The sequence below is a fragment of the Kitasatospora sp. NPDC089913 genome (assembly GCF_044748625.1).
Taxonomy (GTDB): Bacteria; Actinomycetota; Actinomycetes; order Streptomycetales; family Streptomycetaceae; genus Kitasatospora.
This window is the reverse complement of record NZ_JBIVGI010000024.1, coordinates 61,024-116,946: the sequence shown is the minus strand read 5'-3', so window position 1 is coordinate 116,946 and position 55,923 is coordinate 61,024. Positions and strand designations below refer to the sequence as shown.

General features: G+C 75.1%; 49 protein-coding genes (2 of these 49 cut by a window edge). 29 read left to right on the top strand and 20 right to left on the bottom strand.

All coding sequences use genetic code 11. The features are described 5' to 3' along the window. The 6 genes from ACIPYS_RS29980 to ACIPYS_RS29955 form a co-directional block, all read right to left on the bottom strand. Nucleotides 1-305 carry the 5' portion of a winged helix-turn-helix domain-containing protein gene (locus ACIPYS_RS29980; RefSeq protein WP_107452501.1) on the bottom strand. The gene continues 532 nt to the left of window position 1, outside the view, so only the first 305 of its 837 coding nucleotides appear in the window; its start codon is at nucleotides 303-305; its stop codon lies beyond the left edge, outside the window. 376 nt (nucleotides 306-681) lie between these two features. After that, nucleotides 682-810, bottom strand: coding sequence for a hypothetical protein (locus tag ACIPYS_RS29975; protein WP_286158621.1), 129 nt, complete (start codon nucleotides 808-810; stop codon nucleotides 682-684). A 290-nt stretch (nucleotides 811-1,100) separates the two neighbouring features. Continuing rightward, nucleotides 1,101-1,646 carry a GTP-binding protein gene (locus ACIPYS_RS29970; protein WP_400751960.1) on the bottom strand — a complete coding sequence of 182 codons (546 nt, stop codon included), beginning with the start codon at nucleotides 1,644-1,646 and terminating at the stop codon, nucleotides 1,101-1,103. Nucleotides 1,647-1,743: 97 nt separating this feature from the next. Further along, nucleotides 1,744-2,328, bottom strand: coding sequence for a DUF742 domain-containing protein (locus ACIPYS_RS29965; protein ID WP_400751888.1), 585 nt, complete (start codon nucleotides 2,326-2,328; stop codon nucleotides 1,744-1,746). An 8-nt stretch (nucleotides 2,329-2,336) separates the two neighbouring features. Beyond that, on the bottom strand, nucleotides 2,337-2,756 hold the full coding sequence (locus tag ACIPYS_RS29960) for a roadblock/LC7 domain-containing protein (RefSeq protein ID WP_030392000.1): 420 nt from the start codon (nucleotides 2,754-2,756) through the stop codon (nucleotides 2,337-2,339). Beyond that, nucleotides 2,753-5,911 (bottom strand): nitrate- and nitrite sensing domain-containing protein, encoded by a 3,159-nt coding sequence (locus tag ACIPYS_RS29955; RefSeq protein ID WP_400751885.1) that lies wholly within the window; start codon nucleotides 5,909-5,911, stop codon nucleotides 2,753-2,755. The genes ACIPYS_RS29960 and ACIPYS_RS29955 overlap by 4 nt, the downstream gene beginning before the upstream one ends. A 539-nt stretch (nucleotides 5,912-6,450) precedes the next feature. On the opposite strand from ACIPYS_RS29955, the gene ACIPYS_RS29950 reads away from it, so the two are divergent. The 3 genes from ACIPYS_RS29950 (at nucleotide 6,451) to ACIPYS_RS29940 (ending at nucleotide 10,990) form a co-directional block, all read left to right on the top strand. Beyond that, entirely contained in the window at nucleotides 6,451-8,298 is a 1,848-nt protein-coding gene (locus ACIPYS_RS29950; RefSeq protein WP_400751882.1) for an AMP-dependent synthetase/ligase, read from the top strand. A 259-nt stretch (nucleotides 8,299-8,557) separates the two neighbouring features. Continuing rightward, a complete protein-coding gene (locus tag ACIPYS_RS29945; protein WP_400751879.1) occupies nucleotides 8,558-9,736 on the top strand; it encodes a polysaccharide deacetylase family protein in 1,179 nt (392 codons plus the stop codon). Between the two features lie 336 nt (nucleotides 9,737-10,072). Next, nucleotides 10,073-10,990 carry a nitroreductase/quinone reductase family protein gene (locus ACIPYS_RS29940; RefSeq protein ID WP_400751876.1) on the top strand — a complete coding sequence of 306 codons (918 nt, stop codon included), beginning with the start codon at nucleotides 10,073-10,075 and terminating at the stop codon, nucleotides 10,988-10,990. A gap of 149 nt (nucleotides 10,991-11,139) precedes the next feature. Here ACIPYS_RS29940 and ACIPYS_RS29935 read toward each other — a convergent pair whose 3' ends face one another. From ACIPYS_RS29935 to ACIPYS_RS29925, 3 genes are all read right to left on the bottom strand, one after another. Beyond that, nucleotides 11,140-11,940: an SGNH/GDSL hydrolase family protein gene (locus ACIPYS_RS29935; RefSeq protein ID WP_231978492.1), complete on the bottom strand. Its 801-nt coding sequence runs from the start codon at nucleotides 11,938-11,940 to the stop codon at nucleotides 11,140-11,142. A gap of 346 nt (nucleotides 11,941-12,286) precedes the next feature. Then, on the bottom strand, nucleotides 12,287-12,928 hold the full coding sequence (locus ACIPYS_RS29930) for a hypothetical protein (RefSeq protein ID WP_197698737.1): 642 nt from the start codon (nucleotides 12,926-12,928) through the stop codon (nucleotides 12,287-12,289). A gap of 216 nt (nucleotides 12,929-13,144) precedes the next feature. Next, complete coding sequence (locus ACIPYS_RS29925) at nucleotides 13,145-14,128, bottom strand: hypothetical protein (protein WP_400751871.1); 984 nt, start codon at nucleotides 14,126-14,128, stop codon at nucleotides 13,145-13,147. A gap of 545 nt (nucleotides 14,129-14,673) precedes the next feature. On the opposite strand from ACIPYS_RS29925, the gene ACIPYS_RS29920 reads away from it, so the two are divergent. Further along, complete coding sequence (locus tag ACIPYS_RS29920; RefSeq protein ID WP_400751868.1) at nucleotides 14,674-15,843, top strand: exonuclease SbcCD subunit D; 1,170 nt, start codon at nucleotides 14,674-14,676, stop codon at nucleotides 15,841-15,843. Further along, nucleotides 15,840-18,965, top strand: a complete 3,126-nt coding sequence (locus ACIPYS_RS29915) for an AAA family ATPase (RefSeq protein ID WP_400751865.1) — start codon at nucleotides 15,840-15,842, stop codon at nucleotides 18,963-18,965. The genes ACIPYS_RS29920 and ACIPYS_RS29915 overlap by 4 nt, the downstream gene beginning before the upstream one ends. Nucleotides 18,966-18,996: 31 nt before the next feature. Here the strand turns inward: ACIPYS_RS29915 and ACIPYS_RS29910 are convergent, their stop codons facing one another. Next, a complete protein-coding gene (locus ACIPYS_RS29910; protein ID WP_093859616.1) occupies nucleotides 18,997-19,245 on the bottom strand; it encodes a hypothetical protein in 249 nt (82 codons plus the stop codon). 85 nt (nucleotides 19,246-19,330) lie between these two features. Between ACIPYS_RS29910 and ACIPYS_RS29905 the strand changes: the two genes are divergently transcribed. Next, a complete protein-coding gene (locus ACIPYS_RS29905) occupies nucleotides 19,331-20,122 on the top strand; it encodes a DUF1990 family protein (protein WP_400751862.1) in 792 nt (263 codons plus the stop codon). A gap of 116 nt (nucleotides 20,123-20,238) precedes the next feature. Here the strand turns inward: ACIPYS_RS29905 and ACIPYS_RS29900 are convergent, their stop codons facing one another. Then, nucleotides 20,239-20,706 carry a YjbQ family protein gene (locus ACIPYS_RS29900; RefSeq protein WP_093859618.1) on the bottom strand — a complete coding sequence of 156 codons (468 nt, stop codon included), beginning with the start codon at nucleotides 20,704-20,706 and terminating at the stop codon, nucleotides 20,239-20,241. Between the two features lie 312 nt (nucleotides 20,707-21,018). Further along, on the bottom strand, nucleotides 21,019-21,288 hold the full coding sequence (locus ACIPYS_RS29895; protein ID WP_093859619.1) for a hypothetical protein: 270 nt from the start codon (nucleotides 21,286-21,288) through the stop codon (nucleotides 21,019-21,021). A 731-nt stretch (nucleotides 21,289-22,019) separates the two neighbouring features. On the opposite strand from ACIPYS_RS29895, the gene ACIPYS_RS29890 reads away from it, so the two are divergent. After that, nucleotides 22,020-24,311 (top strand): CDP-glycerol glycerophosphotransferase family protein, encoded by a 2,292-nt coding sequence (locus ACIPYS_RS29890; RefSeq protein ID WP_400751858.1) that lies wholly within the window; start codon nucleotides 22,020-22,022, stop codon nucleotides 24,309-24,311. Nucleotides 24,312-24,420: 109 nt separating this feature from the next. Here the strand turns inward: ACIPYS_RS29890 and ACIPYS_RS29885 are convergent, their stop codons facing one another. After that, nucleotides 24,421-24,633, bottom strand: coding sequence for an EF-hand domain-containing protein (locus tag ACIPYS_RS29885; protein WP_030391986.1), 213 nt, complete (start codon nucleotides 24,631-24,633; stop codon nucleotides 24,421-24,423). Between the two features lie 215 nt (nucleotides 24,634-24,848). Between ACIPYS_RS29885 and ACIPYS_RS29880 the strand changes: the two genes are divergently transcribed. Continuing rightward, nucleotides 24,849-25,517 (top strand): 1-acyl-sn-glycerol-3-phosphate acyltransferase, encoded by a 669-nt coding sequence (locus ACIPYS_RS29880; RefSeq protein ID WP_093859621.1) that lies wholly within the window; start codon nucleotides 24,849-24,851, stop codon nucleotides 25,515-25,517. Nucleotides 25,518-25,660: 143 nt separating this feature from the next. Here the strand turns inward: ACIPYS_RS29880 and ACIPYS_RS29875 are convergent, their stop codons facing one another. Then, complete coding sequence (locus tag ACIPYS_RS29875; RefSeq protein WP_400751853.1) at nucleotides 25,661-27,475, bottom strand: ABC transporter ATP-binding protein; 1,815 nt, start codon at nucleotides 27,473-27,475, stop codon at nucleotides 25,661-25,663. Between the two features lie 327 nt (nucleotides 27,476-27,802). Then, entirely contained in the window at nucleotides 27,803-28,576 is a 774-nt protein-coding gene (locus tag ACIPYS_RS29870) for an SDR family oxidoreductase (RefSeq protein WP_093859623.1), read from the bottom strand. 175 nt (nucleotides 28,577-28,751) lie between these two features. Between ACIPYS_RS29870 and ACIPYS_RS29865 the strand changes: the two genes are divergently transcribed. The 4 genes from ACIPYS_RS29865 to ACIPYS_RS29850 all read left to right on the top strand — a co-directional run bounded on the left by ACIPYS_RS29865 (nucleotide 28,752) and on the right by ACIPYS_RS29850 (nucleotide 32,087). Continuing rightward, complete coding sequence (locus ACIPYS_RS29865; RefSeq protein ID WP_093859624.1) at nucleotides 28,752-28,940, top strand: hypothetical protein; 189 nt, start codon at nucleotides 28,752-28,754, stop codon at nucleotides 28,938-28,940. Nucleotides 28,941-29,123: 183 nt separating this feature from the next. Next, nucleotides 29,124-29,963 (top strand): hypothetical protein, encoded by an 840-nt coding sequence (locus ACIPYS_RS29860; RefSeq protein ID WP_400751848.1) that lies wholly within the window; start codon nucleotides 29,124-29,126, stop codon nucleotides 29,961-29,963. After that, a complete protein-coding gene (locus tag ACIPYS_RS29855; protein ID WP_400751845.1) occupies nucleotides 29,960-30,898 on the top strand; it encodes a DUF6895 family protein in 939 nt (312 codons plus the stop codon). Before ACIPYS_RS29860 ends, ACIPYS_RS29855 begins: the two co-directional genes overlap by 4 nt. 7 nt (nucleotides 30,899-30,905) lie before the next feature. Further along, nucleotides 30,906-32,087, top strand: a complete 1,182-nt coding sequence (locus ACIPYS_RS29850) for a serine hydrolase domain-containing protein (protein WP_400751842.1) — start codon at nucleotides 30,906-30,908, stop codon at nucleotides 32,085-32,087. A 62-nt stretch (nucleotides 32,088-32,149) separates the two neighbouring features. On the opposite strand, the gene ACIPYS_RS29845 is transcribed toward ACIPYS_RS29850, so the two are convergent. The 3 genes from ACIPYS_RS29845 to ACIPYS_RS29835 are packed head-to-tail and all read right to left on the bottom strand — an operon-like array spanning nucleotide 32,150 to nucleotide 35,873. Next, the gene (locus ACIPYS_RS29845) at nucleotides 32,150-33,070 is read right to left on the bottom strand and encodes an SDR family oxidoreductase (protein ID WP_400751839.1); all 921 of its coding nucleotides are present in this window, start codon (nucleotides 33,068-33,070) and stop codon (nucleotides 32,150-32,152) included. Further along, a complete protein-coding gene (locus ACIPYS_RS29840) occupies nucleotides 33,067-34,050 on the bottom strand; it encodes an alpha/beta fold hydrolase (RefSeq protein WP_093859628.1) in 984 nt (327 codons plus the stop codon). Before ACIPYS_RS29840 ends, ACIPYS_RS29845 begins: the two co-directional genes overlap by 4 nt. Beyond that, nucleotides 34,047-35,873, bottom strand: coding sequence for a flavin-containing monooxygenase (locus ACIPYS_RS29835; protein ID WP_400751836.1), 1,827 nt, complete (start codon nucleotides 35,871-35,873; stop codon nucleotides 34,047-34,049). The genes ACIPYS_RS29840 and ACIPYS_RS29835 overlap by 4 nt, the downstream gene beginning before the upstream one ends. A gap of 168 nt (nucleotides 35,874-36,041) precedes the next feature. Here ACIPYS_RS29835 and ACIPYS_RS29830 point away from each other — a divergent pair, with 168 nt between their 5' ends. The 8 genes from ACIPYS_RS29830 (at nucleotide 36,042) to ACIPYS_RS29795 (ending at nucleotide 42,907) form a co-directional block, all read left to right on the top strand. Next, nucleotides 36,042-36,830, top strand: coding sequence for a MerR family transcriptional regulator (locus ACIPYS_RS29830; protein ID WP_093859629.1), 789 nt, complete (start codon nucleotides 36,042-36,044; stop codon nucleotides 36,828-36,830). 80 nt (nucleotides 36,831-36,910) lie between these two features. Further along, on the top strand, nucleotides 36,911-37,996 hold the full coding sequence (locus ACIPYS_RS29825) for an ABC transporter substrate-binding protein (protein WP_400751832.1): 1,086 nt from the start codon (nucleotides 36,911-36,913) through the stop codon (nucleotides 37,994-37,996). Between the two features lie 286 nt (nucleotides 37,997-38,282). Beyond that, a complete protein-coding gene (locus ACIPYS_RS29820; protein ID WP_400751829.1) occupies nucleotides 38,283-38,663 on the top strand; it encodes a type VII secretion target in 381 nt (126 codons plus the stop codon). Further along, a complete protein-coding gene (locus ACIPYS_RS29815; RefSeq protein WP_400751826.1) occupies nucleotides 38,660-40,219 on the top strand; it encodes a hypothetical protein in 1,560 nt (519 codons plus the stop codon). The genes ACIPYS_RS29820 and ACIPYS_RS29815 overlap by 4 nt, the downstream gene beginning before the upstream one ends. Then, nucleotides 40,216-40,605, top strand: a complete 390-nt coding sequence (locus tag ACIPYS_RS29810) for a hypothetical protein (RefSeq protein WP_093859633.1) — start codon at nucleotides 40,216-40,218, stop codon at nucleotides 40,603-40,605. The genes ACIPYS_RS29815 and ACIPYS_RS29810 overlap by 4 nt, the downstream gene beginning before the upstream one ends. Next, the gene (locus ACIPYS_RS29805; RefSeq protein ID WP_400751823.1) at nucleotides 40,602-41,105 is read left to right on the top strand and encodes a hypothetical protein; all 504 of its coding nucleotides are present in this window, start codon (nucleotides 40,602-40,604) and stop codon (nucleotides 41,103-41,105) included. Before ACIPYS_RS29810 ends, ACIPYS_RS29805 begins: the two co-directional genes overlap by 4 nt. A gap of 160 nt (nucleotides 41,106-41,265) precedes the next feature. Further along, nucleotides 41,266-41,865, top strand: coding sequence for a GNAT family N-acetyltransferase (locus ACIPYS_RS29800; RefSeq protein ID WP_400751821.1), 600 nt, complete (start codon nucleotides 41,266-41,268; stop codon nucleotides 41,863-41,865). 334 nt (nucleotides 41,866-42,199) lie between these two features. After that, complete coding sequence (locus ACIPYS_RS29795) at nucleotides 42,200-42,907, top strand: VOC family protein (protein WP_093859636.1); 708 nt, start codon at nucleotides 42,200-42,202, stop codon at nucleotides 42,905-42,907. Between the two features lie 172 nt (nucleotides 42,908-43,079). Here ACIPYS_RS29795 and ACIPYS_RS29790 read toward each other — a convergent pair whose 3' ends face one another. Both ACIPYS_RS29790 and ACIPYS_RS29785 read right to left on the bottom strand, forming a co-directional pair. After that, a complete protein-coding gene (locus ACIPYS_RS29790; RefSeq protein WP_400751818.1) occupies nucleotides 43,080-43,481 on the bottom strand; it encodes a VOC family protein in 402 nt (133 codons plus the stop codon). Between the two features lie 45 nt (nucleotides 43,482-43,526). After that, nucleotides 43,527-44,348 (bottom strand): (2Fe-2S)-binding protein, encoded by an 822-nt coding sequence (locus ACIPYS_RS29785; protein ID WP_400751815.1) that lies wholly within the window; start codon nucleotides 44,346-44,348, stop codon nucleotides 43,527-43,529. A gap of 234 nt (nucleotides 44,349-44,582) precedes the next feature. Between ACIPYS_RS29785 and ACIPYS_RS29780 the strand changes: the two genes are divergently transcribed. The 9 genes from ACIPYS_RS29780 to ACIPYS_RS29740 form a co-directional block, all read left to right on the top strand. Next, nucleotides 44,583-45,572, top strand: a complete 990-nt coding sequence (locus ACIPYS_RS29780) for a FecCD family ABC transporter permease (RefSeq protein WP_400751957.1) — start codon at nucleotides 44,583-44,585, stop codon at nucleotides 45,570-45,572. Then, nucleotides 45,569-46,726, top strand: coding sequence for a FecCD family ABC transporter permease (locus ACIPYS_RS29775; protein ID WP_400751812.1), 1,158 nt, complete (start codon nucleotides 45,569-45,571; stop codon nucleotides 46,724-46,726). Before ACIPYS_RS29780 ends, ACIPYS_RS29775 begins: the two co-directional genes overlap by 4 nt. After that, nucleotides 46,726-47,703, top strand: a complete 978-nt coding sequence (locus tag ACIPYS_RS29770) for an ABC transporter ATP-binding protein (RefSeq protein ID WP_400751809.1) — start codon at nucleotides 46,726-46,728, stop codon at nucleotides 47,701-47,703. The genes ACIPYS_RS29775 and ACIPYS_RS29770 overlap by 1 nt, the downstream gene beginning before the upstream one ends. 104 nt (nucleotides 47,704-47,807) lie before the next feature. Next, nucleotides 47,808-48,827 (top strand): ABC transporter substrate-binding protein, encoded by a 1,020-nt coding sequence (locus ACIPYS_RS29765; RefSeq protein ID WP_093859640.1) that lies wholly within the window; start codon nucleotides 47,808-47,810, stop codon nucleotides 48,825-48,827. A 158-nt stretch (nucleotides 48,828-48,985) separates the two neighbouring features. Beyond that, a complete protein-coding gene (locus tag ACIPYS_RS29760; protein WP_400751805.1) occupies nucleotides 48,986-50,218 on the top strand; it encodes an acetyl-CoA carboxylase biotin carboxylase subunit family protein in 1,233 nt (410 codons plus the stop codon). After that, nucleotides 50,215-52,092, top strand: a complete 1,878-nt coding sequence (locus tag ACIPYS_RS29755) for an IucA/IucC family protein (RefSeq protein ID WP_400751802.1) — start codon at nucleotides 50,215-50,217, stop codon at nucleotides 52,090-52,092. The genes ACIPYS_RS29760 and ACIPYS_RS29755 overlap by 4 nt, the downstream gene beginning before the upstream one ends. Then, on the top strand, nucleotides 52,089-53,435 hold the full coding sequence (locus tag ACIPYS_RS29750; protein ID WP_400751799.1) for an MFS transporter: 1,347 nt from the start codon (nucleotides 52,089-52,091) through the stop codon (nucleotides 53,433-53,435). The genes ACIPYS_RS29755 and ACIPYS_RS29750 overlap by 4 nt, the downstream gene beginning before the upstream one ends. Next, complete coding sequence (locus ACIPYS_RS29745) at nucleotides 53,432-55,213, top strand: IucA/IucC family protein (RefSeq protein ID WP_400751796.1); 1,782 nt, start codon at nucleotides 53,432-53,434, stop codon at nucleotides 55,211-55,213. Before ACIPYS_RS29750 ends, ACIPYS_RS29745 begins: the two co-directional genes overlap by 4 nt. After that, nucleotides 55,210-55,923, top strand: the 5' portion of a protein-coding gene (locus ACIPYS_RS29740) for a type III PLP-dependent enzyme (RefSeq protein ID WP_400751793.1). 522 nt of this gene lie beyond the right edge of the window; only the first 714 of its 1,236 coding nucleotides appear in the window; the start codon lies at nucleotides 55,210-55,212; its stop codon lies beyond the right edge, outside the window. The genes ACIPYS_RS29745 and ACIPYS_RS29740 overlap by 4 nt, the downstream gene beginning before the upstream one ends.

The window sequence follows — 55,923 nt, the reverse complement described above, 5'->3', positions numbered from 1 at the left end:
CCCGCCGGGGCGCCGAACTGCGCCCCGTACTGGGCCAGCAGGGCCTGCGGCAGCGATCCCTGCGGCAGCGCCGCGACGACCGCCGCACCCTCGGGCAGCGCCGCGAGCAGCGCCTGCGGCGGGAGCGCGGGAACGATCTGCGGGACGGCCGACGCGACCGGGGAGACCGGCGGGACCGCGGCGGTGACCCGCTGCGGCGCGGGGCCCCCGTGCCGGCGTTCGGCGGGGGACGGGACGGAACGGACCGCGCGCAGGTGCGGGGTCGCGGAGGGGAGGGGAAGAGTGGCCGTGGAGGTGGAGGACATGGTGTCGCTCATTTCGCGCGTGACGGACGGGGTGGAGTCGTCTGCGCGTCTACCGGGCGTGCTGCCGTGGACCGACCCGAGGTCAGCGGAGGGAGTGCCGGGACGCGCTGGGCGAACCCGGACACGTCTGGTCGAACAGGTGTGGCTGGCGGGACGGCCAGAACGGTTCGAGGAGGTTCACTGGTGCTCTCCGCAAAGCGGGCAGGGCCGACGACGGCCAACCGGACTGCTGTCCGGTGCTGCCGGGTCGACGATGCGATGGACCGTCAGTGTCCGCCGGGCCCGTCCGGCGACTCCGGAAGGGGCGCTGCGGCCGGGGACTCCCCCGGACGGCGAACGGCGGTGACGGTGAGGTGGCTGGCGACGGTTGGCGAGGTCAGCGACAACAGGCGCTGCAGATCAGCGCGTGGTCGATGTACCGCCGGACGGTCAGCGCCGGGGTGACCGGCATGGCGAGATCGGCTTGGGCGGACCGGCGCGCGGCACATCGCTGCTCGACGTTCATGGCTCGGTCCTCCCCCCTCGGTCTGCCGGTACGTGCCCGTACCGCGCTGCGACACGCGTGCCGGACGCACACCGGGTGCGTGGCACGGTCGAGGCATCCCGGCAGTGGGCCCGGGCGGCCTTCGTCACCAGAGCCTTCCACGCCGGGCCCGTCGAGGCAACCTGCTCGGCCGGGATCGTCCGGCATGTGAACACCCTGATGAGACGCCGGCTGTCGGGCGGGGCGGTGGACCGGGCCGGGGCGGGGCGGACCGGGGCCGGGGCGGGGCGGACCGGGGCCGGGGCGGCTCATCATGCCCCGGTGCTCGTCCCCCGCCGCGCCGCCGCGTGCTCGACCAGGGCCACCAGCAGTTCCTTGCCGTCCTCGCGACGGCGGGCGTCGCACAGCACCACCGGGATGTCCGGGTCCAGGTCGAGCGCGTCCCTGACTTCCTCCGGCGAGAACAGCTCACTGCCCTCGAAGCAGTTCACGGCGACCAGGAACGGGATGCGCCGCTGCTCGAAGAAGTCCACCGAGGGGAAGCAGTCCGCGAGCCGCCGGGTGTCGGCCAGCACCAGCGCGCCGAGCGCGCCCCGGGCCAGCTCGTCCCAGACGAACCAGAAGCGGTCCTGGCCGGGCGTGCCGAACAGGTAGAGCGCGAGCCCCGGCCGCAGGTCGATCCGGCCGAAGTCCATCGCCACCGTGGTGGTGCGCTTGGCCTCGACGCCCGCGGTGTCGTCCACCGGGCGGCCCAGCTCGCTGAGCTCCTCCTCCGTGCGCAGCGGCCGGATCTCGCTGACCGATCCGACCAGGGTGGTCTTGCCCGCGCCGAAGCCGCCGGCGACCAGGATCTTCACCGCGACCGCCGGACCGCCCCGCCAGCGCGGGTCGTTGGCCCGCTCGGCGCCCCCGTCGTACGCGGGGCCCGGGGCGGTGGCGGCGGGGGCGTGGAGGTCAGAGCGCACGGAGTCCATTGATCACGTCTCGCAGCAGGCGCTCGTCCGGCAGCTCGGCGAGCGGAACGGGTCGGGTGACGCTGATCAGTTCGGCGTCGTAGAGATCGCCGAGCAGGACGCGTACGACGCTGACCGGCAGGTCGGTGTAGGAGCCGAGCTCGGCCACCGAGATCGGCTCCCGGCGGCACCAGGCCAGGATGGTCTGGTGCTCGGGGTCCAGCACATGGGCGGGGACGGCCGCGGCGACCGGCGCCGGGTCCTTGGCGACGATCAGCGAGATCAGGTCGAACAGACCGTCCTCGACCGGCCTGGCCCGGCCCCGGGTCATCGAGTAGAGGCGCACCACCGGGCCGGCCTCGTCGTCGAACCAGCGGTTGTCGACCGGGGTCCGCGGCCGGAACAGGTCGAGGTCCGACCCGTCGCCGTCGCCGTCCCCGTCGCCGCCCTGACCCCGGCCGGAGGCTTCGCCCCCGGCCCCACCGGCCGGCTCCGTACCGGCCGGGTCGGCACCGGCCGTTCCCGCGCCGACCGGTCCGGCCGGCTCCGGGTCGGCCGCCACCGCCTTCGGCTCCTCGTCCGCCATCGGACCGCTCATCTCCCGGGCGGGGCCACGTCGGCGCGCGGTTCGGCGGCCAGGTGCTCGCCGACCCGCTTGACCAGCAGGGCCATCTCGTAGGCGATCTGGCCGATGTCGGCCTCGGCCTCGCTCAGCACCGCCAGGCAGCTGCCGTCGCCGGCCGCGGTGATGAACAGGAAGGCCTCGTCCAGCTCGACCATGGTCTGGCGCACTCCGCCGACCTTGAAGTGCCCGCCGGCCCCCTTGGCCAGGCTGTGGAAACCTGCCGCGACGGCCGCCAGGTGCTCGGCGTCCTCCCGGGCGAGGTCGCGGGAGGCACCGGTGGCCAGTCCGTCGCCGGAGAGGATCACCGCGTGGCGCAGCGCGGCCACTCGGCCCACCAGGTCGTCCAGGAGCCAGTTGAGGTCTCCGGACGACTGCGTCGAAGTGGTCATGAATCAGTTCCTTCTGCTGGAGCGGGTCGTGCGGATGGTGCGGGTCGTGCCGGCCCCACCGGTCGTACGTGCGGTGCGGGCCGTACGGGTCGTGCGGGTCGTACGGATGGTGCGGTGCCTTCGGGCGGCCCGTCGGACAACGGACCGGCGGGTGCATCGGGTTCCGTCGCCTGGCGCGGCGGCCGGACGAACCTGGTCGGCGGCGGCACCGGCGCCCGTCGGGCCAGCGGCGCCGGCTCACCCGCGGACGGGCCGGGCAACGCCGCCGGGGCGGGTGCCGGGGCCAGCGCGCGGCGCGTCGACGGCACCGGGAAGGGCGTTCCGGACGGCGCCGGTGTCGGGGCGGGCGTCGGGGCCGGGGCGGGCGACGGGGCGGCCGCCGGCCGGGCGGCGGGGGTGCCGCGGCCCCGGGTGAAGCCGCGCTGGAAGGAGGCGAAGGCGGCCCGCGCCTCCTCGGGCGAGCGCTCGCGCACCGGTTCGGCCTCGCTCCCCCGGGCACCGGAACCGCCCGGGCGGTCGGCCCGTCCGGCGGCGGCCTCCGCCGCGCGCTCGCGCAGCTGCGGGGCGAGGCTCGCCTGCCGCACCCGTCGCGGCAGCCCGCCCGGCGTGGCCGCGGTGGCGGTCCGCGTGGGCGCGGAGTCGGCGGTGGCCGCACCCGCCGTCGCGGGCGCCGCGACCGGCCGGTCGGTGACGGCCCCGGTGGGCACGGCCCCGGTGACCACGGCCTCGGTGAGCACGGCCCCGGCCGCGTCGGCGGGCCCGGTCACGGTGCCGGTCCGGACCTCGGCCGGCCCGGGTGCGAGGGACTCGACGTCGTCCGCCGTGGCCGCCGGGTCGTCCGCGCGCCGGTGGCGGCCGGTGCCCGGTCCGGTCGCGTCGCCGGCGGCGGCCGTGACCAGCACGGGCCCGCCGCCGCGCGAGCGGCGCGGCAGACCGCCGGGGGTGCGGGCCGGTTCGGGCGCCGAGGGGCGCGGCCCGCCGACGATCCGGTGCCGGCCGCCCGCTCCGTTCACGCCCTTCAGCGCACCGCCCGCACCGCTGTCGCCGGTCGCGCCGTTCGCGCCCCGGGCGGTGGGCGGGTCGTCGTCGGGGCCGTCCTCGGTCAGGGCGGGCACCGCGACCAGGTCGCGCTGTCCGCGCCGCCCCACCGCTGCCCGCCGGCCGCCGACCGGTCCGGGGGCGGTGCCCGGCCCCTGTCCGGCCCACGCCCCGGCCCCCGTAGCCGTGCCGGTGCCCGCGGGCGGCTCCGGCAGCCCGTCCGGCGCCTCCGCCAGCAGCTCGCGCGGGATCAGCACCACCGCCGTCGTCCCCCCGTACGGGGAGGGCCGCAGGTGCACCCGGATACCGTGCCGGCGCGCCAGCCGGCTGACCACGAACAGGCCCAGCCGGTCGGTGTCGGCGAGGTCGAACTCCTGCTCCACCGCGAGGCGTTCGTTGATCTCGGCGAGCGCCTGCTCGCTCAGACCGAGCCCGCGGTCGTCGATCTCCAGCGCGAAGCCGTGCGCCACCACCTCGCCCTGCACGGTGACCTGGGTGCTGGGCGGGGAGAACACCGCGGCGTTCTCCACCAGTTCGGCGATCAGGTGGGTGACGTCCGCGACCGCGCTGCCGAGCAGACCGGTGCCGGGGAACGGCCGGACGATCACCCGGGCGTAGTCCTCGACCTCGCCGACCGCCGCGCGGACCACGTCCACCATCCGCACCGGCTTGCGCCAGGCCCGGCCGGGCGAGCCGCCGGCCAGGATGATCAGGCCCTCCGCGTGCCGGCGCATACGGGTGGTGAGGTGGTCGACCTTGAAGAGGTCCTCCAGCTCCGCCGGGTCCTCGGCGCGCCGTTCCATGGTGTCGAGCAGCGTCAGCTGACGGTGCAGCAGGACCTGGCTGCGTCGGGCCAGGTTGACGAAGACCGCCGAGACGCCGCGCCGCAGTTCGGCCTGCTCGACGGCGGCCTCGACGGCGGCCCGCTGCACGGCGTTGATCGCACGGCCGACCTGGCCGATCTCGGCCTGGCCGAACTCCAGCTCGGGGGCCTCGGTGGCGACGTCCACCGACTCGCCCTTGCGCAGCCGCAGCATGACCGAGGGCAGCCGGGTGCCGGCCAGTTCGTTGGCGGCGTTGCGCAGGCCGATCAGCTCGCGGACCAGGCCCCGGCCGATCCGGAAGGAGATGAGGACCGAGAGCACCACCGCGACCAGGCCGATCAGGCCGGCGATGCCGCCGCGCCAGAGCAGTCCGATCGCGTAGGAGTGGTCGCGGTCGTCGATGGTGCCGCTCAGCCGGGCGTTGATCGCCGCCAGGTCGCCCAGGGCGCGGTCGGCGGTCTCCCGCCAGGCGTCGCCGTTGATCGCCTGCACCACCCGCTCGGGTCCGCCGGCGCCGACGAAGTCCGCCTCCGCGCGGGCGAGCGCGGCCCAGGCCTCGCCGCCGCGCAGGGCGATGTAGTCCGCCTGGTCGACCGGGTCCAGCTCGGCGATGTAGACGGTGAACAGCGCCTGCTGGTTGTGCAGGGCGTCGAGCGCGACCTGGTACTGCTCGGAGGTCGGCCGGCCGGGCGCGGTGCGCAGCCCCTCCATCGCCGCGTCCTCCTGGGCGAGGTACTCCCGGGCGCGCATCAGCTCGATCATGATCGTGCCCTGCCTCGGCAGTTGGCCGCTCTGGCGGGCCACGAAGGCGGAGCGGAAGCCGAAGACGGGCTTGATCAGGTCGGTGTACTGGCCGAGGGCGAACTCCCAGTTCAGCGCGGCACGGCCGATCTGGGCGCGCAGCGGGCTGAGCTGGTCGGCGGCGGCGAGGATCTGCAGGTAGCGGCCGCGCTGGGCCTCGTCGAGCCGGCCGCCCTCGGCGTCCTTCTTCTGCTGCAGTACGGCGAGGTCGTGGTCGGTGGCGGCGCGGGCCTGCTCGAAGGCGTCGCGGGCGGCGCGGGAGGCCGGGTCGGCGAGCCTGCGGACGGCGGCCCGGCGCTCGTTCTGCAGGTCGTGCGCGTACACGTCGACCGGGGCGCCGAACTCCTTGTAGGTCGCGCTGACGTCGAGCCGGCTCCAGACGTCGCCGGTGGTGGCGAGCGTCGCGTACGCCCAGAGGGCGGTGAGGGCGACGATGGGCACCAGGAGCAGCGCGATGATCTTCGCGCGGATCGAGCTGCTGCGCAGACGCATGGAGTCCTCGGTCGGGAAGTGCCAGGCGCGGACGGGGTGCGGGGAATGCGGGAGGCGTGAGGGGGCGGGGCGGCCTGGGAGCGGGAGCGGGAGCATGGGGGCGGGCGACGCGGAAGCGGCTCGCCCCGGAGGCGGGTCGGCACCGACGGTTTGACACGGACGGGTTGACACGGACAGGGTTGGTACGGACCAAGCGTCGGCCGGGGGCAGCGCTCGGCCGCGACCGAGGGCCCCGGCCGCAGGTCTGCGAGACTCTACTACGGCCTGACCACTCGTTCGAGGGTCGAACCCACCCTCTCGTCGAGCCGGGCCGGATCGGGTCCGGATCGGGTCCGAATCAGGCCCGGACCGCCGTCGCGATCACCGTCCCGATCACCGTGGTGATCACCGCTCCCGCACAGCCGTCCGAAGCCCTCGACGGCTCCACGACACTTTCCGCACACACCGGTGCCGATCTCGTCGCGCCGCAGTCACAACCCTGGGCAGTCGGCGAGGGATCCGATAGTTTCGCTGCACCTGCAGGACTGATCGGGGGGATCGTGCGCGAGTTCACCACCCCCGCCCCGGCCGGACCGCCGGTCGCCGGAGGGCTGGCCGACTCGCTCTACGACACCGCCGAGCGCTCCCCCGCCCTGGTCCAGCTGTCCCGGCGCGCCGACCGCTCCCGGCGCGGCGCCACCGGGGGCGCCTGGCAGGACATCACCGCCGCGGACTTCCGCGACGAGGTGCTCGCCCTCGCCAAGGGCCTGCTCACCCGGGGCGTGCGCTACGGCGACCGGGTCGCGCTGATGTCCCGCACCCGCTACGAGTGGACCCTGTTCGACTACGCGCTCTGGTCGATCGGCGCGATCTCCGTCCCCGTCTACCCCACGGCCGCGCCCGAGCAGGTCCGCTGGATCCTCGCCGAGACCCAGGCGGTGGCCTGCCTGGTCGAGGACGAGGACCACGCGATGACCGTCGGCGCGGTCTGCGACGCGTTACCCGACCTGACCGGCATCTGGCAGCTGGACCGGGACTGCGTCGAGGCGATCGTCGAGGACGGGCACGGGGTGCCCGACTCGCTGGTCCACCGGCAGCGCCTCGGCGTCACCACCGACACCGTCGCCACCGTCGTCTACACCTCCGGCACCACCGGGCGCCCCAAGGGCTGCCTGATCACCCACGGCGCACTGGCCGCCGCGGCCGACGCGCTGCTCGACGGCTGGGGCGAGGCACTGCGCGACACCGGCGGGCACCCGCCGTGCACCGTTCTGTTCCTGCCCCTGGCACACGTCTACGGACGGATGGTGCAGATCGCCTCGATCCGCGGCGGCTTCCGGATCGGACATGTCTCCGAGGTCTCCACGGACGCGCTGCTGCCCGCACTCGCCGCCCTCCGCCCGACTTTCCTGCTCGTCGTCCCCTACGTCCTGGACAAGGTCTTCCAGCAGACCCGGCGCGCCGCCGAGGAGGCCGGCCGCGGCGAACTCCTCGAACAGGCCCGGCAGGTGGCCGTCGACTGGGCGGCCGCCCGGGAACAGCGCGCCTTCGGACGCGGCCCCGGCCCCGGCACCGCGCTGCGGCTGCGCCACCTGGCCTACGAACGCACGGTCTACCAGCGGCTGCGTTCCGTGTTCGGCGGCCGGGTGCGGGCGCTGATGTGCGGCGGCTCCACCCTCGACCGCGAACTCGGGCTCTTCTTCGCCGGGATCGGCTTCCAGCTGTTCGAGGGCTACGGGCTCACCGAGACCTCGGCCGCGGTCACCGGCAACCCGCCCGGACGGTCGAAGATCGGCTCGGTCGGACGACCGGTTCCCGGCGCGACGGTGGCGATCGCCGACGACGGCGAAGTGTGGGTACGCGGCCCCGGCGTCTTCGGCGGCTACCTGAACCATCCGCGCTGCACCGCCGAATCGCTCTTCGAGGGCTGGTTCGGCACCGGCGATCTCGGCAGCCTGGACGAGGACGGCTACCTGACCATCACCGGCCGCAAGAAGGACATCATCGTCACCAGCAGCGGCAAGAACCTCGCACCCGCCGCGCTGGAGGTCCGGGTGGAGTCCCACCCACTGGTCTCGCAGTGCCTGGTGGTGGGCGACGACCGGCCGTACGTGGCCGCGCTGATCACCCTCGACCCGGCGGCGCTGGCGCACTGGCTGAAGCGGCGCGGGCGCGAACAGTCGGACCCGTGGACCGTGCTCGCCGACGAGGATCTGCACACGGAGGTCCAACGGGCGGTGGCGGCGGCCAACACCGCCGTGTCGCGGGCCGAGTCGATCCGAGCCTTCCGGCTGCTGCCCCGGGAGTTCGGGATCGAGCAGGGTCTCATGACGCCCTCGCTGAAGCTGCGGCGGGCGGCCATCGTCGAGTACTACGCGGCGGACATCGAGGAACTGTACGCCCCCTGACGTCTCGTCTTGTCCCGTTTTACGCAAGCGAATTGGGAGTCCGTCGAGTACGACCGGTCCCTTGACGATCGCGGTGGTCCAGTCCATTGTTTTGCTCCGGTCCGAGTGCGGCACGCCGACGCTCCCGCCCCCTCCGGGAGCACCCCCACATCCCGTTGTCCGCGCGTCCGCCCCACGGACGCGTCCCCCACGCTGGAGTCCCCACGTGTCCATCTCCTCGCGCATGTCCACGCGCCTTTCCGCGCTCATGTCCACGCGCATGTCCACGCGCATGTCCCCGCGTCCTTCCGCGCTCGGGTCCGGGCACCTGCCCGCCCGGCTGTCCACCCGCCTGCCCGCGCTGACCGCGTCGGCCGCGCTGCTGGTGGCCGGCCTGGCCGCCGTGCCCGCGCACGCCGCCGAGGCCACGGCGGCCGCGCCCACCGCCGCGCCCACCGTCAACCTGGCGACCAACCCCGGGTTCGAGATCCCCGCCTCCTCGCTCGCCGACTGGGGCAGCGTGCCCGGCTGGCGCTGTTCCGGCGGGCCTGCCGAGGCCGCCCTCACCACCGCCGCCCCGCACTCGGGCACCTCCGCCCTGGCCGTCGCCCCGGCCGGTGACGAGTCCACCGGCGAGTGCGTGCAGACCGTCTCGGTCCAGCCCGGCACCACCTACACCGCTTCCGCCTGGGTCCGCGGGAAGTTCGTCTTCCTGGGCGCCACCGGCGGAACCGACCGCCCGACCGCGCCCGCCTGGACCGAGTCCACCAACGGCGGCTGGCAGAAGCTGACCACCCGCTTCACCGCCGCCCCCGGCGCCACCACCGTCAAACTCTCCGTCCATGGCTGGTACCAGCAGGGCCCGTTCGCGGTCGACGACGTCCGGGTCGACGGCCCCGCACCCGCCCCGGCGACCGCCGCCGCCTCGGTGCCGACCAGCGACAAGGTGGTCTTCTTCACCGTCGACGACGGCTGGCAGACCACCCCGGAGGCGGAGCAGGTCATCGCCGCCAACAAGCTGCCGATGGCCGCCGCCAACAACCCCGACTACTTCCGGCGGGTGACCGCCGCGCCCGGCTCCTCGATCCAGGACCACAGCGTCTCCCACACCGACCTCACCACCCTCTCGCCCGCCGCGCAGCAGGTGGAGATCTGCGACGCCCGGGACTCGCTGACCCGCCTCTTCGGCACCGCGCCGACCGTGTTCCGGCCGCCGTACTTCGCCTGGAACGCCGACACCCTCCAGGCCGCCGCCAACTGCGGCATGCGCACCGTACTCACGGCCGACGCGGACTTCAGCTGGGGCGCTTCCAACATCTGGCACGAGGGCACCCTCTCCCCCGGCGACGTCGTCCTGATGCACTGGACCGACACCCTCGCCGACGACCTCCGGCGTGCCCTGGCCGCCGCCGAGGTGGCCGGCCTCAAGCCCGCCGGCCTGGCGTCCTACCTGCGCTGACACCGCCGACAGCCGCCCGCACCGCGCACCGCCGACCCCGCACCGGGGCCGGCGGTGCGCCGTTTCCCCGACCCGATGACGCGTTGACAGCGGAACCGCGCGGATGCTGGGATGAGCCGTGTGCAGCGTGGCGCCGGCCAGAGAGATGTGGGCCGGCCGGCAGCCGGGCCGGCACCCGACACCGAGGGACGACGCGTGATGAGAACGTTCTCCGCTCCCCTTTCCTGAGCCTCTCCGCGGCCGCGGCCGGGACCTTTCCCGCAGCGGTGGCCGCCGCTTCCCCGTTCCCCCGTTCCGGAGCGAGCTCCGGAGAGAGATCCCTTCAGACGCATGCCCATGTCTTCTTCTTCGTCCATCCCTTCGTCCTCTTCGTCGTTCAACCAGACCGTCATCGATGAGTTCCGCGCCCGGGGCGGAAGGGTCGGCGGACCCTTCGAGGGCGGGGACCTGTTGCTGCTGACCACCGTCGGCGCACACTCCGGGCGGGAGCACACCGTCCCGCTCGGATTCGTGCGGGCGGACGGCCTGCTGCTGGTCGTCGCCTCGGCGGCCGGGGCGCCCGAGCACCCGCAGTGGTACCGCAATCTGCTCACCCACCCGCTGGTCCGGGTGGAACTCGGCACGGAGGTCTTCGACGCGACCGCCGTCCCCGCCGAGGGGGAGCGGCGCGACCGGCTGTTCGAGGCCGTCGTCCGGTCGGCCCCCGGGTACGGGGACTACCAGCGGCACACCGCCCGGCTGCTGCCGGTGGTCGTCCTGGAACACCCCGGTGCCGGGGCTGAGCCCGGGGCCCGGACGCGCGAGGCGGCGAGCCTCGCGGACAAGCTGCTGGAGGTGCACGACTGGCTGCGCGCCCGACTCCGGCAACTGCGGACCGAGACCGAGGCACACCTCGCCGGAGGCGCCGGGCAGGCTCCGCCGCTCGGACTGCAGCTCCGACAGCACTGCCTGGCGTTCTGCCAGGGCCTGACCGTCCACCACACCGGCGAGGACCGGGGCGTCTTCCCCGCACTGGCCCGCAGCCACCCGGAGCTGCGGGGCGTGCTGGAACGGCTGGCCGAGCAGCACCGCGCGGTGGCGCGGCTGAAGGAGGAGCTGGTCGCACTGGTCTCCGACCTCGGCTCCGCCGATCCGGAGTCGTTCCGGGCCGCACTGGCGCGGACGACGGACGCACTGGAGGCCCATCTCGCCCACGAGGAACGGGAACTGCTGCCCGCCCTGGCCGGCATCCCGTTCCCCCCGCCGGACCGATGACGGGACGGGCTCGCCGGTCCGTCCCGCATGGGGGGACCGGCGGGCCCGCCGGGTCGTGCGGTCGGATCCGGCGCCGGTCCTGACCTCGGCGCCGAGGTCAGGACCGGGGGTCAGGGCCGGGGGTCGCTGGGTGCGGTCGCTGGGTGCGGTCAGGCCTGCGCGGTGAACACCGGCAGGAAGCCGCCGGAGTGGCCGGAGGCCTTCGGGTGGTAGCTCTCCTCCACCGGCAGGGTGGTGCTGTTCAGCCAGGTGGTGCTGGAGCCGCAGATCTCGTGCTCGCGGAAGATCGACCGGACGTCGCCGAAGGCGAAACCGGCGTTGGCGGCGCGCTTGGCGATGACGTCGTCCAGCACGTCGGCGGCACCGTTGATGGCGGCCCGCTTGGTGTCGCCGATACCGAAGATGCAGCTGCCGCCGACCTTGTAGAGGTGCGGGTAGCCGAGCACGACCACCCGGGCGTTCGGGGCCTTGGCGTGGATCGCCGAGTAGACCTGGTCGAGCTTGCCGGGCAGCGTGCCGGTGGCGTAGTTCTTCGCGGTGGCGACCGCGTTGAGACAGGCGCTCTCCGAGTCCAGGACGCAGGTCTGCATGGTGCTGGCGAAGCCCGCGTCGTTGCCGCCGACGCTGATGCTGACCAGCGTGGTGGCCGAGTTCAGGGTGGAGAGCTGGTTGTTGAGCACGTCTCCGGTTCTGGCACCGGAACAGGCGAGGAACGAGAAGGAGGACGGCGCGTGCGCGTTCTTCCACAGGTACGCGTACGCGTTGGTGCTGCGCTTGCAGCTGCCGCTCTCGCTCGTGTAGCTGCCGGCCCCGAGGCCGGAGGCGTAGGAGTCGCCGAGCGCGACGTAGTTGACCCCGGCGGCGTGGGCCGAACCGGCTGTGACGAGGGTGGTCAGGGAGAGGAGCGCCGCAGTGACGGCGACGGACATGGCACGGGCAGGGCGTAGCATGACACCTCCTGGGAGTGACGTGCGTCACACAATTTGATACCAGGCGGTAGCTAACTCTGGAAGTTGTCATGCCAAGGCAATTGACGGTCAGTCTGACAACGCTGCGGTGAACTGCCCCTTCTGACACGGTAAGTGCCCTCGTACACCGGTCTAGGACATCGCCCGATCGAGGGACGGAGTTCGGCCGGACGTGCGACCTCCGGCGGCGACGCGCTCGGGCGCGCGGCCCGGCGCCCGGGCCCCTCGCCCGGCCGGGCGGACGGCAGGCCGGCCGACCGACCGATCGAAGGACGACGCGGCAGGCAGGACGGCGAGGTGGCAGGACGGCGCTCGGACGGACGGGCACTCAGGCGGTCGGCGGTTCCCCCGGCGCGGCACCCGGCGCCGCGCCGGGGAACAGCTCGCAGCCCGCCGCCGGCAGTTCCTCGATCGTCTCGTTGGCGGCCGAGGGCACGCCCAGCCGCCGGACGGCGGTCGCCACCGCAGCCCGGGCCTGTCGCAGACCGGGCACACCCCAGCCGAGCAGCTCGACCGCGAGGCCCGGCGCGACCAGCAGCCGCCGGTAGTGCCGCCCCGAGGCCGGGTCCGGCGCGCTCGGACCGACGGCCCGCAGCGCGGCGGCCATCCGGACCCGGGCGCACTCGTGGCCGCCGTTGGCCGAGCCGACCCGGTCGTAGAGGTAACCGAGGTAGTACGGCGTGCCGATCAGTGCCTGCGCCTCCTCGGCCGCCTCCCGGGCCAGCGCCGAGCCGGGGTCGCCGCCGTCCTCCGGCTCCAGCGAGCCCCCGGGCAGCGAGACCACGCCGTCCTTGGGGTTGACCAGGGTCAGCACCCGACCGTCGGGGGCGAACAGCCACCCCCAGGACTGCTTCACCGGAAGCCCACCGGGCACCTGCTCCCCCGGCCGCCACGGCCAGCCCGCACTGGGACGCCGGCGCACCCGGCCGAGCAGCTCGGCGATCTCCGCGCTGTACTCGATCCGGCTCATGCGTCCCCCCTTTCGGTGTCGGGCTCGCCGGACCGACGGTGCGCGGGGACGGTTCGCGGTACGCGGTTCGGGGCGGAGCGGCGGGCGCGGCGGCGTGGGGTACCGGCCGTTCCCACTGTTGATCTTCCCCGAAATCTTCCCCGAACAGGCGGTCGATGAACAGTCCCCAGCGCCGCATGGTGGACAGCCGGGGCCGAACGCCCTGGTCAGCCGCGATCAGGCCAGGGGCTCACCCCCGCCCCCGGTCGGCCGCTCCCCGGGCGGTCCGCCCCCACCCGACGGCGGGCCCGGCGGCGGCGCCGGCAGCGGGAAGCCCGGCAACGGGACGACGGCCGGCGGGAAGGGCAGGCCCCGGCCGACGTCGTCGGCGAGCTCGTCCAGCACCTCGCGGACGGTCATCGGCCGCAGCCTCCCGCCGCACAGGGCCCACCCCCGCACCGTCTGCCCGCCGGGGGCCGCCGGATCCCCGTGCAGCACCATCGCGCCGGTGCCGCCCACGGCGAGGCCCGCCGCCAGGGTCACGCAGAACGCCTCGGCGTCCCGCCCGCCGGGCGTCGGCCGACCGCCGTCGACCCGGACCTCGGTCGCCGAGGTCAGCTCCTCGCCGTCCTCGGGACCGTGGCAGCGCAGGGTCAGCAGGTGGATCCCGTCACCGGCCCCCGCACCCACCGCCAGCTGGACCTCGACGGCGTGCCGCATCACCGCCACCAGCCGCCGCTCCCCCGGCGGCCCCTCGCCCGCCGCCGTCAGCAGGGCCGCCATCGCGACGGAGATCCGGACCCGCGCCCGGTGGTCGTCGGCCAGCTCCGGCAGCAGCACCGCCAGCCGCTGCCCCGTGTAGAGGAACGGCTCCCCGGCGAGCTCCGGATCGGCCGCGTACGCGACCCGGGCCGCCGCGTCCCCGGGCGCGAAGCCCAGCGCCTCGCAGTACTCCCCGTAGTCCACCGGGTCGAGCACCCGGAGGTGGACCTCCAGGCCCTGCCCGCGCAGAGCGCGCAGCTGGACCGCGACCCGGCGCAGGTAGGAGCGGAAGGTCAGCCCGCCGAACAGCCCGCACCGCGCCAGGTCCGCGAAGTCGTCGGCGGCGACGGCCAGCGCGAGCGCCACCGGCTGCGGCGGCGGCGCGCCGCGCGGGAGCACCCGGCGCCGGTCGCGCCCGCCGGGCCCGGCCGGCCCGCCCGCACCGCCCGTCCGGGACACGCCCGCCCCGCCGCCCGGCGGCCGCCCGTCGGGGACCCTCCCACCCGGCCCCGCCGGTCCGGGCCGGCGCCGCTCCGGGCCGGGACCCCACAGCCGCACCACGGGCGTGCGCCACCGCGCCCGGCAGCCACCCGCCCCCGCACGCCGCTCCCGGTCCCGGTGCCGGTGCCGGTGCCGCCTCCGGGGCCGCTCCCACTCCTCCTCCCGCACCCTCTCCGGCTTCTGCTCCCGCTCCCGCCACTGGTCCGGGCCCTGGAACCCGCTCCGCATCCGCTCGCGCACGGTCGTCTCCCTCCGTCGTCGGCACTCCCGCACCGGCCCCACGAGCCCCTCGGCTCCCGGTGACGCGACCGTACACAGCGTCACTGACAATCGACCCGCAGTGATGCCCCCGAGGCCCCGCGGACGGTCTCCGGGCGGTCTTCGGACCGACCTCGGACAGTCCCGCGGAGAGTCCTCGGACCGGCCCCGGAACCGGCCCGGGGACGGCGGGCGGGACCCGTTCCGCACCGGGTTGTCGGTGGCGCCCGTTATGGTCGGGAACCATGCGACTGCTGCATACCTCCGACTGGCATCTCGGGCGCTCGTTCCACCGGGAGAGCCTGCACGACGCCCAGCGCGCCTTCCTGGACCACCTCGTGGCGGTGGTCCGGGACGAGCGCGTCGACGCCGTGCTGGTCGCCGGCGACGTGTACGACCGCGCGCTGCCGGGCCTGGAGGCGGTGGCGCTGTTCGACGACGTGCTGCACCGGCTGGCCGACCTCGGCGTGCCGACGGTGTTCATCAGCGGCAACCACGACTCGGCCCGCCGCCTCGGCGTCGGCGCGGGCCTGATCGGCCGGGCCGGCGTCCATCTGCGGACGGACCCGGGCGAGTGCGCCGAGCCCGTGGTGCTGGCCGACGCGCACGGGCCGGTCGCCGTCTACGGGCTGCCCTATCTGGAGCCCACCCTGGTCCGGGAGCGCTTCGGACTGGCCCGCGGCGGGCACGCCGCCGTGCTCGGCGCCGCGATGGACCAGGTCAGGGCCGACCTCGCGGCCCGCCCGGCCGGCACCCGCGCGGTCGTCCTGGCGCACGCCTTCGTCACCGGCGGCGAGCCCAGCGACAGCGAGCGCGACATCGCGGTGGGCGGGGTCGCGGCCGTACCCGCCTCGGTCTTCGACGGCGTGCACTACGCCGCGCTCGGCCATCTGCACGGCTGCCAGACCCTCGCCCCGCACCTGCGCTACAGCGGCTCGCCCCTCGCCTACTCCTTCTCCGAGCACGAGCAGCGCAAGAGCATGTGGCTGGTCGACCTCGCGGCGGACGGCGCGGTCACCGCCGAACGGGTGCCCTGCCCCGTCCCCCGCCGGCTGGCCCGGCTGCGCGGCCGGCTCGACGAGCTGCTCACCGACGAGCGCCACACCGCCGACGAGCAGTCCTGGGTCCAGGTCACCCTCACCGACCCGAGCCGCCCCGCCGAGCCGATGGAGCGGCTGCGCCGTCGCTTCCCGCACACCCTCCAGCTGCTGTTCGACCCGGAGGAGAGCACCGCCAGCGCCTCCCCCTCCTACGCGGCCCGGGTCAGCGGACGGACGGACCTGGAGATCGCCGAGGGCTTCCTGCGGCACGTCCGCCCCGGCGCCGACCCCGACCCTGACGAGCTGGGCTGGCTGCGCGAGGGCTTCGAGCGCGTCCGGGAGACCGCCGACCGGAAGGCGGAGCTGCCCCGATGAGACTCCACCGGCTGACCGTGACCGCCTTCGGCCCCTTCGCCGGCGCCGAGACGGTCGACTTCGACGCGCTGGCCGCCGGCGGTCTGTTCCTGCTGCGCGGTGCCACCGGCGCGGGCAAGAGCAGCGTGCTGGACGCGGTCTGCTACGCCCTCTACGGCGAGGTGCCGGGCACCCGCCGGGCGAACCGGCTGCGCAGCGACCACGCCGAACCCGGCCGGCTGACCGAGGTCCGGCTGGAGCTGACGCTCGGCGGCCGCCGGCTGGAGATCGTCCGGATCCCCGAGCAGCCCCGGCCGAAGAAGGTCGGCACGGGCATGACCGTCGAGCGGGCCCAGACCCTGGTGCGCGAGTGGTCGGCGGACGGCGCGGGCGCCGGCGCGGACGGGCCCGGCTGGCGGGCGCTCAGCAAGTCGCACCAGGAGGCCGGCGAGGAGATCCACCGGCTGATCGGGATGAGCCGCGACCAGTTCTGCCAGGTGGTGCTGCTGCCGCAGGGCGACTTCGCACGCTTCCTGCGGGCCGACTCGGAGGAGCGCGGCAAGCTGCTGCGCCGGCTGTTCGACACCGAGCGGTTCCAGTCCGTCGAGGCCTGGCTCGCGGAGCAGCGCCGGGCCCACGAGGTCGCCGTCCAGACCGGGCGCCGCCGGCTGCGGGACTTGGCCAGCAAGGCCGAGCAGGCGGCCGGGCCGGGCGCCGAGCCCGCCGGGGGCCCGGTGGCGGCCGAGGACGGGGCGGCGCCGAGCGCGACGGCGGACGCCGAACTCACCACCGGGGTGCTGGGCTGGGCGGCGGTGCTGCGCGGCGGCGCGGCCGAGCAGCTGGCCGTCGCCGGGGCCGCACTGGCCGGCGCGGAGGAGGCGCACCGGGCGGCGCAGCGGGCCCGGGAGGCCGCCGAGCAGCGGGCCGACCGGCAGGAGCGGCACCGGCAGGCGGTGCGGGAGGCGGCCCGGCTCGCCGAGGACGGGCCCGCCCGTGCGGCGGACCGGCGGCGGCTGGCGGCGGCGCAGGCGGCGGTCGGCGTCGAGTCCGTGCTGCACCTGCGCGAGCGCGCGGCGGCCGCCTACCGGAAGGCCCGGGAGGAGGAGCACCGGCACCGGGCGGTCCTCGCCGAGGTCGCGACCGGCCGGGCCGGCGGGGCGGGCCCCGAACACCTGGGTGACGGCGGCGACGGACCGGCCGGCGGCGGCCGGGCGCTGGCGCACGCCGAGGCCGAGGAGCTGGCCGCGGCCGAGCGGCGGCTGCGCGAGGAGATCGTCCGGCTGGAGGCGGCCGGGGCGGACGAGCGGCAGTGCGCCGCGCTGGCCGGCGCCCGGACGGAGCTGACGGCGAAGCTGCGGCGCGCCGAGGACCTCGCCGAGGAGGCGGGCGAGTGGCTGGCCGGGTTCGACGGCCGGTCCGCCGCCCTGCAGCAGGAGCAGTCCGCCGCCCGGGAGGCCGCCGCGCTGGTCGAGCGGCTGGACGCCCGGCGCGCGGAGCTGGACACCCGGCTGTCCGCCGCCCGGGCCCGGGACGCGCTGGACGGCGAGATCGGCCGGATCGGCCCGCGCGCCCTCGCCCTGCGCGCCGAGGCGCTCGACGCCCGCCAGTACGGCCTGGACCTCCGTGAGCGCCGGCTCGCCGGGATGGCCGCCGAGCTGGCCTCGGGGCTGAACCCCGGCGACCCGTGCCGGGTCTGCGGCTCGGCGGAGCACCCGGCACCGGCCCGCCCGGTCGGCGAGCCGGTCCGGGCCGAGGACGAGGAGCGAGCCCGGCACGCCCAGACGGCCGCCGAGCGGGCCGCCGACGCGGCCGAGCAGGAGCTCGCCGGGCTCCGGGTGCGCCGGGCGGCGGCCGCCGGAGCGGCCGGTGAGGAGCCCGCCGACACCCTGGCCGGGATGCTCGGCGCGCTGGGCACGGAACACCGGGAGGCGGTCCGGGTCGCGGAGCGGCTCGGCGCGGTCGGACGGGCGATCGAGCGGCTCACCGAGGAGCAGACCGTCCGTCGCACGGCGCTCTCCGAGGCCCGGGAGCGGACCGCCGAACTCGCCGCCCAGGCCCGCGCCCTGCACGCCGAGCAGGAGAAGCTGACCGCCCGGGTGGCGGCGGCCCGCGGCGACGCCCCGTCGGTGGCCGCCAGGGCGGCCGCGCTCGACCGCCTCGCCTCGGCGGTGGCCGCGCTGGCCGGTGCCGCCCGGGCCGCCACCGAGGCCGCGCACCAGCTCAAGCAGGCGGACGACGAGCTGGCCGACGCCGCGGTGGCGGCCGGGTTCGCGAGCGCCCAGGACGCCGTCGCCGTCCTGCTGCCGCGGGCCGAACGGGACGGGCTGGAGTTGCGGATCGACCGGCACCGGGCCGAGCTCGCCGCGGTGGAGCGACGGCTCGCCGAACCGGAGCTGGTCGCGGCCGCCGCCCTGCCGCCGGCCGACCTGCCGGGCGCCCGGAGCGCCCTCGGCGCCGCCACCGACCGGTTGCGGGCCGCGCACGCGGCGCGGGACGCGGCCCGCCTGCGGTGCGAGGCCCTGGCGGCCATCGGGCGGCAGCTGTCCGAGCTGGCCCGCTCGCTGGCCCCCGAGCTGGCCAGGTACGCACGGATCAGCCGGCTGGCAGCGCTCGCGGCCGGCACCTCGACCGACAACCGGCTCCGGATGCGCCTGGAGTCGTACGTCCTGGCGGCACGGCTGGAGCAGGTGGCGGCCGCGGCGAGCGACCGGCTGGTCCGGATGTCCGGCGGCCGGTACACGCTCGTCCACAGCGACGACCGGGGCGGCGGCAACAAGCGCTCGGGGCTGGCGCTGCGGGTGGTGGACGCCTGGACGGGCACCGAGCGCGACACCTCGACGCTCTCCGGCGGCGAGAGCTTCTTCGCCTCGCTCTCCCTGGCACTCGGTCTGGCGGACGTGGTCACCGACGAGGCCGGGGGCATGCCGCTGGACACCCTGTTCATCGACGAAGGATTCGGCAGTCTCGACGAGCACACCCTCGAGGAGGTGATGGACGTCCTGGACGGGTTGCGCGAGCGGGACCGCGCGGTCGGCATCGTCAGCCACGTCGCCGATCTGCGCAGCCGGATCCCGGCGCAGCTCCTGGTGCGCAAGGGCCGGCACGGCTCCACCCTGGCCGCGGCGGGGCGCGAGGACGCCTGACCGGGGCGAGCCTCCGGGCCGGGCGGCCCGCTCAGCCGGAGCAGGCGATCCGCTGGGCCTGCTGCCAGGTGCAGACGGGGCACAGGGTGCTGCCCGGGTGGTCGGCGGGCAGCTCGGTCGGCTCGCCGCACAGGACGCAGTCCGCGCGCGGGCCGGTCGATCCGGGGTCGGGCAGCAGTGCCGCCTCCGCGCCGCTCGGGGCGAGCTCGCAGACCTGCCCCGCCGCCGGGGTGTCGTGACTGCCGGGGACGGCCGTGTCGCTGCTGGCTGTTTCGCTCATGTCGCCTCTCTACTCCCCGGACCGGGCAGGGCGCAAGGCGGTCCCGGGCGAGGCCGCTCCCGGAGCCGTCGCTACGGTGGGCCGTATGCCCGACTCTCCCGGTCACGAGGTGTCCAGCTCCGTTCCCTCCGTCCCGTCGCCGCTCCCGCCGGCCCCCTCCGCCCGGAGCGCGGCCGCCGGGTCCGTCGGGCCGGCCGGGTCCGCCCTGGCGCGCAGGCTGCGCGCTGCCCGGGCCACCGCGCCCAACTACCGCGAGGTGGGCGCCACCGCGGACGCCCGGCTGCCGGAGGGCTACACGCACCTTCGGCGGCGGGTCCATCTCGGGCACGGCCCCGAGGTCCTGGCCCGGGCCGGCCGCTTCGTCCTCGGCTGGGGCTGTCAGCTGGGCACCGGGTTCGCCGTGTTCCCGTACGCGCCCGCCGAGCCCGGGGCGACCGTCCTGCTGCGGCTCGGCCTGCCCGGCAGTCGCTGGCCCCGGCTGGTGATCCCCTGCCGGGTGGTGTGGACGGTGGACGAGCCGGACCGGATCGGCTTCGCCTACGGGACGCTGCCGGGGCACCCGGAGTGCGGCGAGGAAGCGTTCCTGGTGTCGATGGACGCGGCGGGCGAGGTGTGGTTCGAGGTCGTCGCCTTCGCCCGGCTCGCCGCCTGGTACGCGCGGCTCGGCCGCCCGGTCGCGGTGCTCTGCCAGTACCTGGCGATCGAGCGGTACCTCGCGTCCGTGCTCGCGGCTGCCGCGGACCCCGGCTCCGACCCCGACCCCGGCCCCGACCCCGGCCCCGACTCCGGCCCCGACTCCGGGTCCGGCTCCGGCTCCGGCTCCGGGGCGCCGCTGCGGGAGTCGCCGAGTGGTTCCGAAGTCGGTGAGCGGTCGTAGGCGATCAGCGAACGGGTGGCGGATCGGCCCCGGCGGGTCCGGGGTCGATCCGGGCCCGATCCGGGGGCCGGGCCCGATCCGGGGGCCGGGGTCGATCCGGGGGCCGGGCCTCGGGCTCAGCCCAGGAAGGAGAGCCGGAGCGTGCGGTGCGGATTGTCGCCGTTGGTGTCGACCAGCACCACCGACTGCCAGATGCCCAGCGCGAGCTGTCCGTCGACCACCGGCAGGGTGGCGTGCGGGGCCACCAGTGCGGGGACGACGTGGTCGCGGCCGTGGCCGGGGCTGCCGTGCCGGTGACGCCACCGGTCGTCGGCCGGCAGGAGGTCGCGCAGGGTGGCGAGGAAGTCCTCGTCGCTGCCGGAGCCGGTCTCCAGGACGGCGATCCCGGCCGTGGCGTGCGGGACGAAGACGTTGAGCAGGCCGTCCCGCCCGACGGCGTGTTCGTCGAGGAACCGGACACAGCGGTCGGTGATGTCGAGCGCGACCTCATGGATTCCGGTGGTGATGTCGAAGGTCTCGGTCCGGAAGGAACTGGAGGTGGGAGTGGAGTGGGACGAGGTTCGGGAGTGGGTGTGGTCCGCCATGGCGCCATCCTGACCCACGGCCGGGGGTGGACCCGCAAGCCTCGCCGACTCCCGGCGCCGGAGGGGCCGGCCGTCATAGGCTGAGAGGTTCAGACCAAAGATGACATCCGGTGACCGGTACGGACCGTTGACGATCGGGATCGCGGACGATCAGCCGGGCCGGTGCTGGATCCGCCCGTATCGGTACGGTCCCGGGAGCGGAAACGCCGAAGACCCGACGGTCGTCAGGATCCGTCGGGTCGTGCCGAAGGGCTGTGTGCGCAGGAGCCGGACCGGATACGACCGGACCAGGACGCGACCGGGCCGGTCGGCTCAGCCGCGGCTGCCGAAGAGCCCCCGCCGCAGCCGGCGCAGCGGCGCCAGCAGCTTGACCCGCGCGTGGCGGCGAGGCGGCGCGGTCGGGGCCCCGACGCCGCGCGGCGTCAGTTCCCTTATCAACCCGAGCGCCTCGGCGGTGTCCACCGCCGGGAGTGCGGGCGCGCCGAGCACAGCCAGGTGTCGCTCGATCCGGCGGCCGGTCGCGCCGACGCCGCACTGGATCGCGGGCACCCGAGGCCGGGTCCGCACTTGCATGTGTTCCATCAGTTTTCCCACCCCTACGAGGCGCCAGGGCCGTGAGGCGAAGACTATCCGTGACAGACGGCCTTCGCGCAACCGTCCTGGTGTTCTGCAACCGTACCGTGCTGCGTCAACTGACACTGCACCAGGGCCCACCCGGCCGATCACGACTGAGCATCAATGATGGTGCACGACCGGCGGGACGTCACCGGGTTCTCCGGGTCGCACACCCGGCGCCCGCCGTGACGATGTACGCCCGGCGCACGGGGTCACCGCCCTTCACTCGCCGTGGCCACCCGGCGGCCACCGCGCCGCCCTCCCGCGGTCACCCCCGGGACGGCCTGTGACCACCGGTGACGAGGTACGACTATCCGTTTAGGAAGTGAACACAGCCGGGGGATTGACGTCCGAGTCGGGTCCAAGCAATATCTCTATCGACCACGCGGGCGCGAACACCACTGCCCCCCGTGTTCGACTGATGAAGATTCCGGCTCCCCCCGTGCCTACTGCCAGGCCGCCTCGACGCTGCGGTGGCCAGGTTCGGGCGGTGCTCGGACCGGCGGCCGGCCGTAGAGGGTCGGCCGGGCCGCCACCAGGCTGCCGGTGCCACCCCGTCCGGGGTCCGGCACCGGCGGCTCCGGCCGCGCGGGTCACACCCGTCGGGGCCCCCGCACCGGCCCGCGCCCCGAGGCCCCGCAGCGGCCCCCGCACCCGTGCTCCGCCCGCCGCGGCCACGCTCGGTAGACTCGGCCAGCGTGCCAGTCCTCCTCAGCATCGTGCTCCCCGTCCACGGGGTGGAGCGCTTCCTGCCCCGCTGCCTCGACTCCCTCCTGGCGGACACCCCGTCCGCCGAGTCCCGCTTCGAGGTGATCGCGGTCGACGACCGCTCCCCCGACCGCAGCGGCGCGATCCTGGACGATCACGCGGCCCGTGATCCGCGCCTGCGCGTCCTGCACCTCGCCGAGAACCAGGGCCTCGGCGGCGCCCGCACCGCCGCCCTCCCCGAGGTGCGCGGCGCGTACGTCTGGTTCGTCGACAGCGACGACTGGGTGCCCGAGGGCACGGTGAGCGCCCTCCTCGACGAGCTCACCGGCGAGCTGGAACGGGAACGGCGCGGCGAGGCGCCCGCGGACGTCCTGCTGACCGACTTCGTCCACGTCTACCCCGACGGCGGGACCGAGCCCAACCCTTGGCGGCACGTGCTCACCGGGTCCCCGCTCGTCGAGGGGGCCACGCTGGCCGAGCACCCGGCCGTGTTCCGGACGGTGATGTCGGTCTGGAACAAGGTGTTCCGCCGGGACTTCCTGCTCGGGCTCGGCGTCTCCTTCGGCCGCGGCTTCTACGAGGACATCTCCGTCACCTATCCCGCGCTGCTCGCCGCCGAGCGGCTGCGCTACCTCGACCGCCCCTGCTACTTCTACCGGCGCGGCCGGGCCGGGGCGATCACCAGCACCGCCTCCGCCAAGCACGCCGACGCCTTCGCCCAGTACGACGCGATCTTCGCCTTCCTGGACCGGCCCCACGGTCACGACAGCGCCGACGCCCCCGACGACTCCGACCGCTCCGGCGCCTCTGACCGCTCCGGCGCCTCCGACGGCCACGACCGGCCCGGCCGGCCGGTCCCCGGGACGCTGCGGACCCTGGTCTTCGAGCGGACCGTGCAGCAGGCGCTCACCGTCTACGACACCCCGGGGCTGGTCCCGGTCGGGCTGCGGCCGGAGTTCTTCCGGCGGATCGCCGAGCACTTCACCCGGCACCGTCCGGCGGGCTACCGCTTCCCCGGGGGCGTGCGCGGCGTGCAGTACCGGCTCGCGGCCCGGGGCTCCCGGCGTGCGTACGCGGAACTGCGCCGTACCGGTCGACTGCCGCGCGAACTCAAGCGCGGGGCCCGGGCGGTGGCGCCGGCCCTGAAGAAGGGGGTGCGCAGCAGCGCCCGGTTCACCGCGTACAACACGTTCCGCCGGATGCCGTTGAACCCGAACCTGGCGGTCTACGCCGCGTACTGGCACCGGGGTTACGCGTGCAGCCCGGCCGCGATCTACGAGAAGGCGAAGGAGCTCGCACCGGGGATCCACGGGGTCTGGGTGGTGGAGAACCGCGCCCGGGCGGCGACGCTACCGGACGGTGTGCCGTACGTGATCGTCAACACCCCGGCGTACCTGAGGGCGATGGCCACCGCCAAGTACTTCGTGAACAATGTCAACTTCCCCCGGACCATGGCGAAGCGGCCCGGCACGGTGCACGTCCAGACCCAGCACGGCACGCCGCTGAAGGCGATGGGCATGGATCTCAGGGACCACCCGGTGGCCGCCGACGGGATGGACTTCGACCGGCTCCAGGAGGCGATCGACCGCTGGGACTTCCTGGTCTCCTCCAACCCGCACACCAGCGAGCACTTCGCCCGTGCCTTCCCGGGCCGCTACGAGATGCTGGACACCGGGTACCCGCGCAACGACCGGCTCGCCGACGCGACGCCGGCCGCGACGGCGGCGATGCGCGAACGGTTCGGGCTGGCGCCGGGGCGCACCGCGGTGCTGTACGCGCCCACCCACCGGGAGGCGCGCGGCGGCTACGTGCCGCTGCTGGACGTGCGGGAGCTGGCCCGGCGGCTGGGACCGGACTTCACGCTGCTGGTCCGCACCCACTACTTCCACACCGGCGGCCCGGGCGATCTGACGGCGGACGAGGAGGCGGCGGAGATCCTGGACGTGTCGGCGCACCCGACGGTGGAGGACCTCTACCTGGCGGCCGACGTCCTGGTCACGGACTACTCGTCGATGATGTTCGACTACGCCGTGCTGGACCGGCCGATCGTGGTCTTCGCGCCGGACTGGGAGGAGTACAAGCGCGACCGGGGCGTCTACTTCGACCTGTTCGAGCAGCCGCCGGGCGCGCTGACGACGGATCCCGAGGGGTTGGCGGCGGCGCTGCTGGCCGGTGACCCGGAGCCGGCGGCGCGGGCCGACTTCCGCAAGCGGTTCTGCCCCTGGGACGACGGCGGGGCGGCGGAGCGCGTGGTCCGCCGGGTGTTCCCGACCGCCAGCTGAGCGCACGGCGGCCCGACGGGCGGCGCCGACAGGACAGGCGCCGACAACGCGAGGACGGGGCCCCGGAGACGATCCGGGACCCCGTCCGGGCCGGTCGGCCCCGGCTTCGTCAGCCCTGGCGCGCGGCCAGGAACTCGTCGAAGGTCAGCTCGCCGTCGTGGTTGGTGTCCATCTGCTTGATGATGGCCTCGGCCACGGCGACCGAGGTGGTGAGGTCGCCGAGCTCGCGCGCGACGAGGGCGTACTCGGCGGCGGTGATCCGGCCGTTGCCGTTCCGGTCGAACTTGTCGAACGCGGCGCGAATGTCGTCGACGTCTGCCATGGGGGCCTCCTGGGACCGAATCAACTGCTGATGTGCATTTCCGACGGCGGTACCCTACCCGCCCGTGGTGAGCGCCACTGCGAGCGGGAGTGGACGGGCTCGGGGGTGGGTGTCGTAGTCTGCGGGTCTGATCCCGGCCCGGCCGGGGAAGCGAACGCCGCTCGTCGTACACCGGGCCCGGGCACCTCTCGGGCATGCGCGTCCAGGGAGGGACCATGCTCGATCTCGTCACCAGGCTGGTGCTGAAACCGCTCGCCCGGGGGATCTGGCGGCCCACCATCGAGGGGATCGAGAACGTGCCCCGCAAGGGCGGCGTCATCCTCGCCAGCAACCACCTCTCCTTCATCGACAGCGTGGTCATCCCGCTCACCGCGCCGCGCCGGGTCCACTTCCTGGCCAAGGCCGAGTACTTCACCGGCAGCGGCCTCAAGGGCGCGCTCTCCCGCGGCTTCTTCCAGGGCATCGGCGCGGTGCCGGTCGAGCGCGGCACCTACCGGTCGGCCCAGGCCTCGCTGGAGCGGGCGCTGGAGATCCTGGAGGACGGCAAGGCGTTCGGCATCTACCCCGAGGGCACCCGCTCGCTGGACGGCCGGCTCTACCGCGGCAAGACCGGCGTGGCCTGGCTGGCCCTGACCGCCGGCGTCCCGGTGGTGCCGGTGGCACTGGAGGGGCCGGAGGGAATCCTCCCGGTCGGCAAGCGGCTGCCGCGCCTGAAGAAGGTGACGGTCCGTTTCGGGGAGCCGCTGCACTTCGACGAGCTGCACGGCCAGGCGCGTTCGCTCAAGGCCCGCCGCCAGGTCACCGACGAGGTGATGGCGGCGATCCAGCAGCTCTCCGGCCAGGAGTTCGTGGGGGCGTACAACGAGGTCCCCAAGGCGGCCTGAGACCGGGGCCGCCGGGGCCCCGGCCCGCGCCGCTCGCCCGGCGCCGGACCCCCGCCCGGCCCGCGCCGCTCGCCCCGGCCCGCGCCCCGGCCCGCGCCGCTCGCACCGGCCCGCGCCCCGGCCCGCGCCCCGGGTGCGCCCCGTCAGCGAGCGACGGCCGCGACCGGAGCCTCCCGCCGGAGCAGCGCCGCGTACCGGCCGTCCGCCGCCAGCAGCTCCTCGTGGCTGCCCAGTTCGGCGACCTCGCCGCGTTCCAGGACCGCGATCTGGTCGGCCCCGCGCACGGTGGAGAGCCGGTGCGCGATGGTGATGGTGGTGCGGCCCTCCGCGAGGGTGTCGATGGCCTCCTGGACGGCGCGTTCGGTGCTGTTGTCCAGCGCGCTGGTGGCCTCGTCGAGGATCAGCACGGGCGGATTGCGCAGGATGGTGCGGGCGAGCGCGAGGCGCTGCTTCTCCCCGCCCGAGAAGCGGTAGCCGCGCTCGCCGACCAGGGTGTCGTAGCCGTCCGGCAGCGCGGCGACGGTGTCGTGGATCCGCGCCGCGGCGGCAGCGGCGACGAGTTCCTCGTCGGTGGCGTCCGGCTTGGCGAACCGCAGGTTGTCGGCGACCGAGGCGTGGAAGAGGTAGGTCTCCTGGGAGACCACGCCCACCGCGCGGGACAGGGTCTCGAAGGAGAGCTCGCGGACGTCGACGCCGTCGATGGTGACCCGGCCGCCGGTGACGTCGTACAGCCTGGGCACCAGGTAGCTGAGCGTGGTCTTGCCGGAGCCGGTCTCGCCGACCACCGCGAGCGAGCCGCCCGCCGGGATCCGCAGCGCGATCCCGCCGAGGGTGGGCCGCTCCTGCTCCGGGTCGTAGCGGAAGTCGACGCCCTCGAAGCGGACCTCGCCGCGGATCTCGCCGAGGGTGACGGGGTGCTCGGGCTCGTCGATCTCCACGGTCAGGTCGAGGTACTCGAAGATCCGCTGGAACAGCGCGAGCGAGGTCTGCACGGCGACACCGGTGGCCAGCAGGCTGATGGTCGGGCGGAACAGGCCCTGCTGGAGCGAGACGAAGGCGACCAGGGTGCCGACCGAGACGATCGGCGCACCGCCCGCGGCGGTCATGCCGGCGGCCCAGTAGATCACCGCCGGCATCGCCGCCATCACGATCTGGATGGTGTTCATCCGCCAGCGGCCGGCCATCGAGGCGCGGACCTCCAGGTCGGCCAGCCGGTCGGACTGGCCGGTGAACTCACGGGCGAGCGAGTCGGTGCGGCCCATGGTGCGGCCGAGCAGGATGCCGCTGACCGACAGCGACTCCTGGACCGCCGAGCTCATCGCGGCGAGCTGCTTCTGCCGCTCGCCGGTGATCTTCTTGCGCTCGTTGCCGACCCGGCGGCTGATCCAGACGAACACCGGCAGCAGCACCAGCGAGACGACGGTGAGCCGCCAGTCCAGCGCCACCATGGCGACCACCGAGGCGACCACGGCGGTGAAGTTGGAGACCAGCGAGGTGGCGGTGGAGGTCACCGTGGACTGCATGCCGCCGATGTCGTTGGCGATCCGGGACTGCACCTCGCCGGTGCGGGTGCGGGTGAAGAAGGCCAGCGACATCCGCTGGAGGTGGCCGTAGACGGCGGTGCGCAGGTCGTGCATGACCCGCTGGCCGACGGTGGTGGAGATCAGCGTCTGGAGCACGCCGAAGACGCTGTTGACGACGGCGGTGGCGACCATGCCGAGCACCAGCACGGTCAGCAGGCCGGTGCGGCCCTGCGGGATCGCGGTGTCCAGCACGGCGCGGAGCAGGAACGGCGTGGTCACCGAGACCACGGCGGAGGCGGCCACCAGCAGGCCGACGAGGGCGAGGCGGCCCCGGTAGGGGCGGAACAGCGCGAGTATGCGCCGCCACTGGGTCGGCGGGCGCGGGTCGTTCTCGGTGCGGGCGGGCGGGGTCCACTGGATGCCTTCTGGGCGCACGGTGGGGCAGCCTCCCTCTGACGGGCGCGGGGGCGCGGCGCCCGGGGGCGCACGCCGGCGGCGGGTGGGCGGTCGGGCGATCGCCAGCATAACGAGAGAGGCTCATAGTTAGCAAAGCTAATAGTGAGATGGCCTCCGCTATACCGGTCGGAACCCCGCCTGCCCGCCCGTCCGTCCGCCCGTCCGTCCGCCCGTCCGCCCGTCCGCCCGTCCGCCACCGAGCGGGAACCCGTCATATGGACGAACGACCGCCGGCCGGACACGCAACCGTCCGCCGGACACGAACCGGCCACACGGACCCGCGCCCGCAGGCCGGACACGGAACCGTCAGGTGGTCCGGTACGTCCGGGCCGCCTTGGAGGAGACCCCGCCGAGCTTGCCGGACGGCAGCACCCGCGCGATCGCCACCGCCGCCTTGTAGCGCTTGCTCGGCACCGACACCGAACGCCCCCGGGCCAGGTCGCGCATGGCCTCCTCGACCACGCGCTCGGCCGACAGCCAGCCCCAGGACGGGATGTTCCCGGTGCCCATGCCGGCCCGCTCGTGGAACTCGGTGTGCGTGAAGCCCGGGCACAGCGCCATCAGCCGCACCCCGGTCCCGCCGAGGTCCCGCATCACCCCCTGGGTGAAGCTCACCACCCAGGCCTTGCTCGCACCGTAGGTGCCGCGCGGCAGGAAGGCCGCCACCGAGGCGACGTTGACGACCGCGCCCCGCCCGCGCTCGCGCATCCCCGGCAGGGCGGCCGTGGTCAGCCGCAGCACCGCCTCTACGTGCACCTTCAGCATGTCCAGCTCGTCCTGCAGCGGCACGGTGGCGAAGGCGCCGCGGTTGCCGAAGCCGGCGTTGTTCACCAGCAGGTCCACCGGGCGGGCGTCGTCGGACAGCCGGGCCTCGACGTCGGCGATGCCCCGGTCCGTGGCGAGGTCGGCGGTGAGCACCTCCACCTCCACACCGAACTTCCCGCGCAGGTCCGCGGCGGAACCCTCCAGCCGCGCGGTGTCCCGGGCCACCAGGACGAGTCCGTAGCCGCTCCGGGCGAGGCGCCGGGCGAAGGCGGCTCCGATGCCGGCGGTCGCGCCGGTGATCAAGGCAGTGGTCATGCAGCGACCGTACCTACTCCCGAGTACCGGCGACAGCGCCGTGCGGCAGCGCGATGCCTCTTCGTGACCACCGTCACGGACAGTGCCGGGGTGGCGCCGGACGGTTCGTGCTCGTATCGTCGTTCGAGGGGGCGCCGCCGGGCCTGGCGGCGGAACTTCGATGAGGAGGCACCCGATGCTTGCTCAGACCACCCGAACCACGCTCGCCACCCAGGGCGAGATCGACGCGCTCGGCATGTTGATCACGGAGGACGAGGCGACCGTCAGCGACGCGCCCACGTACCGTCCGGAAGCCGCCTCGCTGCTGCTGCTGGCAGGCGCGCTGCTGCTGTCGCCGAAGCCCCCGAAGGAGAAGACGCGGTAGTCGGCCCCGACACGGCCCGGCGACGCGCGGAGTCCCGCCGCGCCACAGCCCTCCGGTCCCGCCTCGGCCACAGGCCGGGCGGCCGGGGCGGCAGGCCGCCGGCCGGGACCCCGGTACGGCCGCCGCGCGAACACGCCGCGGCCCCGTGACACCGCGAAGCCCCCCAAGGAGAAGCACGCAACCATGCCGACCGCCGATCTCGCGCTCCGCGACGAATACGCCGCAGCGGTGGAGCGGCTGGCGGGCCGCACCCTCGACGCCCTCCGGGGCGCCGGGGGTGCGGTCGCGCCCGCCTTCCCCGGTACCGGCCCCGTGCCGCGTCCGGTCCTCGCCGCCGCCCGGGTGCTCGGGCCGGACGTCCTCGCACCGCAGGTCCTGGGTGCGACCGGGCCCGACGAGCAGGCCGTACTGCTGCTCGCGGAGGCCCACCGGACCTTCCCCCCGTCCGCCTTCCCCGCACCCGCGCCCGCACCCTCCACCGACCGCCCCGCCGACGCGGACGAGGAGCGGGCCGCCGGCGCCGCCCTGGTCACCGCCTGGCGGGACTGGGGCACCGCCGTTCTGCTGGCCCGCGCGCTCGGGCCCGCCGCCGACGCCCTGCTCCCCGGGGCCCCGCTCCCCGGGGCCCCGCTCCCCGGGGCCGCGGGCGAGGACAGCGCCCGGGGCGCACCGCAGCCCGGCCACGCCCCGCACCCGGAGCCGTACGCCTGGCAGGCCTGGTCGGTGCGGATGGCCCAGCTCTCCGCGCTCGCCCTGCCCGGCCTCGACGGGCCCGTCCACGACGCCGCCCGCGAACACGCCCTCGCCCTGTCCCGCGGCGCCGTCCGCTCCCTCCTGCGCTGCGACCACCGCGTCGCCGCACGGCTGACCCGCTGGCTCGCCTGGCTCGCCGCCGACGGGCGGGAACTGCCGCTGGAGGTCGAACCCGTGCTGGAGCGGATCCGCGCCGTCGGCGACGGCAGCGCCCGCACCGCGCTCGAACTCGCCGTCGCGGAGCGCCTGCTGACCGGAGGAGCGTCATGACCGACCACCGGATCCTCGCCACCGCACAGCAGTTGGGCTCCCGGGCGATGTCCTGGCTGCACAACTGCCACGAACGCGGCTTCGGCAGACTGCCCGAGGACGTCACCATCGACCTGGCCGACCCGAACAACGCCTACAAGCCCCTCGCCGAGTCCGCGCTCGCCGCCTCGCTCGTCCTGCGCGACGGCGTCACCGGACCGGAGGACGCCCGGATCGCCCGGGAACTCCTGGACTTCGGCTGGTCCCAGCTGCGCGAGGGGAACCTCCTGTACGAGCGGCTGCTTCGCTACCCGGTGATGACCGACCCGCTGGAGACCTACGTCCACTTCGCCCGGTCCGGCTACCGGCACCCGGCGCTGGAGGAACTGCTGGAATCGCTCACCAAGGTGCGCGGGATCCAGGCCATCGAGATGATGCCCAACCGGAGGCTGGCCCTCGCCAACGCGCGCCGGGTGATCGGGCTGCGCAACCAGCCCGACGACTGGCCCGCCCTCACCGCCCGGACCTGGCTCGGCGCCACCCCCGAGCCCTGGGCGATCGACTGGCTGACCGGCTACCACATCACCCACGCCGTCTTCCATCTCACCGACTGGGGCGCGCGGCCGGAGAGCATGCCCGAACCGATGCGCGACTACGTCCGCAACTGGCTGCCGGTCTGGGTCGACACCTGGCTCGAGGTCGGCCAGTGGGACCTCGTCGGCGAGCTGCTCGTGGCGGACTCCTGCATCGGGGAGCCGGTCACCGGCGCCCAGGGCTGGGAGGCGCTCGCCGCGATCCAGCGCGAGGACGGGCTGATCCCCCGGGAGAGCGCGGAACCGGTCTCGGACGACCCCGAACAGGCGTTCCGGGACCACGAGCACACGGCCGTGGTCGCGGTGGTCGCGGGCACCGTGACGCTCTCCCGCGCGCTCGGCGGCGCGGCGGTCCCGGCTTGAGGGCGCGATGAGCGGGACGGTCACGGGGACGGACGCGGCGGACCCAGGCATCCCGGGAGCCGCAGAGGCCGAGGGCGTCGCGGAAGCCGAAGGAGTCGCGGAAGCCGAGGGAGCCGGGGAGGCCGGGGGTCCCGGACCCGGTTCGCCCGGGGCGGAGCAGTTCGCCGGACTCGTGCGCGCCGCCGGGCCGCACGCCACCGCCGTGACCCTGGCGGTGGCCCGCGGCGAGCGCTCCGCCGTCCACTGCCACGGTCGGACCGCCCGGGACGGCGGGCCGTGCACACCCGACACGGGCTACGAACTCGGCTCCGTCACCAAGACCTTCACCGCCCTGCTGCTGGCCGAGCTGGCGGCACGCGGCGAGGTGGCCCTCGACGACCCGGTGCGGCGGCACCTCCCGGCCGGACGCCGGCCGCCCGACGTCCGGCGCGGCGGACCGATCCGGCTGATCCACCTGGCCACCCACACCGCCGGTCTGCCGGTTCAGCCGCCGGGCCTGCTGGCCGCCGCCGTCCCGGCCTGGAACAGCAACCCCTACGCCGCCTACGACGAGCAGCGGCTGTGGGCGGCACTGGCCCGAACCACCGTGCGCCGCCCGCCCGGTGAGGTGTACTGGTACTCCAACTACGGCGTGGGACTGCTCGGGCGGCTGCTCGCCGAGGCGGGCGGCGGCCCCGACTACGCCGGGCTGCTCGACGAGCGGATCGGCCGCCCGCTCGGGCTGGGGACCCTCAGCTGCTCCCCCGACGCGCCGGGGTACGCGACCGGCCACCGCCTCGGGCGGCCGCTGCCGCCCTGGCGCATCCCCGCCCTCCCGGGCGCGGGCGCGGTCCGGGCCGGGGGCGCGGACCTGCTGCGCTTCCTCCGGGCCCATCTGGAGCCCGACGGCGGGCCGTTGGGCGACGCCCTGCGGGAGGTGCGGCGACCCCGGCTGCGGCTGCCGCGCACCGGCGACGAGGTCTGCCTGGTCTGGAACCACCGCCGCGCGCCGGACGACCGCGACCTGTTCTTCCATTCCGGCGCGACCCGCGGCTTCACCTCGTTCGTCGGCTTCTGCCCGCAGACCGCCACCGCGGTCGCCGCCCTCACCAACACCGGCCCCACCCTGCGGTCCTCGTTCAACCAGACCGCCTACGACACCTTCAAGCGGCTCGCCCGGCCGGACGGGGAGGCGGCGGACGACGGCTGACGGCCGGTGGCTCCGCGGACCCACCGGCCGTCAGCCGGACGCCTTGCACCGGACGCCGACCGTCAGTCCCGGCCGGAACGGTCGGAGTGGCCGGAACGGTCGGAACGGGCCGCGCTGTCGGCCGCGCCGCCGGCGCCGACCGGGCGCAGGCGGGAGGCGGCGGTGGCGGCGAGCTGGGGCGCGAGCCTGGCCACGTCGCGCGAACCGACCGCGGCGATCAGCGACGGCAGGGCCCAGCGGACCGGCTGCATCCCGCGCAGCCACGCCTGGGCGTAGACGTGCGCGGAGCGCCGGGCGATCCCGGCGGCCAGGCGGTCCACCGCCGGCTCCAGCGGATAGGTCTTGTTGGCCGGCCAGGGCAGCCGGGACCGCATCTGCTTGAGCACCGTGTCCTCGTCGGCCCCGCGCACCATGTCGGTGTCGGTCCAGCTCAGGTAGCCGACACCCACCTTCACGCCCTGGTGGGCCACCTCGGCCCGGATCGCGTGGGCGAACGCCTCGACGCCGGACTTGCTCGCGCAGTAGGCGCTCATCAGCGGCGCCGGAGTCAGCGCGGCCAGCGAGGCGATCTGCAGGAGGTAACCGCGACTCTCGGCGAGCAGGGGCAGGAAGGCCCGGGCGGTGGCCACGCTCCCGAGCAGGTTGACCTCGATCACCCGGCTGAACGCCCGGTGGTCGCTGTCCAGCAGCGGACCGCCGAGGGCGATGCCGGCGTTGGCGACGACGGTGTCGATCCGGCCGTAGTGCGCCTCGATCCGCCCGGCGAGAGCGGTGAGTGCCTCGACGTCGGTGACGTCGGCCTCCCAGGCGGTGGCGTCCGGGCCGCACTGTGCGGCGACGGCCTTCAGCTCCTCCGGCTCCAGGCCGACCAGCGCGACCTTGGCGCCGCGCCGGGCGAGGTTGCGGGCCAGGGCGGCGCCGACGCCGCGCGCGGCTCCGGTGACGACGGCGACCTGGGCGGAGAGCGGTGGGGTGGCGGTCATGCGACGGCGGTCCTCTCGGGGTCGGCGGTGGCGGCGGCGGGCTGGTCGGTACCGGCGGCGACGGGCCGGGCCGGGAGGTGGGCGCTCGCCATCCGGTCGATCTCGGCGGCGACCTCGGCCGGCCGCTCGAGCGGCGCCATGTGGCCGACCCCGGGCAGCAGGAGCAGCCCCTGCGGGTCGGTGAGCGCCGCCACCATGCGGTGCGCGTGCACCGGCGGGGTGAGCCGGTCCTCGGCGCCGACCACGACGGCCGTCGGCGCGGCGAGGCGGGCCAGCCCCGGGCGGACGTCCAGCCGGTCCAGCACCCGCGCCCAGTTGGCGCGCACGCCGGTCGGGCAGGCGTGCGCCATCCGGACGGCCACCTCGGTGCGCCCGGCGGGCGCCTGCGCGCCCATGATCGCGTACTTGAGCCCGGCCCGGCTGACCGGTCCGACCGGCCCGAGCGGCAGTCGGGACCGCAGCACCTGCCGGTGCAGGAAGCGGCGCAGCCCCGGCGGGCGGACGGCGTCCGGGACGATCCGCACCTCGGAGAGGAGGTCGGACGGCCCGGTGGAGATCAGGACGGCGGCCGCCGTCCGCGCGGCGACCTCGGGGCGGGCGGCACCCGCCATGACGGTCATGCCGCCCATGCTGTGCCCGGCCAGTACCGCCCGCTCGCCCTCCGGGACCACCCGGGTGAGCACCGCCGACAGGTCCTCGGCCAGTGCGCGGGTGGAGTAGCGGGCCCGGCTCGACGGGATCTCGCTCCGGCCGTGGCCCCGCTGGTCGTAGACCACCACCCGGTAGCGGTCGGCGAGCCGGTGGATCACCGGCGCCCAGAAGTGGGTCGTGCAGGTCCAGCCGTGCGCGAGGAGGACGGTGGGCGCCCCCGGCTGTCCGTGGACCTCGACGTGCAGCCGGGTGCCGTCGGCCGACCGGACGGCCAACTCCTCCGCGGGTACCGGCTGGAGACAGTCGGCGGGGATCGGACGGCGGCTCATGCCATGACCTCCTCGGTCCCGGTGGCGGCCGCGGACGGCCCCGGTTGTGCGGACGATACGGACTTCACGGACGGCCCGGACGACGCGGACGGCACGGACGGCACGGACGGCGCGGATGATGCGGACGACCCGGACTGAGCGGACTTCGCGGACGGCCCGGACGGCGCGGCCCGGTCGTCGCTGCGGAGGATCAGCTCGTACTCGGTCAGGTCCACCCTGCGGGTGGCACGGCGGAACGAGGTGGTCGAACCGGGCCAGAGCACGGTGTTCTTGCCGCTCTTGTCCAGGTACCAGCTGCGGCAGCCGCCGGTGCTCCAGACCGTGCGGTCCATCCGGTGCTGGAGTTCGAGGTTCCAGCGCCGCTGCGCCCGGGCGGTGGGCTGCATCGCGGTCGCGCCGATCTCGTCTAGCCGGGTCAGCGCGTCGATCAGGTAGTTGAGCTGGGACTCGATCATCAGGATCATCGAGCTGTTGCCGAGCCCGGTGTTGGGGCCGATGACGAAGAAGAAGTTCGGGAAGCCGTGCACGGTGGACCCGCGCAGGGCCTCCATGCCCTCCTTCCACTTCTCGGCGAAGCTCGTGCCGTCGGCCCCGAACACCCGGGAGCCCATCGGCATGTCGGTGACGTGGAAGCCGGTGCCGAAGACGATCGCGTCCACCTCGTGCTCGCTGCCGTCGGCGGCGACCAGGGTCGAGCCGCGCACCTCGCGCAGTCCGGCGGGGACCACCTCGGTGTTGGCGGCGGCGAGCGCCGGGTAGTAGGTGTTGCTGAGCAGGATCCGCTTGCAGCCGATCCGGTAGTCCGGGGTGAGCCTGGCCCGCAGGGCCGGGTCGGCGACGCCGTCGGCGAGGTGGCGTTCGGCGAGCCGCTGGACCAGCTTGAGCAGGCCGGGCCGCCGGACGAACGCGTCCACCTGGAGCTCGCGCAGGGCGAACAGGGTGCCCCGGCGGGCCTTCGCGGTGATCGGGAAGCGGGTGTGCAGCCGCTTCTCCAGCTCGGTGATCGCCCGGTCCCGGCGCGGCAGGACCCAGGCCGGGGTCCGCTGGAAGACCGTCAGCTTCCCCACCTGCGGCTGGATCGCCGGGACGATCTGGGCGGCGGAGGCCCCGGTGCCGACCATCGCCACACGCTTGCCCTCGAGGGCGAAGTCGTGGTCCCAGCGGGAGGAGTGGAACACCTTGCCGGGGAAGGAGTCCAGGCCCGGAAGGTCGGGGATCTGCGGGTCCGCGAGCGGTCCGGCGGCGGCCACGACGGCGTCGGCGGTCCAGCGGCCGGCCGTCGTGGTGATCTGCCAGCGGGTCCGCTCGACGTCCCAGCGGGCCTCGGTGACTTCGGTGTTGAAGCGCAGGTGGGGGCGGAGGCCGAAGACGTCGGCGACCTTCTCCAGGTACGCGCGGATGTCCGGCTGGCCGGAGAAGCTGCGCGGCCAGTCCGGGTTGGGGGCGAAGGAGAAGGAGTAGAGGTGCGAGGGGACGTCGCAGGCGCAGCCGGGGTAGCTGTTGTCGCGCCAGGTGCCGCCGACCGAGTCGGCGCGCTCCAGGACGACGAAGTCGGTGATGCCGGCGCGGCGCAGCCGGACGCCCGCGCCGAGGCCGCCGAAGCCGGAGCCGATGACGGCGACCCGGACGTGCGGAACCGCCTCCGGTTCGACGGCTCCCGGCTCGGCGGCGTCGGAGGCGACCGCCTCCGACGCGACGACGTCCGGCTCGACCGCCTCCGGCGCGACGGCGTCCGGCTCGACGGCCCCGGGTGCGGTGCGCGACCGGTCCTGGGCGGGCGCCTCGGAGGCTCGGGGGCGGGGGCGCTTGGTGCTGGATGCCATGCGGCGTCCTCCTGGGGGTGGGGGACCGTGGGGCGCACGTCGCCGCTGCTCGGCGCGGCGCGGATCACGCCAACCGTGCCAGCAATCACTGGCACGGTTGGCAGGGTAGCCCTTGTTGACACTTGATGGAAGAAGCCCGACCGCTCCGATCGGGGCGGCGCCGGTCCTATGCTGAGCGCCGTGGACAAGGTCGAAGCTGCCCCCGAGGACAGACAACGCGAGTTCCGGGTGGAGGAGCTGGCCGAAGCGGCCGGGATCACCACCCGTACGCTGCGCTTCTACCGCGAGCGGAAGCTGCTCCAGCCGCCCCGCAAGGAGGGACGCATCGCCTGGTACGGCGAGTCCCACCTGTCCCGGCTGCGGATGATCGCCGAGCTGCTGGACCGCGGCCACACCCTCGGCGGCATCGCCGAACTGATCGGCGCCGGCGAGAGCGGGCGGGACGTCGCCGATCTCATCGGCCTGGAGGCGGCCCTCGTCGCGCCCTGGTCCGACGAGACCGCGGTCCATCTCGACTGGGACGAGCTGAAGGCGGCCTTCGGCGACCAGCTCACCGAGGAGAACACCGCCGAGTCCATCGACCAGGGCTTCATCACCGTCGAGGACGACGGGATCACCCACATCAGCCGCCGCCTGATGGACGCCACCACGGCGCTGGTGGCGGAGGGGGTACCGCTGTCGGTGGTGCTGGCCGCGAGCCGGCGGACCCAGGAGCACGTGACGGCGATAGCCGAGATCTTCACCGCCCTGGTGCGCGAGCACGTGCTCGGCGCGCTGTCCGCCGACACCCCCCTGCCGCCCGGCGAGGCCGCCCGGCTGACGGAGCAGATCCTCCGGATCCGCCCGCTCGCCCGTACGGTCACCGACGCCCAGTTCGCCCTGGCCATGGACCGCCGGGTGCACGCCGAGTACGACGAACTGCTGCGGCAGCGCCTGGAGCACCGGGAGAGCGACTGACGGTCGCGCAGGCGTAACGATCCGTGCCACCGGGCAGGGATCAGCCGCCTCGCCGCCTGCCGCCCGAACGGAGTCGCCCGATGCCCGACGCCCCCGTCCACCGCCGTTCGCTTCCCGCCCCCACCCGCTCCGGCCCCGCCGGCCCCGCCCCCGCCCGCCTCGCCCCGACCCGTCGCGGACTGTTCGTGCTGGCCGCCGGGCTGGCGGCCGGCGCGGCGCTCACCGCCTGCGGGTCCGACGGCCCGGCGGCGGCCGACGGGCCGGGCACGGCGGGAGGCACCGACACCGACACCGACACCGACACCGTCGGCACGACCGGCACCCCCCGCACGGTGCGGCACGCCCGCGGCGAGAGCACCGTGCCACCGCGGGCCCGCCGGGTCGTCGTCCTGGACACCGACGCGCTCGACTCCGCCGTCACCCTGGGCCTCACCCCGGTGGGCGCCACCACCGTCGCCGCCGGCGCGCCGCTCCCCGCCTACCTGCCCGCCGAACGCCTCACCGGCGTCAAGGCCGTGGGCGTCATCGGCTCGCCCCAGCTGGAGGTGATCGCCGGTCTCCGCCCCGACCTGATCCTCGGCAACCAGGTCCGCGACGACAAGCGCTACGACGAGCTGTCCAGGATCGCGCCGACCGTGCTGAGCAGGACCACCGGACCGGCCTGGAAGGAGAACGTCCGGCTGCACGCCGAGGCGCTCGGGCGCCAGGCGGAGGCGGCGGCCGCCGAACAGGCGTACCGGGCGAAGGCCGCCGAACTGGTCGCCGCACTCGGCGGGCCGGAGAAGGCCGCGGCGCTCAAGGTCGGGATGGTCCGGTTCCTCGCCGGCGCGCCCACCCGCCTGTACCTCAACGACACCTTCATCGGCTCGATCCTGCTCGACGTGGGCCTCGGCCGCCCCGCCAACCAGGACAAGCCCGGCTTCTCCCTGGACATCAGCCCCGAGCAGGTCGACCAGGCCGCGGCCGACGTCATCTTCTACTCGGTCTACGGCGACCCGGCGAAGTCCGACCAGGCCAGGATCGTCGGCGGCACGCTGTGGAACGGCCTCGACGCCGTGCGCGGCGGCCGGGTCCACCAGGTCGACGACAACCTCTGGATGCTCGGCATCGGTTACACCGGGGCGGGCCTGATCCTCGATCGGATGCGGCACGACCTCGTCGGCTGACCCCTGCCCACCCGGTCCACGCGGACGCCGAACCCCAAGAGCGCCCTCTGCCCACCCGGTCCACGCGGACGCCGAACCCCAAGAGCGCCCCAAGGACGGGCGGCCCGAAGCGGAGCCCGCGCGCTCCCCGCGTGAAGAAATCGCGGGTCCCGGGCGGCGGGCCGGGCGTGCGGGGCCCCCGGCCCGCGGCAGGCGTTAGGCTCTCCGCTCGGCTGCCGCGCGGACCACTGCGGCGCCGACCGACCCGGGCCGGCGGACGGCCCGCAGCACGGGGGGAACGACGAACATGAGCGACGGAACAGTGCCCGGCCCCGCCGGCGGCACCGTCAACGGCTCCGGGACCGGCGGATCGGCCGGCCGGGACGGCTACCACGTCAATGTGGGCGGCCTGAACGGCGTCGCCGAGCAACTGGGCCGCACGGCCACCGACATCGCCGAGGCCAGGACGGCCTACGCGGGCTCGGTCTGCTACGCGTCCACCGCCTTCGGCGAGTTCGGCGTGGACCGCGCCTGGTCCGCCTTCGACACCGCCTGGTCGAAGGAGATCGGCGTGACCCAGCGCGCGCTGGAGGAGCTGTCCGAGAAGATGGCCACCACCACGGCGAACTACCGCGACACCGAGCACGCCGTCGCCTCCGGCCTGGTGCCCGCCGGCGGCGGCCGGTGAGCAAGGTCAAGGATCTGGAGCACGCGCGGCACAGCATCGAGCAGTTCACGTTCGTGCTGGCCAACCTGCACCTGCTGCAGGGCATCGAGGAGGCGCTCGCCGTCCCGGAGCCGGTCGGCGACCCGGCGGCGGTCCGCACCCGCGCGCAGGACTACGCGAAGGCGGCGGCCTCCTTCGCCAAGGCCACCACCGATCTGTCCGGGGTGGCGGCCAACCAGCTGCCCTCGGTGTGGACGGGCTCGGTCGCCGAGCACGCGACCCAGGCGGTGCACGCCATGTCGGCCGAGACCACGACCTCCAAGGACACCCTGGCCGAGGCCGCCAAGGTGCTCGACGCCTGGGCCAACGACCTGCAGTGGGCGAAGTCCACCGACGCCCAGGGCCGCCAGCAGCTGCACGACGCCGGCGAACGCGCCCGGCACGACCCGGCCGGCTTCGACCAGGGCGCCCGGGAGACGGCGCTGGCCGGCGTCGACGCCCGGCTCGCGGCCGCACGGCGGGCCGAGAGCTGCGGCACCGGCACCGCCGGAAAGCTCGGCCAGCTCGCCGCCCGGGCCCGCGCCGCGCGGGCCGGCGACGGTTCGATCGACCCGCTGGCGGCGGTGGTGCTGGCCACCGAGAAGAACCCCGGCGCGGGCGAGGACGGCGACTACATCCTCACCCCCAACCAGCTGGACCGGGCGAACCAGGTGCTCGGCGTGATGACCGGCGCCGACCAGGCGGCGTTCCGCGCGCTGCTCTCCGGCGCCAGGTCCCCCGAGGAGTCCGCCTACCTGTGGAAGGCGCTGGCGGCCGGGCACCCGGTCGCGGACATCCAGCGGTTCGACGCGCAGATCCACCCGCACGGCGACGATCCGGCCTGGCTGGCCCAGCACCTGGTACCCGCCACGTCCACCGACGACACCCGGCGCGAGTCCTCCGACAACCTCGACGTCACCTACCAGGGGCAGCCGGTCAGCATCGACGGCTACGGCGTCTACTCGCAGCGCAACGTCAGCGACTGCGTGGCCGCCTCCACCGTCATCGCACAGGCCAAGCTGGACCCGCTGCTGATGTTCCGGCTCACCACCGGGGGCACGCCCGACACCCCCGGGGCCGACTCGCCGGAGAACTTCGGTCGGCGCCTCCAGGAGGCCTACCTCGGCGAGTACCGGGACGGCCAGCGGGCCGACGGCAACAAGAAGGTCTACCCGCAGGTCGACGCCGGGCTCGGCGCCACCGCCCAGACCTACCTCGCCGACAAGGACCTCGGCCGGGCGACCGGCGCCGACTACGAGCACGTCGAGCTGAAGAGCGACGAGGACCGGCGCGCCGCGGTGGCCCGGATCGAGAAGTCCGTCGACGAGGGCCTGCCGGTGCCGATCACCGTCCGCAACGAGGACTCCGGCCACCAGATGATGATCATCGGCCGGGACGGCGACAAGCTCCAGATCTACAACCCGTGGGGCTTCACCTCCTGGGTGACGGAGGAGCAGTTCATCAACAGCCGGCTCGGCGGACTCACCCCCGGCGACCACCCGCTCGACAAGTCGACCGCCCTGGAGCTGCCGAAATGACCACCGTCCGGTCCGATGCCGAGCTGGCGGACCTCGACGTGCCCGCCGCCGTCACCCGCGGTCTGCTGCTGGCCGGCGGTCCGCGCCAGGCCCTGTTCACCGAGGCGGCCATCGCCGCCGCGCACCGCGCCGAAGCGGCGGGCATCGGCCCGTACCCCCTGGGCTTCCTGGCCCGGCACGTGCGGGCCGGCGGCTTCGGGGCCGCGCTCGCGCTGCCCGAGCCGGTGATCGGCGAGCCCGGCACCGCGCTCGTCCGCGGCTGGCTGCGGGCCGCGGCGGCGACCGGGGCCGACGTGGGGCGCGAGCACCTGTTCGCGCGCTGGCTGGCCGAGGTCGCCGCGCTGATCGAACTGCGCCGGGACGCGCGGGCGGGAGGGACGGCGTGAGGAGGCGCACGGCCCGCACCGCCACCACCACCGCCCTGGCGGCCCTCGTGGTCGGCGCGGGACTGGCGGGGGTGACCGGCTGCTCGTCGAGCGGCTCCGGCGAGGCGGCCCCGGCCGCCCTGCTGGCCCTGCCCCCCGACCTCGACGCGGAGGCGGTGGGCGGCGGAAAGCAGCCCGCGTTCGAGCCGAGCGAGGTCCACCTCGCCGTCGGCCGGACGGTCGGCGTGGACGTGCGGGTCGCGCCGCTGCCGCACGGCTGGCGGCTCGTCGACGGGGGCGACACCGCGCTGCTGCGCCGGGACGCGGACAGCAAGCAGAGCACCTGCGCGCCGAACACCGCCGGCTGCGGCCACACCGTCCGCCAGAGCTGGACCGCCACCGCCACCGGGACCACCACGCTCACTTGGCGGTACGTCGACCTCGCGAGCTGCAAGGAGGCGCAGAACCCGGCCTCCTGCCGGGCGCTGGCCGGCAAGGAGGTCCGGGTCACCGTGGGCTGACGGGCCCCGGCGCCCCCGGGTCGCGGAGCCCCGGGACGGCGGTGCCCGGCCGCACGGAACGCGGGTGCCGGGAACGCGGGTGCCGGGAACGCGGGTGCCGGGAACGCGGGTGCCGGGAACGCGGGTGCCGGGAACGCGACGCGGGGCCTACCATCCGATCATGATCGAAGGTACGGCGGTACGGCTGCGCGCCCTGCGCGCGGAGGACGCGGAACACCAGCCCCGCTGGCGCAACGACCCCGAGGTGGTGCGGCTGGCGGCGGCCGGCGACCCGCGTTTCGGCCCGACCACCGCCGAGGCGCTGGCGGACCGCTTCGGCCGGATCCTGCGCCTCGACCCGCGCGAGAGCGGCGTCCTCACCGTGGAGGAGAAGACCGGCGGCCGCCCGATCGGCATGGTCGACTACCGGGGCGTCGACCCGTACGAAGGCGTCGCCGAGGTAGGGATCTTCATCGGCGAACGGGAGTTCTGGGACCACGGCTACGGTTCCGAGGCCCTCGGTCTGCTGGTGGACCACCTGTTCGGGATGTTCCCGCTGAACCGGCTGGAACTGGACACCTGGAGCGGCAACACCCGGGCAGCCCGGGCGTTCGCCCGGCTCGGCTTCCAGGAGGAGGGGCGCCGCAGGGACGCCGTGCTGCTCGCCGGGGTCCGCTACGACCGCCTGCTGTTCGGCCTGCTCCGCCGGGAGTGGGAGGCGCGCCGCCGTTCCGCACCGGACGCCCCCGAAGCCACCGGCGCGACCGCCGTCGTCGGGTAGCCGCGGGGTCGCGTCCGCTCCCGGGCGCCGCCGACGGGCACCCTGGACGGGCCGGACCTCGCTGCGGCTCGCCGTGCCGGTGGGCAACACACCCGCCGAGGCGTTGTACCGGCGCAACGGGTTCGCCGACGCGGACGGGGTCCGGGACGAAGGTGCCACCGGGGCGCGGGTGATGGTCGAACAACTTGCCACCGCCGCCCGTCGAGCGTCGTCCCGCCGCACGCCCGGCCCGGCCGCCGGTGACCGCACCCGGTGCGCGAACCCGGCCGCCCCCGGGGCGACATCTGAGCGGAAGCGTCCGTTTCGCGGTCAACCAGGGGTAAAGTCAGCGAGCATGGCCGAATCGACGGTACCGATCCTTCCCTGCCAGACCCTCGCACCGGTGCTCGACTTCTACACCGCACTGGGCTTCGAAGTGACTGACCATCAGCTGAGTCCCGACCCCTACGCGGTCGTCCAACGCGGTGGAATCCAGCTGCACTTCTTCGGCATGCAGCAGTACGACCCGGACGCCAGCCACAGCACCTGCCTGGTCCGCACCGACGACGTGGACGCGCTGCACGCGGCGTTCCAGGAGGGCCTGCGGTCCGCCTACGGGCGGGTGCCGAGCCAGGGCCTGCCCCGGCTGGGGGCGATCGCCGACACGCTCTCCGGCGTACGGGAGTTCCTGATGACCGACCCCGGCGGCAACTGCCTGCGGATCGGCCAGCCGATCCGGGCCGGGCAGCACCACCGCCCGTCCCCCGAGGAGCCGTTCGCGAAGGCGCTGCACCACGCCGCACTGTTCGCCGACGCCCAGGAGGACCCGGCCGCGGCCGCCCGGGTGCTGGACCGGGCACTGGAATCACCGGACGGGCCGCCCGCCCCGGTGCTGCTGTTCCGCATCCTGGCGCTGCGCGCCGACCTGGCGCACCGCCTGGCGGACGGCGCCAGCGCCGAAGCCTTCACCCGGCGGGCGGGCTCGACCGCCGAGGGGCTCACCGCGGAGGAGCGGGAGTCCGTCCGGGACGAGCTCAAGCACCTCGCGGATCTTCCGGCCTGACGCGAACGACCCCGCACGAAGGACGACAACCGACCTACCAGCGACGACGGATGACGGACCGTGAGAAGTCCGCCATCCGTCCACCGGCCCCCGCGCCGCCGCACTGCGCACTGCCGCACCGCCACAGGGGCCGCAGGGCCGCACCGCCGATCGGGGCGGGCGCCCGGAACGCTCAGGACACCCAGAGCCGGGTGCACAGCACCAGCCGGTAGCCGTCCGGATCGGCGACCGTGACACCGTGTTCGTCCCAGTAGGGATTGTGCGAGGGCACCCGCGTACCACCGGCGGCCTCCAGGCGCCGGACCAGCGCCTCGTCCACCGGCACCCCGAGATAGACGACGAAGAGGTCGTCGACGGTGGGCGCGGGTTCGATCGGCCGCTCGGGGTCGTGGGTCAGCTCGAAGTGCCAACCGCCGCCCGGCGGACCGACCATGAGGAGGTCGTGCTCACCCGGGACGTGTTCGGCGGTGCGCCACAGGACGGCCAGGCCGAGGCCGTCGACGTAGAAGCGCTCGGCCGCCGCGAGGTCCCGGGACGGCCTCGCGACGCGGACGTGGATGGTGGAGTCGATCACGACGAGCGAGCCTACCGAGGTGGCCCCGGGTCCGTCGGCGGTCCCTCAGAGCCGCAGCAGGCGCTCCTCGTCCCCCGTGCGGGGACAGGTGACGCAGGCCCGGCCGGGCTCGATCGCGTAGTAGAGGCAGCAGCCGAGGCGGGTCCGGGTGTGGTGGGTGCGGCCGTCCTCCCCGCACAGGACGCGGAAGTCCGCGGCGCCGAGGAGCGGGTCGGTGCGACCGGGGAGCACGGCCGCCGCGGCGGCGACGGCGGCGTCCTCCTCGGCCGGGACCGCCGACCCGGCCGACTCGTCGAGCCGCTTGCCCAGGTACCAGATCGCCGAGGCGAGGTCGTCGGTGACCATGCCCCACAGCGCCCGGGTGCCGCGCCGGGTGGGAGCGGCGAACGCGGCCAACAGCGGTTCGACGTGGGTGACGACGGCGGCGCGCAGCTCGGCCCGGAGCTCGTCCTCGCCCGGGAGGGTGACGTGGGCGTCCGGGCGCAGCGCGAAATCACCCGTGGGAGCGTGGAACCACAGGTTCGCGCCGTCGATCGACGGGACGCGACCCGCCAGCCGCCAGGGTCCGGCGATCAGCACGCAGACCGACCAGAGGTAGTGGTGCAGCAGCCGGGAGGCGGCGACGTGCGGGCGCGGCGCGGTGCCGTGCCCGGCGGCGACCGGGGCGATCCGCGCGGCCTCGCCGGCCAGCGCCGCGGCCAGCGCGTCCGGATCGGTCGCGAGTTCCACGGCGGAGTACCAGCCGAGCGCACGCGCCGGGGCGGGCTCGTCGGCCGCGAGCAGCCGCACCCGGAGGACCGGGCAGAGGTCGAGCAGCAGCCGGTAGTCGGTGTCCAGCGGATTCGCGGGACGTGGTGCGACGGGCACGGCGGCAGGCAGGGGCGGACCCGAGAAGATCACCGGCACTCCCGAGATCGTGTTAGGTGAGCCTCACCTTATAGGCACTCACCGGCCGGTTCGCGCCACCCCGGCCGTCCGTGCCCCGACTCGCCCGGTACGTACCAATCCAGCCGCGACTTGACTGACTTAGGTATACCTAACCTAATATCTCGCCCCGTGCTCACCACCGATCCGCCGGCCCGTCCGAGCCCGGCACCGAGAATCCGCTCAGCGGCCCGGCTCCCCCTGGTGCTGGTCGCCGGACTCGGGCTGCTGGCGCTGTGTGCGGCGCTGAGCCTGGCCCTCGGCTCCCGCACGATACCGCTGGGGACCGTGGTCGACGCCCTGACGGCTGGTCAGCACGGCAGCGACGCGGATGTGGTGACCGGCCTTCGGGTGCCGAGGACGCTCATCGGCCTCGCGGTCGGGGCCGCGCTCGGCGTCGCCGGGGCGGTCGCCCAGGGCGTCACCCGCAACCCGCTCGCCTCGCCGGTCACCCTCGGCATCAACGCCGGCGCGAGCTTCGCCGTGGTCGCCGCGATCTACACCTTCGGGCTGACCCGCCCGGTCGAGTACGTGTGGTTCGCCTTCGCCGGAGCGGCGGTGGCGGCCGTCGCCGCGTACGCGATGTCCCGGCAGGGCGGAGACCTCGACCCGGTCCGGCTCGCGCTCGGCGGCACCGTGCTCACGGTGGTCCTCACCTCGTGGACCTCCGCGCTGATGCTGGCCAGTCACCGCACCCTGGACGAGGCCCGGTTCTGGCTGGCCGGGTCGGTCGCCGGCCGGCACCTGGACACCCTCGTGCCGGTGCTGCCGTTCCTGGCGCTGGGCCTGCTCGCCTCCTTCGCCGTCGCGCCCGCGCTCAACGCGCTGGCGCTCGGCGACGAGAGCGCCCAGTCGCTCGGCGTGCCGGTGGCCCGGATCCGGGTGGTCGGCGGGCTGGCCGTCGTCCTGCTCGCCGGGTCCGCCGTGGCCGTCGCCGGGCCGGTCGCGTTCATCGGACTGGCCGCCCCGCACCTGGTCCGGCCGTTCCTCGGCAACGACCACCGGCTGCTGCTGCCCGGCTGCCTGATCGCCGGTCCGGTGCTGCTGCTCGCCGCCGACGTGCTCGGCCGGCTGGTGGCCCGCCCCTCCGAACTCGAGGTCGGCATCGTGACGGCCTTCCTCGGCGCGCCGCTGCTCGCCGTCCTGGCCCGCAAGGTGACCCGATGAACGCCCCCGCCCTGGACCGGAACCCCGGCGACCGGACCCCCGGCGACCGGACCCCCGGCAGCCGGAGCCCCCTCGACCGGACTCCCGGCGGGGCCGCCGGCGACGGCGCCGCCCCGGCCCGTTCCGCCGCCCCGGGACCGGGCACCTCCGCGGCCCGGCGCCGCGCCCGGACCGCCGGCTGGTCGGTGGTCGCCGCCGTCCTGCTCGTCCTGCTCACCGGGATCGCGCTCGGCACCGGGCAGGTCAGGATGACGGTCTGGGAGGCGCTGAGCGCGCTGGCCGGATCCGGCGACCCCGGGAACGTGCTGGTGGTCCAGGAGTTCCGTGCCCCGCGCGTGGTCTCCGCGCTGATCGCGGGCGCCGGGCTGGCGGTGGCCGGCTCGATGCTCCAGCGCCTGTTCCGCAACCCGCTCGCCTCGCCGGACACCATCGGCGTCACCGGCGGCGCGTCGTTCGGCGCGGTCCTGGTGCTCGCCACCGGTGCCTCGCAGGAACTCGTCCCGCCGGCCGCACTGGGCGGCGGACTGCTGGCCGCGCTGCTGCTCGGCGGTTTCGCCTGGCGCTCCCGGATGGCGGTCACCCGGCTGGTCCTGGTCGGGCTCGCGGTCCAGCAGGGCCTCGCCGCCGCCGTCAATCTGATGATCGTTCGGTTCCCGGCCGAGCTGGCCTCCTCCGCGATGCAGTGGACCACCGGCTCCCTCTACGGCCGCAACTGGGACGAGGTCTGGATCGGCGGCTCCGCCGTCGCGCTGACCACCGCCGCCGTGGTGCTCACCCAGCGCCGGGTGGCCGTCCTCGACCTCGGCGACGACTCGGCCGGCGGGCTCGGGCTCGACCCTCGGCGCGACCGCGTCCTGCTGCTCCTGCTCACCATCGCCCTGGCCTCCCTCGCCGCGGCGCTCACCGGGCCGGTCGCGTTCGTCGCGCTCGCCGTGCCGCACCTGGTCCGGCTGCTCGCCGGACCGCCCACCCTCGGCACGCTCGGCCTCACCGCCCTCACCGGCTCGCTGCTGCTGCTCGCCTCCGACCTCCTCGTGCTCCATGTGATCCCCGTCCACGGCCTGCCGGTCGGTGCCGTCACCGCCACCCTCGGCGCGCCCTGGCTCCTGGTGCTGATGATCCGCCAGGGCCGGCTCCCCCGGAGGAACAGCTGATGACCCCCGACGTGACCACCGCGGCCGAGGCCACCACCGGCGCACCCGGCTCGACCCGCGCGACCGGCGCACCCGGCGCGACCGGCGCGACCGGCGCCGCGGACGCCGACCGGTCGGCGAACCGCCTCGCCGCGCACGGCCTCGCCCTGCGCTACGGCAACCGGACCGTCGTGGACGGCCTCGACCTCGAACTGCCCGGCAACGCCGTCACCGCCGTCGTCGGCCCCAACGCCTGCGGCAAGTCCACCCTGCTGCGCGGCCTCGTCCGCCTGCTGGACCCGGCCGCCGGCACCGTCACCCTGGACGGCTCCGACATCCACCGGATGCCGGCCCGCTCGCTCGCCAGGCGGATGGGCCTGCTGCCCCAGCAGCCCGTCACCCCGGAGGCCGTCACCGTCGAGGCGCTGGTCCGGCTCGGCCGGTTCCCGCACCAGCGCATGCTCACCCCGTGGTCCAAGGCCGACCAAGCCGCGGTGGAGGACGCGCTCGCCCGCACCGGCATGGCCGAACTGCGCGACCAGCACGTGGACCGGCTCTCCGGCGGCCAGCGGCAGCGGGCCTGGATCGCGCTCGCGCTGGCCCAGGACACCGACCTGCTGCTGCTCGACGAGCCGACCACCTTCCTCGACCTGCGGCACCAGCTCGACGTCCTCGACCTGGTGTCCGACCTGCACGCGCAGGCCGGGCGGACGGTCGTCATGGTGCTGCACGACCTCGGCCAGGCCGCCCGGTACGCGGACCACCTGGTCGTCCTCAAGGACGGCCGGCTCGCGGCCGCCGGGGCGCCGGGGGACGTCCTCACCGCAGAACTGGTGGAGAGCGTCTTCCAGGTGTCCTGCCGGGTCGTGCCCGATCCGGAGACCGGGACTCCGCTGATCGTGCCCCGGGCCCGGTCGAGACGGGCCACCGCCGCGGCCGCCCCGGCGGTCGCCGCCGCCCCGGCCGCCCCGGCGACCTCTGCCGCTACCGAGCGCTGAGGCTTCCCTCCCGGGCTCCGTTCCCCCCGCCTCCGGCCGTGCCCGCCCCGCGCGGGTCGTTCCGGCGCCCCGCCCTGCCCCGAAACAGAGACAAGGAACCCCTCATGAACCGCTCCGCCCGCGCCCGCAGACTGCCCGTCGCCGTGCTCGCCGTCGCCCTCTCCACCACCCTGCTCGCCGCCTGCGGCAGCAACGGCGACGGCAAGGCCGCCGACAGCGCCAAGCCGGCCGGCGAAGCCACGGCCGCCGCCGGTGCCGCCGCCGTCTTCCCGCGCACCGTCGCCCACGCGGCCGGCACCGCCGAGATCAAGGCCCGGCCCAAGCGTGTGGTGGTCCTGGACAGCGGCGAGCTGGACGACGTCACCCTGCTCGGCATCACCCCGGTCGGCGCGGTCTCCCCGCACATGAAGACCGAGGGCGGCTTCCCGAACTACCTCAAGGACAAGATCAAGGACACCAAGGACGTCGGCCCGATGAACGAGCCGAACCTGGAGCTGATCGCCTCCCTGAAGCCCGATCTGATCCTCTCCTCGAAGGTCCGGCACGCCAAGGTCTACGACAAGCTCAACGCGATCGCCCCGACCGTGCTCGCCGAGACCACCGGATTCCCGTGGAAGGCCAACCTCGCCCTCTACGCGCAGGCCCTCGGCATGGAGGCCGAGGCCAAGAAGGCCCTCACCGACTACGAGGCCCGTGCCGCGAAGCTCGGCGAGGCGATCAAGGCGAAGAACGAGGGCACCATGCCGAACGCCTCGGTGGTCCGGTTCGTGGCCGGCCCGACCCGCCTCTACGCCAAGGCCTCCTTCAGCGGTGTCGTGCTGAAGGACGTCGGCCTGACCCGCCCGGCCTCCCAGGAGGTGGAGCAGAACATCCTGGAGGTCAGCGCCGAGCAGATCAACCAGGCCGACGCCGACCTGGTCTTCGTCACCGTCGCCGACGACCCGTCCAAGACCAAGCAGAGCGAGGTCCAGGACACGCCGGTCTGGAAGGGCCTGAACGCCGTCACGAACAACCACGTGTTCAACGTGCCGGACGAGACCTGGATGTCGGGCATCGGCGTCCAGGCCGCCGACGCCATGCTGGCCGACATCGCCAAGGCCGCGGGGGTCGACGCCCCCAAGTAGGCCCGGGGCCCACGCCCGGACGGGCGGCGAGGGGGCCGGGGGACGGCCGACGGCCGCCCCCCGGACCGCCCGCGCCCGCCCCTCCCGCTCGCCCCTCCCGCCCGCTCCTCGCGCTCGCCCGCCCGCTCGCCCGCCCCCCGGAGAGGACCCGCCCTGCCATGCGCCTCTACCTGCTCGCCCTCAATCCGACCGACTCGGTGACCGACGGATTCCTCCCGGCCGCCGCCCGCCTCGGCCTCGCCGTCACCGTCCTCACCGACCACGCCGAGGCCCACCGACTCGCCTACGCCGGGAAGAAGTTCGCACCGGACGTGACCGAGTGCGACGTCCAGGACTTCCGCGAGGTGATCGGGCTGATCTCCCGGCTCCGGGCCACCGGCACCGCCGACGCGCCGTTCGCCGTCTTCAGCAACAGCGACCACCTGCAGACCCAGACCGCGCTCACCGCCGACTACTTCGGCCTCCCGGCCAAGGACTGGAAGGCCACCCTCCGGGCCAAGAACAAGGGCCAGCTCCGCCGGCACCTCGCCGCCGCCGGCCTCGACGCCGTCCGCTCGGTCGAACTCGCCCCGGAGCAGGACCCGTCCGCACTGCGCACGGCGGACCTGCCCTTCCCCGTCGTGGTCAAACCGCGTGAGGGTGTCGCCAGCGAGGACGTCTCGCTGGTCGCCGACATCGAGGAACTGGTCCGGCGCGCAAGGGAGATCCAGCACCGGCGCCCCGGCGCCGCCCTCGTCGTCGAGGAGTTCCTGGAGGGGCGGCTGTGCACCCTGGAGACACTGGGCGACGGTCACCGCCGGCACGTCCTCGGCGGGTTCCGGACCAGACTCTCCCCGCCGCCGGACTTCGTCGAGGAGATGCTGGAGTTCGTCCCCGCGCACCCCTCCGCCGCGGTCGCCCAGGTCCTGGCCCAGCTGGACGCGCTCGGGGTCGGACTCGGCGCCTGCCACACCGAGTTCGTCGTCCAGTCGGACGGCCGGGCCAGGATCATCGAAGTCAACTACCGCGCCATCGGCGACCAGTGCGACCTCATGCTGGCCGAGATCCTCGGCATCCCACTGTTCGAGCACATCCTCGCCGCCCACCTCGGCCTCGAACTCCCCGCCGACCTCGGCGAACGCTGCGCCGCCACCCGGCTGCGCGCCCGCAACGAGGTGGTCTGCGCCGACCGGGCCGGCACCCTGACCGCCGCCCCCGGGCCGCACGACGAGGACGCCGACGGAGTCCGGCTCGCCTACCGGCCGCTGCGCCCGGTCGGCGAACGGCACGAGCACTACCGCACCAACCGGGACTATCTGGGCGTGATCTGGGCGGTCGGCCCCGAGCAGGCCGCCGTCGACGCCGCCGTGGCCCGGTTCGTGGCCGCCAACCGCTGGGAGATCACCCCGTGAGCGCCGCCACCCCGCCCTCCGCCGGCGCCGCAGTTGCCGCCGGCGCCGCCCCTACTGTCGGCGCCACCCCTGCCGCCGGCGCCACAACTGCTGGCGGCGCCACAACTGGTGCCGACTCCCCCGTCGGCCTGCTCACCCTCCGGGTCCTGTCCGCCCTGGTCCGCGAGGACGTGCTCGGACTGCGCACCCGCGGCACGGTCGAGCACCGGGCCGACGGCGCCTGGCTGGTGGCCGCCGAGCACGGCATCGCCGTCCCCGTCGCCGCCGAGGGCTTCCAGAGCGAGTACGGCGCGCGCCTGCCGCTGGTCGAGGCCGACGGCCTCCCGGTCGAGGAGCTGGACGCCGCGCTGACGGCGCTGGCCGCCCGCGCCGACGCCGAGGACCGGCCCGGCTGGACCGCGTTCGCCGAGGAGTGCCGCCAGACCCTCGCCACCGTGGAACTGCACGAGCGGGTGCGCACCGAGGTGCACACCGCGCTCACCGACCTCTACGGCGCCGACCCGGCCGACTGGACCGGCCCCGCCGCCGCGCTCGGCCACGACACCCTGGCCGCCTTCCTCGACCACCCGGTCTACCCGACTTCGCGCGGCCGCTCCGGCCTCGACGAGCACGAACTGCGCGCGTACGCACCAGAGTTCCACCCCGCCTTCGAACTTCGCTGGCTCGCCCTGCCGACCGGCACGCTCGCCCGGCACGGCGACCGCCCGCTGCCGCGCTGGTGGCCCACCCCGAGCTGGCTCGGCCTCGACCTGCCCGGTGGCGACGCCGCCTGGGAGACCCTGCCGGTCCACCCGCTGACCGTCGGCCCGGCCCTGGACGAAGCCCTGCGCGCCACCGGCCTGGACGGCCGCGCCGTACTCGCCGAACGCCCCTACCTGACCGTCGTCCCGACCCTCTCGATGCGCACGGTCGCGGTCGCCGAGGACCCGCTCCACCATCTGAAGCTGCCGCTCGCCACCGCCACCCTCGGCCGGCTCAACCGCCGCACCATCAAGCCCGGCACACTGGTCGACGGCGCCGCCGGACAGCGGCTGGTCGAGGCCGTGCTGGCACGCGAACCCCGCTTCGCCGGGCGGATCCTGCACGCCGACGAGCAGACCTGGGCCCACGCCGGACACGAACTGCTGGCGGTGCTGCTGCGCCGCTACCCGCAGGGGCTGGAGCGGTCCGTGACCGTCCCGCTGGCCGCGCTGCTCGCCCCGGCACCGGCACCGGTCGCGGGGGCCGGCGCCGGACGCCTGGTCGTCGACCGGCTCGCCGACCGGTTCCACGGCGGCGACCCGGTCGCCCTCTACGACGCCCTGCTGGAGCTGCTGCTCGACTGGCAGACCACGCTGTTCGGCCACGGCATCGCCCTGGAGTCCCACCAGCAGAACACCTCGCTCGTCCTCGACCGGGACGGCGGCCTGCGCCTGCTCTACAAGGACGACGACGGTCCGCGCGTCCACACCGGACGCATGACCGCCTCCCTCGGCGAACACGCCCCCGCCCGTGCGGAGTTCGACGACGCCCGGATCTTCGGCGACGACGACCGGCGGCTCACCGACCTGTTCACCACCATCACCGGCCACCTGTGCACCGGCTCGCTCGCCTTCGGCCTCGCCGCCCACGGCCGGGCCGGACTCGACGAGCTGCTCGCCCTGCTTCGCAAGCGGCTGACCGAGGCCGTCGAGCGGACCGGAGCGGCCGCCGAACCGCTGCGCACCGCCCTGCTCGACGCCGAACGGCTCCCGGTCAAGGCGATGGTCACCGCCGGCACCCTGCTCAGCAAGCGGCGCTCGGGCGCCGCCGACATCAACAAGCACTACACCGACGGGCCGAACTACCTGCTTCCGTACCGGAGTTCCGCCGCCGAGCCAGGCCCCGGGCAGTGACCGTCGACGCACTGCCCCGGCAGTCCGAACACGACGCCGCCGCACCCGGTGGACTCGGCCGGCGCCAGGTGCACGCCGTGGCCGCCTGCTACTTCGTCGCCTCCTTCGCCGCCCTCGGCCTGCCGCCCTACCTGACCACGATCCTGCCCGGACTCGGCGACCAGGACGGCCACTGGGCGGGCGTGCTGTACATCGTGCCCACCGTGTTCAGCGCCCTCGGTGCCCCGCTGTGGGGGCGGCTCGCCGACCGGTACGGCCGCAAGCGACTGCTGCTGCGCGCCCAACTCGGCCTCGCCGTCTCCTTCCTGCTGGCCGGAGCCGCCGACTCGCTGCCCGCGTTCACCCTCGCACTGGTGCTCCAGGGCTTCCTCGGCGGCACCTTCGCCGCGACCAACGGCTATCTCGCCGCCGCCCTCGACGGCGCCCGGCTGTCCCGGGCACTCACCCTGATGCAGGGCAGCGCACGGGCCGCGCTGGTGGCGGCACCGGTCCTGGTCGGCCTGCTGTCACCGTGGATCGACCCGCACCGGCAGTACCTGCTGATGGCCGTACTGCCGCTGACCGCGGCGGTGCTCCTCTCCCTGCTGCCCGAACCGGGCCGGGCCGGGACGAGAACCGGGGACGGGGCCGAGTCCCTGGCCGAGACGGCCTCCGACCCCGCCATCGGCCCCGCCGTCGGCCCCGCCGTCGACCCCGCCGACCTGACCGGCGGCGACGGCGGGACGGCCGCGACCGCGGCCACGCCGACGAGCGCCACCGCCGCCGGACCGAAGAGCCGCACACCCCTGCGCGTCCTCTACGGCCTGGAGTTCGCCTTCGTCTTCGCCACGATCATCTCCTTCCCCTATCTGATAGCCCTGGCCGAGGAACGCCTCCCCGGGGTCTCCGGCACCACCACCGGTGTGCTGTTCGCCCTGCCCCACCTGTGCTACCTGGCGTTCGCGGCCCGCACCCACACCACCTTCCTGCACCGCCCGCACACCGGCATCGCCCTCGGCTTCGGCTTCGTCGCGCTCGGCCTCGCCGGGCACGCCGTGGCAGACTCGCTGCCGGCCTTCGTCGCCGTCCGACTGCTGCTCGGCGCCGGACTCACCCTCGGCCTGGTCTGCCTCTCGGTGCTCGCCGCCGAGGCCTGCCGCGGCCGGGCACCCGGACGACTGTTCGGCTCGCTCGAATTCGTCTCCAAGGGCGGCGCCGTGGCCGCCGGCGCCGTCGCGGCGCTGGTCAACGGCCGGTTCGGCACCACCTCCCCCGTGCTGGTCGGCACCGCCGCCGCACTCCTGGCCGCCGTCGCGGCCACCGCACTCTCCTCCCACTCCCGCCAGCGTTGGAGTCGCTCATGACGCACCAACTGCCCACCGCCGACCATGCCGTGGTCCATACCCTGCTCAACTGCCTGCTGCGCGAGGTGTCCGCGCCCGAACACCAGACCGCCGTCACCGACGGCCGCCTGCTGATCCGCCTCCCCCGGCGCGGCACCCTGCTCCGGGTGGCGCTGCGCCGCACCTCGCTGATCGGCGCACACCGCTTCACCGGACCGGTGGAGGAGGAACACCGCGGCGGCTGGCGCGAGCTGGACTGGCACGAGCTCGCCCGCCAGATCCAGGGCGAGCTGGAACTGCGCACCGGAACGGTCAACGAGGAGTTCCTCGGCCAGCTCACCTCCAGCCACACCGCGGTCTCCACCGCCCTGGCCGGCCGCCCCGCGCCCGGCCCCAACCGCTACCTGGAGTCCGAGCAGGCCCTGCTGTTCGGGCACCGGTTCCACCCCGCGCCCAAGTCCCGCTCCGCCGAACGCGGCGACTGGCGCGACTACGCCCCCGAGGCCCGCGCCGAATTCCCGCTGCGCCACCTCGCGGTACGGCAGGAGCTGATCGCCGAGGCCTCCGCCGACCCGGCCGCGACCGCCCTGCTGGACAGCCTCGGCGCCGTCCGGGACGGCTACCGGCTGCTGCCCGCCCACCCCTGGCAGTACGAACTCATCGGCGACCACCCGCTGTTGCGCGGGGCACTGGAGCGCGGCGACATCATCGACCTCGGCCCCGGCGGCACCCCGTTCGCGGCCACCGCCTCGGTCCGGACCCTGTACGGCGCGGGCGCGTTCCTCAAGTTCAGCCTCAATGTGCGGATCACCAACTGCCTGCGCAAGAACGCCGCCTACGAGCTGACCGGCGCGGTCACCCTCACCCGGCTGCTCGCCCCGGTCCTGGCCGACCTGGCCGAGCGGTTCCCGGACGCCGCCGTGCTGCGCGAGCCGGCGTTCCGCACGCTCGCCCTGCCCGGCGCGGACGGCCGGCCCGACCGGGCGCTCTACGAGGGATTCGGCCTGATCGTCCGCGAGGGCCTCGGCGCCTCGCTGCGCCCCGACCTCACCCCGCTGCTGGCCGCCGCCGTCGCCGACGAGTACCCGACCAGCTCGGCGCACATCTCCCGGCTGCTGTCCGACCCGGCCGACCCGGCCCGGGCGCTCGACTGGTGGACGGCCTACCTGCGCCTGCTCCTCCCGCCGGTGCTGTCCGCCTTCTTCGACCACGGCGTGGTGCTCGAACCGCACCTGCAGAACGTCCTGATCGGCGTGGACGCGTCCGGCCGCCCGGCCCAGGTGCTCTTCCGCGACCTCGAGGGGACGAAGCTCGTCCCCGAGCGGCACGCCGAACTGCTCGCCGCACTGCCGCCCGAGGTCGCCGGGCCGATGGCCTACGACGCCGAGCGCGGCTGGGACCGGGTGGTCTACTGCCTGCTGGTCAACCACGTGGCCGAACTGCTGGCCGCCGTCGCCGACCTGCACCCGGCGGCGGAGGGCGCGCTCTGGGAGGCGGTCCGCCGCGTCCTGGAGGAGTACGCGGCGGAGCACGGCCGCCCGCCCCGGCTGCGCGCGCTGCTGGCCGGCGTGCCGCTGCCCGGCAAGGCCAACCTGCTCACCCGCTGGGAGCGCAAGGCCGACCGCGCGGCCGGCTACGTCCGGATGGCCTCGCCGCTGGCCCGCTCCGTGCTGGCGGAGGCCGCCCACGGCGCCGCCGCGTCGGCCGTACCCGGACCGCCCTCGGCCCCCCTCCCACCTACCGCCCGGATCCCGCAGCCCGTCCAGGCCCCGCCCGTCGCCGCCGGAAGGACCCGATGACCGCCACCGACGCCGTCCACCGCCACGTCGCGGAGCTGGACCCGGAACAACTGCCCGCCTACGTCTACGACCTGGCGGCCCTGCGGACGCACGCCGCCGCCGTCCGGGCCGCCCTGCCGGAGCGGGTCGAGCTGTACTACGCGGCCAAGGCCAACCCCGAGGCCCCGGTGCTGGCCGCCCTGGGCGGGGCCGTGGACGGCTACGAGGTCTCCAGCGGAGGCGAACTGGCGCACGTCCGGGCGGCCGTCCCGGACGCCCGGCTGGCCTTCGGCGGGCCGGGCAAGACGCCCGCCGAGATCGCCGCCGCCGTGGACGCCGGTGTGCACCGCTGGCACGTCGAGAGCGAACAGGAGCTGTACCGGCTGGCCGCCGTGCTGGCCGACCGGCCGGACGCGACCGTGGACGTGCTGCTGCGGGTGAACCTGCCGGTCGGGGCCGGTGCGCTGGACTCGGTCGCGCTGGCGATGGGCGGGCGCCCGACCCCGTTCGGGCTGGACCCGGACCGCGCCGAGGCGGCGATGCGGCTGCTCACCGAGCCGGTCGGCCCGCTGGCCCCGGTCCGGCGGCAGCTGCGGCTGCGCGGTGTGCACGCCCATCTGGCGAGCGGGCTGGCCGCGTCCGAACAGCTGGCGCTGGCGGAGCAGATCGTCGGCTGGTCCACCCGTTCGGCCGAGCGGCACGCCTTCGCGCTGGAGGAGGTCAACGTGGGC

What these genes read in the sequence shown, in the direction of transcription:
- ACIPYS_RS29860 (WP_400751848.1), top strand. Translation starts at nt 29,124, where the DNA reads ATGCCGACCGCCGATCTCGCGCTCCGCGACGAATACGCCGCAGCGGTG.
- ACIPYS_RS29975 (WP_286158621.1), bottom strand. Translation starts at nt 810, where the DNA reads ATGAACGTCGAGCAGCGATGTGCCGCGCGCCGGTCCGCCCAAGCCGAT.
- ACIPYS_RS29940 (WP_400751876.1), top strand. Translation starts at nt 10,073, where the DNA reads ATGTCTTCTTCTTCGTCCATCCCTTCGTCCTCTTCGTCGTTCAACCAG.
- ACIPYS_RS29795 (WP_093859636.1), top strand. Translation starts at nt 42,200, where the DNA reads ATGGCCGAATCGACGGTACCGATCCTTCCCTGCCAGACCCTCGCACCG.
- ACIPYS_RS29935 (WP_231978492.1), bottom strand. Translation starts at nt 11,940, where the DNA reads ATGCTACGCCCTGCCCGTGCCATGTCCGTCGCCGTCACTGCGGCGCTC.
- ACIPYS_RS29900 (WP_093859618.1), bottom strand. Translation starts at nt 20,706, where the DNA reads ATGGCGGACCACACCCACTCCCGAACCTCGTCCCACTCCACTCCCACC.
- ACIPYS_RS29960 (WP_030392000.1), bottom strand. Translation starts at nt 2,756, where the DNA reads ATGACCACTTCGACGCAGTCGTCCGGAGACCTCAACTGGCTCCTGGAC.
- ACIPYS_RS29855 (WP_400751845.1), top strand. Translation starts at nt 29,960, where the DNA reads ATGACCGACCACCGGATCCTCGCCACCGCACAGCAGTTGGGCTCCCGG.
- ACIPYS_RS29865 (WP_093859624.1), top strand. Translation starts at nt 28,752, where the DNA reads ATGCTTGCTCAGACCACCCGAACCACGCTCGCCACCCAGGGCGAGATC.
- ACIPYS_RS29770 (WP_400751809.1), top strand. Translation starts at nt 46,726, where the DNA reads ATGACCCCCGACGTGACCACCGCGGCCGAGGCCACCACCGGCGCACCC.
- ACIPYS_RS29870 (WP_093859623.1), bottom strand. Translation starts at nt 28,576, where the DNA reads ATGACCACTGCCTTGATCACCGGCGCGACCGCCGGCATCGGAGCCGCC.
- ACIPYS_RS29880 (WP_093859621.1), top strand. Translation starts at nt 24,849, where the DNA reads ATGCTCGATCTCGTCACCAGGCTGGTGCTGAAACCGCTCGCCCGGGGG.
- ACIPYS_RS29745 (WP_400751796.1), top strand. Translation starts at nt 53,432, where the DNA reads ATGACGCACCAACTGCCCACCGCCGACCATGCCGTGGTCCATACCCTG.
- ACIPYS_RS29920 (WP_400751868.1), top strand. Translation starts at nt 14,674, where the DNA reads ATGCGACTGCTGCATACCTCCGACTGGCATCTCGGGCGCTCGTTCCAC.
- ACIPYS_RS29895 (WP_093859619.1), bottom strand. Translation starts at nt 21,288, where the DNA reads ATGGAACACATGCAAGTGCGGACCCGGCCTCGGGTGCCCGCGATCCAG.
- ACIPYS_RS29830 (WP_093859629.1), top strand. Translation starts at nt 36,042, where the DNA reads ATGCTGAGCGCCGTGGACAAGGTCGAAGCTGCCCCCGAGGACAGACAA.
- ACIPYS_RS29820 (WP_400751829.1), top strand. Translation starts at nt 38,283, where the DNA reads ATGAGCGACGGAACAGTGCCCGGCCCCGCCGGCGGCACCGTCAACGGC.
- ACIPYS_RS29760 (WP_400751805.1), top strand. Translation starts at nt 48,986, where the DNA reads ATGCGCCTCTACCTGCTCGCCCTCAATCCGACCGACTCGGTGACCGAC.
- ACIPYS_RS29955 (WP_400751885.1), bottom strand. Translation starts at nt 5,911, where the DNA reads ATGCGTCTGCGCAGCAGCTCGATCCGCGCGAAGATCATCGCGCTGCTC.
- ACIPYS_RS29835 (WP_400751836.1), bottom strand. Translation starts at nt 35,873, where the DNA reads ATGGCATCCAGCACCAAGCGCCCCCGCCCCCGAGCCTCCGAGGCGCCC.
- ACIPYS_RS29765 (WP_093859640.1), top strand. Translation starts at nt 47,808, where the DNA reads ATGAACCGCTCCGCCCGCGCCCGCAGACTGCCCGTCGCCGTGCTCGCC.
- ACIPYS_RS29930 (WP_197698737.1), bottom strand. Translation starts at nt 12,928, where the DNA reads ATGAGCCGGATCGAGTACAGCGCGGAGATCGCCGAGCTGCTCGGCCGG.
- ACIPYS_RS29910 (WP_093859616.1), bottom strand. Translation starts at nt 19,245, where the DNA reads ATGAGCGAAACAGCCAGCAGCGACACGGCCGTCCCCGGCAGTCACGAC.
- ACIPYS_RS29845 (WP_400751839.1), bottom strand. Translation starts at nt 33,070, where the DNA reads ATGACCGCCACCCCACCGCTCTCCGCCCAGGTCGCCGTCGTCACCGGA.
- ACIPYS_RS29885 (WP_030391986.1), bottom strand. Translation starts at nt 24,633, where the DNA reads ATGGCAGACGTCGACGACATTCGCGCCGCGTTCGACAAGTTCGACCGG.
- ACIPYS_RS29965 (WP_400751888.1), bottom strand. Translation starts at nt 2,328, where the DNA reads ATGGCGGACGAGGAGCCGAAGGCGGTGGCGGCCGACCCGGAGCCGGCC.
- ACIPYS_RS29800 (WP_400751821.1), top strand. Translation starts at nt 41,266, where the DNA reads ATGATCGAAGGTACGGCGGTACGGCTGCGCGCCCTGCGCGCGGAGGAC.
- ACIPYS_RS29905 (WP_400751862.1), top strand. Translation starts at nt 19,331, where the DNA reads ATGCCCGACTCTCCCGGTCACGAGGTGTCCAGCTCCGTTCCCTCCGTC.
- ACIPYS_RS29850 (WP_400751842.1), top strand. Translation starts at nt 30,906, where the DNA reads ATGAGCGGGACGGTCACGGGGACGGACGCGGCGGACCCAGGCATCCCG.
- ACIPYS_RS29825 (WP_400751832.1), top strand. Translation starts at nt 36,911, where the DNA reads ATGCCCGACGCCCCCGTCCACCGCCGTTCGCTTCCCGCCCCCACCCGC.
- ACIPYS_RS29775 (WP_400751812.1), top strand. Translation starts at nt 45,569, where the DNA reads ATGAACGCCCCCGCCCTGGACCGGAACCCCGGCGACCGGACCCCCGGC.
- ACIPYS_RS29810 (WP_093859633.1), top strand. Translation starts at nt 40,216, where the DNA reads ATGACCACCGTCCGGTCCGATGCCGAGCTGGCGGACCTCGACGTGCCC.
- ACIPYS_RS29945 (WP_400751879.1), top strand. Translation starts at nt 8,558, where the DNA reads ATGTCCACGCGCATGTCCCCGCGTCCTTCCGCGCTCGGGTCCGGGCAC.
- ACIPYS_RS29840 (WP_093859628.1), bottom strand. Translation starts at nt 34,050, where the DNA reads ATGAGCCGCCGTCCGATCCCCGCCGACTGTCTCCAGCCGGTACCCGCG.
- ACIPYS_RS29915 (WP_400751865.1), top strand. Translation starts at nt 15,840, where the DNA reads ATGAGACTCCACCGGCTGACCGTGACCGCCTTCGGCCCCTTCGCCGGC.